Annotated in this window: 45 protein-coding genes, 1 tRNA gene and 1 pseudogene (1 of these 47 cut by a window edge); 11 read left to right on the top strand and 36 right to left on the bottom strand. The window is 73.0% G+C overall.

Annotated elements, in window-relative coordinates; translation table 11 throughout:
- The 3 genes from ACZ4VF_RS37135 to ACZ4VF_RS37125 form a co-directional block, all read right to left on the bottom strand.
- On the bottom strand, positions 1-1277 hold the 5' portion of the coding sequence (locus tag ACZ4VF_RS37135) for a tetratricopeptide repeat protein (RefSeq protein ID WP_467931595.1). It extends 535 nt beyond the left edge of the window; 1277 of the gene's 1812 nt are visible here — the first part of the coding sequence; its start codon is at positions 1275-1277; its stop codon lies off the left edge, out of view.
- A gap of 205 nt (positions 1278-1482) precedes the next feature.
- Positions 1483-1556, bottom strand: a tRNA-Met gene (locus ACZ4VF_RS37130).
- Between the two features lie 41 nt (positions 1557-1597).
- Positions 1598-4564 (bottom strand): UPF0182 family membrane protein, encoded by a 2967-nt coding sequence (locus ACZ4VF_RS37125; RefSeq protein ID WP_467931623.1) that lies wholly within the window; start codon positions 4562-4564, stop codon positions 1598-1600.
- Between the two features lie 164 nt (positions 4565-4728).
- Between ACZ4VF_RS37125 and ACZ4VF_RS37120 the strand changes: the two genes are divergently transcribed.
- A complete protein-coding gene (locus tag ACZ4VF_RS37120; protein WP_467931593.1) occupies positions 4729-5271 on the top strand; it encodes a PPA1309 family protein in 543 nt (180 codons plus the stop codon).
- A 72-nt stretch (positions 5272-5343) separates the two neighbouring features.
- Here ACZ4VF_RS37120 and ACZ4VF_RS37115 read toward each other — a convergent pair whose 3' ends face one another.
- From ACZ4VF_RS37115 to ACZ4VF_RS37100, 4 genes are all read right to left on the bottom strand, one after another.
- The gene (locus ACZ4VF_RS37115) at positions 5344-6441 is read right to left on the bottom strand and encodes a YlbL family protein (RefSeq protein WP_467931592.1); all 1098 of its coding nucleotides are present in this window, start codon (positions 6439-6441) and stop codon (positions 5344-5346) included.
- A gap of 50 nt (positions 6442-6491) precedes the next feature.
- Complete coding sequence (locus ACZ4VF_RS37110) at positions 6492-6665, bottom strand: hypothetical protein (RefSeq protein ID WP_467931590.1); 174 nt, start codon at positions 6663-6665, stop codon at positions 6492-6494.
- A 236-nt stretch (positions 6666-6901) separates the two neighbouring features.
- A complete protein-coding gene (locus tag ACZ4VF_RS37105; protein WP_467931589.1) occupies positions 6902-7363 on the bottom strand; it encodes a molybdenum cofactor biosynthesis protein MoaE in 462 nt (153 codons plus the stop codon).
- A gap of 113 nt (positions 7364-7476) precedes the next feature.
- Positions 7477-8616: an SDR family oxidoreductase gene (locus ACZ4VF_RS37100; protein WP_467931588.1), complete on the bottom strand. Its 1140-nt coding sequence runs from the start codon at positions 8614-8616 to the stop codon at positions 7477-7479.
- A gap of 191 nt (positions 8617-8807) precedes the next feature.
- Between ACZ4VF_RS37100 and ACZ4VF_RS37095 the strand changes: the two genes are divergently transcribed.
- Together ACZ4VF_RS37095 and ACZ4VF_RS37090 are read left to right on the top strand one after the other, a co-directional pair.
- Positions 8808-10253 (top strand): zinc-dependent metalloprotease, encoded by a 1446-nt coding sequence (locus tag ACZ4VF_RS37095; protein WP_467931586.1) that lies wholly within the window; start codon positions 8808-8810, stop codon positions 10251-10253.
- Positions 10250-10771: an NUDIX hydrolase gene (locus ACZ4VF_RS37090; protein ID WP_467931585.1), complete on the top strand. Its 522-nt coding sequence runs from the start codon at positions 10250-10252 to the stop codon at positions 10769-10771. The genes ACZ4VF_RS37095 and ACZ4VF_RS37090 overlap by 4 nt, the downstream gene beginning before the upstream one ends.
- A gap of 240 nt (positions 10772-11011) precedes the next feature.
- Here the strand turns inward: ACZ4VF_RS37090 and ACZ4VF_RS37085 are convergent, their stop codons facing one another.
- The 4 genes from ACZ4VF_RS37085 to ACZ4VF_RS37070 form a co-directional block, all read right to left on the bottom strand.
- Positions 11012-11767 (bottom strand): AIM24 family protein, encoded by a 756-nt coding sequence (locus ACZ4VF_RS37085; protein ID WP_467931584.1) that lies wholly within the window; start codon positions 11765-11767, stop codon positions 11012-11014.
- A 17-nt stretch (positions 11768-11784) separates the two neighbouring features.
- Positions 11785-12465 (bottom strand): AIM24 family protein, encoded by a 681-nt coding sequence (locus ACZ4VF_RS37080; protein WP_189302159.1) that lies wholly within the window; start codon positions 12463-12465, stop codon positions 11785-11787.
- A gap of 12 nt (positions 12466-12477) precedes the next feature.
- Positions 12478-14157: a TerD family protein gene (locus ACZ4VF_RS37075; protein WP_467931582.1), complete on the bottom strand. Its 1680-nt coding sequence runs from the start codon at positions 14155-14157 to the stop codon at positions 12478-12480.
- A gap of 135 nt (positions 14158-14292) precedes the next feature.
- Positions 14293-14898: a M48 metallopeptidase family protein gene (locus tag ACZ4VF_RS37070; RefSeq protein WP_467931581.1), complete on the bottom strand. Its 606-nt coding sequence runs from the start codon at positions 14896-14898 to the stop codon at positions 14293-14295.
- A gap of 317 nt (positions 14899-15215) precedes the next feature.
- On the opposite strand from ACZ4VF_RS37070, the gene ACZ4VF_RS37065 reads away from it, so the two are divergent.
- Both ACZ4VF_RS37065 and ACZ4VF_RS37060 read left to right on the top strand, forming a co-directional pair.
- Entirely contained in the window at positions 15216-16430 is a 1215-nt protein-coding gene (locus ACZ4VF_RS37065; RefSeq protein WP_467931580.1) for a TOMM precursor leader peptide-binding protein, read from the top strand.
- Positions 16423-17796 (top strand): ABC1 kinase family protein, encoded by a 1374-nt coding sequence (locus ACZ4VF_RS37060; RefSeq protein ID WP_467931578.1) that lies wholly within the window; start codon positions 16423-16425, stop codon positions 17794-17796. Before ACZ4VF_RS37065 ends, ACZ4VF_RS37060 begins: the two co-directional genes overlap by 8 nt.
- 122 nt (positions 17797-17918) lie before the next feature.
- Here ACZ4VF_RS37060 and ACZ4VF_RS37055 read toward each other — a convergent pair whose 3' ends face one another.
- From ACZ4VF_RS37055 to ACZ4VF_RS37035, 5 genes are all read right to left on the bottom strand, one after another.
- Positions 17919-18137 (bottom strand): hypothetical protein, encoded by a 219-nt coding sequence (locus ACZ4VF_RS37055; RefSeq protein ID WP_467931577.1) that lies wholly within the window; start codon positions 18135-18137, stop codon positions 17919-17921.
- Positions 18138-18276: 139 nt separating this feature from the next.
- The gene (locus tag ACZ4VF_RS37050) at positions 18277-18600 is read right to left on the bottom strand and encodes a hypothetical protein (RefSeq protein WP_467931576.1); all 324 of its coding nucleotides are present in this window, start codon (positions 18598-18600) and stop codon (positions 18277-18279) included.
- Complete coding sequence (locus ACZ4VF_RS37045; protein ID WP_467931575.1) at positions 18597-18965, bottom strand: WhiB family transcriptional regulator; 369 nt, start codon at positions 18963-18965, stop codon at positions 18597-18599. Before ACZ4VF_RS37045 ends, ACZ4VF_RS37050 begins: the two co-directional genes overlap by 4 nt.
- Positions 18966-19135: 170 nt before the next feature.
- On the bottom strand, positions 19136-19459 hold the full coding sequence (locus tag ACZ4VF_RS37040; protein WP_467931573.1) for a hypothetical protein: 324 nt from the start codon (positions 19457-19459) through the stop codon (positions 19136-19138).
- A 163-nt stretch (positions 19460-19622) separates the two neighbouring features.
- On the bottom strand, positions 19623-21944 hold the full coding sequence (locus tag ACZ4VF_RS37035; protein ID WP_467931572.1) for an ATP-dependent DNA helicase UvrD2: 2322 nt from the start codon (positions 21942-21944) through the stop codon (positions 19623-19625).
- A gap of 122 nt (positions 21945-22066) precedes the next feature.
- Here ACZ4VF_RS37035 and ACZ4VF_RS37030 point away from each other — a divergent pair, with 122 nt between their 5' ends.
- Positions 22067-22309, top strand: coding sequence for a mycoredoxin (locus tag ACZ4VF_RS37030; protein WP_030338954.1), 243 nt, complete (start codon positions 22067-22069; stop codon positions 22307-22309).
- A gap of 119 nt (positions 22310-22428) precedes the next feature.
- Here ACZ4VF_RS37030 and nudC read toward each other — a convergent pair whose 3' ends face one another.
- From nudC to ACZ4VF_RS37005, 5 genes are all read right to left on the bottom strand, one after another.
- Entirely contained in the window at positions 22429-23373 is a 945-nt protein-coding gene (gene nudC / locus ACZ4VF_RS37025; RefSeq protein ID WP_467931570.1) for an NAD(+) diphosphatase, read from the bottom strand.
- Between the two features lie 154 nt (positions 23374-23527).
- On the bottom strand, positions 23528-24931 hold the full coding sequence (locus ACZ4VF_RS37020) for a dipeptidase (RefSeq protein ID WP_467931569.1): 1404 nt from the start codon (positions 24929-24931) through the stop codon (positions 23528-23530).
- 53 nt (positions 24932-24984) lie between these two features.
- The gene (locus ACZ4VF_RS37015) at positions 24985-28695 is read right to left on the bottom strand and encodes an ATP-dependent helicase (RefSeq protein ID WP_467931568.1); all 3711 of its coding nucleotides are present in this window, start codon (positions 28693-28695) and stop codon (positions 24985-24987) included.
- Between the two features lie 291 nt (positions 28696-28986).
- Positions 28987-32559: an ATP-dependent helicase gene (locus tag ACZ4VF_RS37010; protein WP_467931566.1), complete on the bottom strand. Its 3573-nt coding sequence runs from the start codon at positions 32557-32559 to the stop codon at positions 28987-28989.
- 257 nt (positions 32560-32816) lie between these two features.
- Entirely contained in the window at positions 32817-33203 is a 387-nt protein-coding gene (locus ACZ4VF_RS37005; RefSeq protein ID WP_467931565.1) for an MGMT family protein, read from the bottom strand.
- Positions 33204-33389: 186 nt separating this feature from the next.
- On the opposite strand from ACZ4VF_RS37005, the gene ACZ4VF_RS37000 reads away from it, so the two are divergent.
- The 4 genes from ACZ4VF_RS37000 (at position 33390) to ACZ4VF_RS36985 (ending at position 40370) form a co-directional block, all read left to right on the top strand.
- Positions 33390-36452: a lysylphosphatidylglycerol synthase transmembrane domain-containing protein gene (locus ACZ4VF_RS37000; protein ID WP_467931564.1), complete on the top strand. Its 3063-nt coding sequence runs from the start codon at positions 33390-33392 to the stop codon at positions 36450-36452.
- A 94-nt stretch (positions 36453-36546) separates the two neighbouring features.
- Entirely contained in the window at positions 36547-38091 is a 1545-nt protein-coding gene (locus ACZ4VF_RS36995) for an alpha/beta hydrolase (protein ID WP_467931562.1), read from the top strand.
- Positions 38092-38237: 146 nt separating this feature from the next.
- Positions 38238-39797, top strand: a complete 1560-nt coding sequence (locus ACZ4VF_RS36990) for an alpha/beta hydrolase (RefSeq protein ID WP_467931561.1) — start codon at positions 38238-38240, stop codon at positions 39795-39797.
- Between the two features lie 156 nt (positions 39798-39953).
- Positions 39954-40370: a hypothetical protein gene (locus ACZ4VF_RS36985; protein ID WP_467931560.1), complete on the top strand. Its 417-nt coding sequence runs from the start codon at positions 39954-39956 to the stop codon at positions 40368-40370.
- A 64-nt stretch (positions 40371-40434) separates the two neighbouring features.
- On the opposite strand, the gene ACZ4VF_RS36980 is transcribed toward ACZ4VF_RS36985, so the two are convergent.
- Complete coding sequence (locus ACZ4VF_RS36980; protein ID WP_467931558.1) at positions 40435-40575, bottom strand: hypothetical protein; 141 nt, start codon at positions 40573-40575, stop codon at positions 40435-40437.
- A gap of 476 nt (positions 40576-41051) precedes the next feature.
- On the opposite strand from ACZ4VF_RS36980, the gene ACZ4VF_RS36975 reads away from it, so the two are divergent.
- Positions 41052-41621, top strand: a complete 570-nt coding sequence (locus ACZ4VF_RS36975) for a DUF3566 domain-containing protein (protein WP_467931557.1) — start codon at positions 41052-41054, stop codon at positions 41619-41621.
- A 287-nt stretch (positions 41622-41908) separates the two neighbouring features.
- Here ACZ4VF_RS36975 and ACZ4VF_RS36970 read toward each other — a convergent pair whose 3' ends face one another.
- From ACZ4VF_RS36970 to ACZ4VF_RS36905, 14 genes and pseudogenes are all read right to left on the bottom strand, one after another.
- On the bottom strand, positions 41909-42169 hold the full coding sequence (locus ACZ4VF_RS36970; RefSeq protein ID WP_467931556.1) for a hypothetical protein: 261 nt from the start codon (positions 42167-42169) through the stop codon (positions 41909-41911).
- 40 nt (positions 42170-42209) lie between these two features.
- Positions 42210-42488 (bottom strand): hypothetical protein, encoded by a 279-nt coding sequence (locus tag ACZ4VF_RS36965; protein WP_467931554.1) that lies wholly within the window; start codon positions 42486-42488, stop codon positions 42210-42212.
- Between the two features lie 189 nt (positions 42489-42677).
- Positions 42678-43856, bottom strand: coding sequence for an adenylyltransferase/sulfurtransferase MoeZ (gene moeZ / locus ACZ4VF_RS36960; RefSeq protein WP_467931553.1), 1179 nt, complete (start codon positions 43854-43856; stop codon positions 42678-42680).
- Positions 43857-43919: 63 nt separating this feature from the next.
- On the bottom strand, positions 43920-44669 hold the full coding sequence (locus tag ACZ4VF_RS36955) for a spherulation-specific family 4 protein (RefSeq protein WP_467931552.1): 750 nt from the start codon (positions 44667-44669) through the stop codon (positions 43920-43922).
- A complete protein-coding gene (locus ACZ4VF_RS36950; RefSeq protein ID WP_467931550.1) occupies positions 44657-45616 on the bottom strand; it encodes an NAD-dependent epimerase/dehydratase family protein in 960 nt (319 codons plus the stop codon). The genes ACZ4VF_RS36955 and ACZ4VF_RS36950 overlap by 13 nt, the downstream gene beginning before the upstream one ends.
- 178 nt (positions 45617-45794) lie before the next feature.
- A complete protein-coding gene (locus ACZ4VF_RS36945) occupies positions 45795-47291 on the bottom strand; it encodes a hypothetical protein (RefSeq protein WP_467931549.1) in 1497 nt (498 codons plus the stop codon).
- A gap of 113 nt (positions 47292-47404) precedes the next feature.
- Complete coding sequence (locus ACZ4VF_RS36940; protein ID WP_467931548.1) at positions 47405-49108, bottom strand: glycosyltransferase; 1704 nt, start codon at positions 49106-49108, stop codon at positions 47405-47407.
- A 333-nt stretch (positions 49109-49441) separates the two neighbouring features.
- Positions 49442-51034 (bottom strand): dipeptide ABC transporter ATP-binding protein, encoded by a 1593-nt coding sequence (locus ACZ4VF_RS36935; protein ID WP_467931546.1) that lies wholly within the window; start codon positions 51032-51034, stop codon positions 49442-49444.
- Positions 51031-52029: an ABC transporter permease gene (locus ACZ4VF_RS36930; protein WP_467931545.1), complete on the bottom strand. Its 999-nt coding sequence runs from the start codon at positions 52027-52029 to the stop codon at positions 51031-51033. Before ACZ4VF_RS36930 ends, ACZ4VF_RS36935 begins: the two co-directional genes overlap by 4 nt.
- Complete coding sequence (locus ACZ4VF_RS36925; RefSeq protein ID WP_467931544.1) at positions 52026-53093, bottom strand: ABC transporter permease; 1068 nt, start codon at positions 53091-53093, stop codon at positions 52026-52028. Before ACZ4VF_RS36925 ends, ACZ4VF_RS36930 begins: the two co-directional genes overlap by 4 nt.
- Before the next feature lie 4 nt (positions 53094-53097).
- The gene (locus ACZ4VF_RS36920) at positions 53098-54816 is read right to left on the bottom strand and encodes an ABC transporter substrate-binding protein (protein WP_467931542.1); all 1719 of its coding nucleotides are present in this window, start codon (positions 54814-54816) and stop codon (positions 53098-53100) included.
- A 232-nt stretch (positions 54817-55048) separates the two neighbouring features.
- Positions 55049-55144: an Ms4533A family Cys-rich leader peptide gene (locus ACZ4VF_RS36915; RefSeq protein ID WP_387508797.1), complete on the bottom strand. Its 96-nt coding sequence runs from the start codon at positions 55142-55144 to the stop codon at positions 55049-55051.
- 56 nt (positions 55145-55200) lie between these two features.
- Positions 55201-56484, bottom strand: coding sequence for a DUF3152 domain-containing protein (locus ACZ4VF_RS36910; protein WP_467931622.1), 1284 nt, complete (start codon positions 56482-56484; stop codon positions 55201-55203).
- A 59-nt stretch (positions 56485-56543) separates the two neighbouring features.
- A pseudogene (locus tag ACZ4VF_RS36905) lies at positions 56544-57209 on the bottom strand (alpha/beta fold hydrolase); the annotation flags it as partial.
- Positions 57210-57457: the final 248 nt, after the last annotated feature.

Here is a 57457-nt window from a genome sequence, read left to right as displayed (position 1 = left end):
TCGCCCTCGCGCAGCCGGGCGATCCCGACCTGGAGCGCGGCCTCGGCGTGGCCCGCGGCCGCCGCCCGCTCGTACCAGCGCAGCGCCATCTCCTCCTCGCCGCGTCCGGCGTAGAGGATGCCGAGGTTGAACGCGGCGTCCACGCTGCCGGCCTCGGCGGCCTTGGAGAACCAGGGCTCGGCGCCGGTGGTGTCGCCGCCCTGGAGCAGCAGGATGGCCAGCGCGTTCGCGGCCTCCCGGTGTCCGGCGTAGGCGGCCCGCCGGTACCACTGCTCGGCCTGGGCGGTCCGGCCCTGCTCGGCGCAGAGCAGCCCGAGGTTGTAGGCGCCGTTGTCGTCGCCGGCGTTCAGCGCGGCCCGGTACCAGCGCTCGGCGGTCTGGGTCTCGCCGCGCTCGGCGTGCAGCGCGCCCAGCGCGTTGGCCGCGTTGCCGTCGCCCTCCTGGGCGGCGCGCAGCCACCACACGGCCGCGCTCTCGCTGTCGCCGGCGTCGCGCAGCAGGAAGCCGAGCGCGCAGGCGGCCCGGGGCTCGCCGTCCTTGGCCGAGGTCAGGTACCAGCGCCCGGCCTCCTTCAGCTCGCCGCGCTTCTCCAGGATCGCCCCGAGGTGCAGCGCGGCCCGCCGGTGCCCGCGCGCGGCGGCCTGCCGGTACCACTGCTCGGCCTCCGCGACAGCGTTGTCGGTCGCGGTCTCCTCCCCCGGTCCGGCCGTGCGGTCGAGCGCGCGCGCCAGCCGGTAGGCGGCCTCACGGTGTCCGCGTTCGGCGGCGGCCCGCATCCAGTGCTCGGCGCCGACGTCCCCGCGGTGCTCCAGCAGGTCGGCGAGCGCGTAGGCGCCGAGGACATGGCCCTGCTCGGCGGACTGGCGCAGCCAGTACTCGGCGGCGGGCTCGTCCCCGCGCTCGCGGTGGTGGCGTCCCAGGGCGTGCGCCGCGGCGGCGGAACCGGCTACGGCGGCGATCCGCCACCAGCCGGCCGCCTCCTCCGGGTAGCCGCGCTGGTGCAGCAGGACGCCCAGGTTGTTGGCGGCGGCCCGGTCGCCGGCCGCGGTGGCCGCACGCAGATGGGGTTCGGCTCCGTCGAGGTCGCCGCGGCGCAGCAGCATGGCTCCGAGGACGCTCGCCGCCTCGACGTCACCGCTCTGCGCGGCGAGCGCGAGGCGCGTCTCCTCGGCGGCCTCCCCCATGTCCGCCATCTCGTCGCGGGCCGGCTCCGTACCGGCAGGTTGCACAAATCGCCCTGTCCCGAACAGATTTGCCTTGTCCCCCATAACGTCCATCGTCGCACCACCTGCAACCTGGGTACACCCGGTATACCGCAGCCCGTGAGGTCACTTCAGCGTTTTGTCGACATGCCCACAGGGAGACAAGTCAAACACATACCGCCCAACTCCCCACGGCGGCGCGGCCGTCCCTCCCCCCGGTACATGAGTTCGCACACCACGAAGGCCCGGATCCCTGTAGGATCCGGGCCTTCGACTTCAGTAGCGGGGACAGGATTTGAACCTGCGACCTCTGGGTTATGAGCCCAGCGAGCTACCGAGCTGCTCCACCCCGCGCCGTTGCTGGTCAACCGTACCACGGCGCGGAGGCGTCTTGATCAGTTCCCGTTCTTGCCGCCGGCCTTGTCGCCGGTCTTGTCGCCGGTCTTGTCGCTGGTCTTGTCGCTGGTCGCGGCCTTGTCGCCGTTCTTGCCGCCGGTCCGCTCGCCGGCCTTGGACTGGGCTTCCTCGGCCCGCTTCAGCGCGTCCTGGAGCTCCTTCTGCGCCTTGGCGTACGCGTCCCAGTCCGGCCCCTGCTTCAGCGCCTCCTGCCCGGCGTCGAAGGCTTTCTGGGCGTCTTCCAGGGCCTGCCTGACGGTGGGGTTGACGGTGCCCGGCGGGTTGGTGGTGCCGGTACCGGGTGGCTCTGCGGCCGAACTCCTGGTGCCGAAGACCTTGTCGAGCGCCTCGCCGAGCGTGTTCTCGAACGCGGTCTGGCCCTCGTAGGTGACCAGAACCTTGCGCAGCAGGGGGTACTTCAGACCACCACCGCGGACGTAGACGGGTTCGACATAGAGCAGGCCGCCGTCCAGGGGCACGGTCAGCAGGTTGCCGTACTCGACCTCCGAGTCGCCGCCCTTGAGGAGTTTGATCGCGGCGGCGATGTCCTGTTCGGAGTTGAACTGGCTCTGGACCTGTTTCGGTCCGTCGACGGTCGTACTGGTCGGCAGTTTCAGGATTCTGATCCGCCCGTAGTCGGGCGTGCCGGCCTCGGCGTCGACGGACATGAACGCGCTCAGGTTGTACCGCCCGTTGGGCGTGAACGTCGTCGACAGCGAGAACGCCTGCCGTGTCTGGTCCGGCATCTTCATGCTCAGGTAGTAGGGCGGCACCGCGTTGCCCGACTTGTTGGTCGGGTCGTCCGGCACCTGCCACACCTCGCTGCCGGTGAGGAAGGTCTCGGCGTCCGTCACGTGGTAGCGGGTGAGCAGCTCGCGCTGCACCTTGAACAGGTCCTGCGGGTAGCGCAGGTGCCCCATCAGCTCCGGGGAGATCGCGCCGCGCGGCTCGACCGTGCCGGGGAACGCCTTCATCCAGGTCTTGAGCACGGGGTCCTTGGTGTCCCACTCGTACAGCTTGACCTCGCCGGTGTAGGCGTCGACCGTCGCCTTCACCGAGTTGCGGATGTAGTTGACCTGGTTCTGCTGGGCCACCACCGCGCGCGAGTTGTTCGTCGCCGTCAGCGAGTCGGCCGTCGTGTCCCCGAGGGTCGTACGGGAGGAGTACGGGTAGCCGTTGGTGGTCGTGTAGGCGTCGACGATCCACTGGATGCGGCCCTTGACGACGGCCGGGTAGGCGTCGCCGTCGATGGTCAGCCAGGGGGCGACCGCCTCGACCCGCTCCTTGGGCGTGCGGTTGTACAGGATCCGCGAGCCCTTGCCGATCGCGCCCGAGTAGAGGATCTGCGGCTCGTTGAACGCCACGGCGTACGCCGCCCGGTTGACCGGGTTGTCGAGGTTGACCCCGCTCCCGCCCCGGTAGCTGGTGGTCTTCTCGCCCTTGTTGTCGGAGTAGTCGATCTCCTTCTGGGGACCGCCGACGATCGAGTAGGCGGTGGTCTTCTCGCCGTAGTAGATCCGCTGCTGGTACGTGCCGAGGTCACCCCGGGACGGCAGGTCGTACTCGGTGAAGACCGGCTCGCCGTTGCCGTTGGCCTCGGTGCCCTTGGCGGCGACCACGCCGTAGCCGTGCGTGTAACGGAAGTGGTCGTTGATCCAGTTGTTCTTCGGGACGCCGTCCAGGTTCAGCTCGCGCAGACCGAGGACGGTGTCCTGCTCCTTGCCGTCCTTGGTGGGGTACCGGTCGACGTCCAGGTTGGTCGGGAACCCGTAGTAGTTCTTCATCTGCTGGAGCACCTGGAACGTCGGCGAGACGATGTTCGGGTCCAGGATGCGGATGCTCGCCGCGTCGTTGGCGTCGTCGCGGAGCTTCGCCTTGTCCGTGGTGGTCGACTTGCCCGCGTACTCGGTGACCTCGGTGTCGTCGATGCCGTACGCGTCGCGGGTCGCCTTCAGGTTCTTCTGGACGTACGGCGCCTCCTTCGCCTGTTCGTTCGGCTGGACCTGGAACTTCTGCACGATCGCCGGGTACAGACCGCCGATCAGGATCGCGGACAGCACCATCAGGCCGAACCCGATGACCGGCAGCTGCCAGGTGCGCCGCCACAGCGTGGCGAAGAACAGCAGCGCGCAGATGACGGCGATGCAGAACAGGATCGTCTTCGCCGGCAGGTAGGCGTTGGCGTCGACGTACCGCAGGCCGGTCCAGTTGTCGGTCGCCTTGAAGTCGCTGGACTTGACCGCGAGACCGTACCGGTCGAGCCAGTAGGCGACGGCCTTGAGCGCGACGAAGATGCCGAGCAGCACCGACAGGTGCCCGGTCGCGGCGGCCGTGGCACGCGCGCCCGGGCTGGTGACGCGCAGCCCGCCGTACAGGTAGTGGGTGAGCGCGGCGGCGATCAGGCACAGGATGGCGGCGGCGAAGCCGAAGCCCAGCAGGAAGCGGTACCAGGGCAGGTCGAAGGCGTAGAAGGAGACGTCCAGGTGGAACTGCGGGTCCTTCTCGTGGAACGGCACGCCGTTCACCCACATCAGCCAGATCCGCCACTGGCTCGACGCCGACGCGCCGGCGATCAGCCCGACCAGGGCGGTCACCGCGAGCAGCAGCCACTTCTTGTACGGCGCGACGGCCATGCGGTAGCGGTCGAGGCTCTGCTGCTCCATGGACATGGCGCTGAGCGGGGGCCGCAGCCGGTGCGCGAGCCAGATGTTGAGGCCGACCGCGGACGCCATCAGCAGGCCGAAGACGAAGAACAGCCCGATCTTGGTGGACAGGGTGGTGGTGAACACGGACGAGTAGTGCACCGACCGGTACCACAGCCAGTCCGTCCAGAAGCCCGCGAACATCGTGAACGCCATGCCGAGGACGGCAAGGACGCCCAGTGTCACGAGCAGGACTCGGACCCTCCGGGACGGGCGGCCCGCTCTGATCCGTGGCCCCGTCGGGCCTCCGCCGCGGTCCGGCATCTGGAAAGCCAAGGTGCGCACCTCGAAGTTCGCTGTCGATCCGTCAGGCCCTCGGGTTCGCGGGCCCGCCGTGGCCCCCCGTGATCGCGGGCCCACACTTATGCAACTTACTCACGGTTTACTCGGTTCCCGATTCCGGCCGGGAACGAGGCAGGATTGTGACCATGTCCAACACTCCCATGGCAGCGAGCCCGCTCACCCGGGCCGTACTCGAGATCGACGAGTACGTCTCCGGCCTCGGCTGGGACCAGCCCGCTCGCCTCTTCGCCCTCGTAGACACCGCACGGCTGCGGACTCAGGAACCCGCTCTCGCGGCCCAGCTGGGCCTGGAGGACGAGTCCGAGACCGCCGGTCTCACCCCGATCGAGCAGGACGAGATCCCGTCCGGCAAGCCCCTCGACGAGTTCCTCGGCACCATCGCCTGGCCCGACGCCGTGGTCGGCTGCGCGCTCTCCGTGGAGCGCCTGATGCTGCCGCCGTCCGCCGAGGCGCAGGTCCCGCAGGGTCTGAGCGAGGCCAAGCTGACCAAGTGGGTGGCGGAGCACCCCGAGCGCCAGGAGGTCCGGATGACGGTGGCGGTGCTGCGCGACGGCGGCCGCGAGTCGGCGCTGCGGCTGCGCGAGAAGGACTCCCCGACGGAGGTCCTGACCGGCCCGGACCTGGTGCCGGGTCTGGCGGAGGCGCTGGCGGCGACGTTCGCCGACTGAGGTCCTCTTCCGGTACGGCGACGGGGGCGCCCCTGGTGGTCAGGGAGCGCCCCCGGCCGTGTCACCGTCCGCTCAGCCCTTGGTGGTGCACTTCGGCAGGGCGGCCGTGTCACCGCCGCGGATGTCCTTCAGCGCGTCGAGGGCGTCGCCGATGGTCTTGACCCGGACCAGGGTGAGCCCGTCCGGGGTGTCCTTGGCGGCCGCCGCGCAGTTGTCGGCGGGCGTCAGGAAGTACCGGGCGCCCTTGCCGCGCGCGCCGACGGTCTTCATCTCGATGCCGCCGATGGGGCCGACCGTGCCGTTGTCGTCGATGGTGCCGGTGCCGGCGACGAAGCTGCCGCCGGTGAGGTCGCCGGGGGTGAGCTTGTCGTAGATGCCGAGGGCGAACATCAGGCCGGCGCTCGGCCCGCCGACGTCGGCGAGCTTGATGTCGATGGTGAACGGGAAGGTGTGGTCGGTCCCGGCGGAGATGCCGACGATGGCCCGCTTGGCCCCGGTGTCGTCGGAGGTCGCGGTCGTGATCGTGACGTCCTGCGTGCGGGTGGCCGGCTTGTGGGTCTTCTCGGCGGTCTCCTGGTCCTTGGCGGGGACGACGGTGAAGACGACCTTCTGCCCGGGCTTGCGCTTGGTCACCAGCTTGGCGACGTCGGCCGGCTGCTTGACCGCCGTGCCGTCGACGGCCTTGATCACATCGCCGGCGTGCAGCCTGCCCTCGGCCGGGGAGCCCTTGACGACCGTGGAGACGATCACCCAGGACTTCACCGGGACGCCCAGTTCCTTCAGGGCGGCGACCTTGGCGCTCTCCTGGGACTGGCTGAACTCCTCGGCGTTCTCCTGGGTGGACTGCTCCTCCGTCTTGCCGTCCGGGTAGAGCGTGTCGTGCGGGACGATCTTGCTGTCGTGGGCGAGCCAGCCGTAGACGGCCTCGACGAGGTTCATCCGGTAGTCGGCGCTGGTGACCCGGACGGTGGTCATGTTCAGATGACCGGACGCCGGATAGGTCTTGTGCCCGGAGATCTGCAGCACCGGCTCGCCGTCGTGGTCCCCGAGCGTGTTCACGGTCGGGCCGGGGGACATCTCCGCGTACGGCACGGGGATGAGCACTCCCGCGCACAGGAGCGCGATCAGCATCAGGGTCGAGGCGAGCATCGTCGCGGTGCGGCGTGGCATGCCTCGACAGTACGGGACGCCTCTGTCAGCGCACCGTCAGGGCACCCCGGTCACGCGCCGCGCGCGCCCGGGTGCGACTTCTCCATGGCTTCCCGGAACCGGGCGTATCCGTCCAGCTCAGGACCATCACTGCGGGCCTTGCGGGTCCGATTGGCCCAACTGCCCCACAGCCCGCCGCCGATCGCAGCCACAAGCGGGATCAGCAGCCAGACAAGCACCCCCATGCCGACCTCCCGTACGCCGTGAGCGTCCGCAACTGACTGATCAGCAGATTAACCATCCGCACGGACAACGCTCACGCCAGGGGGGCGGTTACGCAACCGGAGTGCACGGTTGGCGCAATGTGACCGGAGGTGCGGCGGAGACGACGAGGGCGGTGGGGCCGGAGACGGCCGGAGACGGCCGGAGACGGCCGGAGGTGCGGCCGGGACCGGCGGGATCCGGCCGGCCGCGGCCGGGGTCAGCAGGCGCCGACCCACTCCTCCGTGCCGTCCGAGAACTTCTGGTGCTTCCAGATGGGCACCTCGTGCTTGAGGTCGTCGATCAGCTTGCGGCAGGCGTCGAACGCCTCCCCGCGGTGCGGGCAGGCCACGGCGACGACGACGGCGAGATCCCCCACCCGCAGGTCCCCCACCCGGTGCACGGCGGCCAGTGCCCGCACGGGGAAGCCGGCGACGACCTTCTCGGCGATCCGCCGCATCTCGGCCTCGGCGCTGGGGTGGCACGAGTACCCGAGCGCGTCCACGTCGGCGCCCCCGTCGTGGTTGCGCACGGTGCCCACGAACAGCGCGACACCTCCGGCCGCGTCGTCCCCGACGGCCCGGAACACCTCGTCCACGGAGAGCGGCGTCTCGCGGATGGCGATCAGCCTGATGGGATCCTGAGCGGCCTGCTCACCCGGGTGGTCGTTCGTGTGTGCCATGCGTCCATCGTGCCGTACGGGTCGGACAACGCGGAATACGACGTTCGCCCGTCACGCGCGCGGGGCGCTTTGGAGGCTCGTACAGCGTCCGTGGCTCGTACGGCGCCCGTGGCTCACACGCGCCGTCGGACCTTGCGGGCCCGCCGCACGACCGCGGCCGCGCCCAGCAGGGCGACCGTGGCGCCCGCTGCACCGGCCGCCGTCGCGTCCTTGCGCCCGAGCCTCCGCCCGGCCACCGTGTGCCGCCCGGCGACCTCCTCCAGCAGCTCGGCGAGCACCTCCTCGTTGGTCCACTTCGGCCGCCACCCCGCGTCGTGCAGCCGGCTGCCGCTGACCACCCAGGGGTACATCGTGTAGGCGAGGTCGCCCGCCGGGGACGGGGTGAGCCCGATCCGGTGCAGCCGGGCCGCCGCGCCGAGCGCGACCGCCGACGGCAGCTCCATGCGCCGGATCCCGCTCAGCTCCTCGACCTCCTCCTGCTCCAGCCAGCCGTCGCAGCCGACGGCCAGCTCCCCGTCGACCTTCTCCAGGACGGCGTACTCCAGGGCGCTGCACAGGTCCTCGACATGGCAGAACTGCCACACGGGCCGCGAACCGGCCACGACGAGCAGCCGCGGCGACTCGAAGTACCTGGTCAGCGCGGTGTCGGTGCCGCCGACCAGGACGGCCGGACGGACCACGGTGACGTTGAGCCCCGGGTGCGCGCGCGGCGCGCGGCGCGCCAGCCGTTCGATCTCCAGCAGGTCCCCGACCCCGGTCGCCTCGGCGGTCGCGCGCAGCTCGGCGTCCTCCGACAGGGGCAGCTCGTTGTCGGGCAGCGCGCCGTAGACCATCGCCGAGGTGCACAGCACCACGCGGTGCACCCCGGCCGCCGCGGCGGCGGTCAGGACGGTCTGGGTCCCCCGGACGTTGTAAGCGGTGCGCGCCGCCGGGTCGGTCTCCAGGTCCAGGTCGAGCGCGAGGTGGACGACCACGTCGGCGCCCCGCAGCTTGTCCGCGATGGCGGGGTCGCGTACGTCGAGGATGTGCCACTCGGCGTCGGCGCACTCGCCGCGGCGCTCGTCGATGGCGAGGACCTGCTTGATCTCCTCGGAGGCGGCGAGCCGCTCGGTGAGCAGCGCGCCGACCCCGGTGGCGGCGCCGGTCACCGCGACGACGGGCCCGCGTGCGGCCGTCGTCGAGGGGCGGTGGTCGGGCGACGGGCGGGCTGAGGGGTTTCGCGCTGCGCGAACCTGCGGATCTGGGGAACTCACCGGGCGTCTCCAGCGGTTGTCTTCAGTACGGGCGCGAGTGACGCGTGCGTACCAGGTGCATCCATCCTGCCGCAGGCCTTCCGCAGGCGAAGCACCGAGGCCCGATCGGGCCAGGGTGTCTACGCTGGGTGGTGTTGTCGGGCAGCCGCGCCGCCGGAGGATACCGGTGGCCTTACCAGCCGAGGAATCCCGTGAGTGACACCCCATTCGGTTTCGGCCTTCCGCCGGAGGAGCCGGAAGACGGCGACGAGGGCAAGAAGAAGGACCAGCAGAGCGGTGGTGAGCAGGGACCGGCCAATCCGTTCGGTTTCGGCGGCCTGCCCGGAGCCGGCGGCTTCGGCGGTCCCGGCGCCGACAACCCGCTCGCTGCCATGTTCGGTTCCCTGAACCCCACCGACCTGGGCGCCGCGTTCCAGCAGCTGGGCCAGATGCTCTCGTACGAGGGCGGCCCGGTGAACTGGGACATGGCCAAGCAGATCGCCCGCCAGACGGTCGCCCAGGGCACGTCGGACGGCACGAAGGACGCCAGTGTCGGCCCGGCCGAGCGCCGGGCGGTGGAGGAGGCCGTGCGCCTGGCCGACCTGTGGCTGGACGACGTGACGTCCCTGCCGTCGGGTTCCGCCTCGGCTGTGGCCTGGTCCCGCGCGGAGTGGGTCGAGGCGACCCTGCCGGCCTGGCAGGAGCTGGTCGACCCGGTCGCCGAGCGGGTCGGCGCGGCCATGGGTGACGTCCTGCCGGAGGAGATGCAGGCCATGGCGGGCCCGCTGATCGGCATGATGCGCTCGATGGGCGGCGCGATGTTCGGCACGCAGATCGGGCAGGCCGTGGGCGTGCTGGCGGGCGAGGTCGTCGGTTCGACCGACATCGGCCTGCCGTTGGGCCCCGCGGGCCGGGCCGCGCTGCTCCCGGTCAACGTGGAGGCGTTCGGCAAGGACCTGAGCGTGCCGCAGGAGGAGGTGCGGCTGTACCTGGCCCTGCGGGAGGCGGCCCACCAGCGGCTCTTCGCGCACGTGCCGTGGCTGCGCTCGCACCTGTTCGGTGCGGTCGACGGCTACGCGCGCGGGATCAAGGTCGACACCGCCAAGCTGGAGGACGTGGTCGGCCAGTTCGACCCGCAGAACCCGGAGCAGCTGCAGGACGCGCTCCAGCAGGGCATGTTCCAGCCGGAGGACACGCCCGAGCAGAAGGCGGCCCTGGCCCGTCTGGAGACGGCTCTGGCGCTCGTGGAGGGCTGGGTGGACGCGGTGGTGCACGCCGCCGCGAAGCCGCGTCTGGGGTCGGCCGACGCCCTGCGCGAGACGCTGCGCCGGCGTCGCGCGACCGGCGGTCCGGCGGAGCAGACGTTCGCCACGCTGATCGGTCTGGAGCTGCGCCCGCGCCGGCTGCGCGACGCCTCCCGGCTGTGGGCCTCGCTCACGGACGCGCGCGGCATCGACGGCCGGGACGGCCTGTGGGCCCACCCGGACATGCTGCCGACCGCGACCGACCTGGACGACCCGGACGGCTTCGTCCACCGCGAGCAGCTGGACTTCTCCGAGCTGGACAAGATGCTCGGCGAGGCGGCGGGCGGCGCCCACGGCAAGCCGGACCTGCGCAAGAAGGACGACGGCGAGACCGGGGACGACGACACCGAGTGAGCCTGTACGACGACGCGGTCCTCGTCCTGAAGGGGTACGAGGACCAGGGAGAGCTGCGCCAGGCCTACCTGGACCATCTGGCGGCCCACCCGGACGGGATGTGCAAGGCCTGTCACGCGGGCCATGTCACGGCCAGCGCCCTGGTGATCGATCCCGGGCGCGGCCGGGTGCTGCTCACGCTGCACCGGAAGCTGCGGATGTGGCTGCAGATGGGCGGTCACTGCGAGCCGGGCGACCCGACGCTGGCGGCGGCGGCCCTGCGCGAGGCGACGGAGGAGTCCGGGATCGCGGGGCTGACGCTGCTGCCCGGCGGCCCGGTGCGGCTGGACCGGCATCCGATCCCGGCGCCGTGCCACTGTCACTTCGACGTCCAGTACGCGGTCCTGGCCCCGCCCGGCGCGGTGCACGAGATCAGCGACGAGTCGCTCGACCTGCGCTGGTTCGCCTACGACGAGGTGGCCGACGTCGCCGACGAGTCGGTGGCACGTCTGCTGGAGGCGACCCTCGCCAGGCTCTGACCGGGTGAGGGCCGGCCGCACGTGACCTCGGCCGCGCCGGGCGTCGCTCCTGACGACACCTGGCCGCCCGTGCCCGCCGCCGACCGCCCGGGCGGGCGCGGGTGGACGGCGCGGGCGGGCGCGGGTGGACGCCGAGGATCGCGGGTGCACTCGGACGATCGCGGGTGCAGTCCGACGTGCGCGGATGCGTCGCGGGCGGGCGCGGGGCGTCGCGGGCGGGCGCCCCGCCTCTCCGGCGGCTCAGCTCCAGACGTTGCCCTGGTTCTGGCCGCGGGCGCCCTGCTGGCCCATGCCGAACTGGGCGGCGAGGCCCTGCCCGACCACGGCGTTCTGCGGCGGCAGCAGCTCGCTGGGCTGCACGAGCGCGAACCCGGTGCCCATGAAGCTCAGCTCCCAGCCCTCTCCGGTGTTGCCGCGCCGCCGCCACACGCCGGAGGAGTGCGTCTGGGCCTGCATCTGCACGCGCAGCCCGGTGGACCAGGCCACGATCGCGTCGGCGTCGCAGTTGACGTACCGGTCGGGCGTGACCTGCATCAGCAGCGGGGCGCCCGAGGTCATCAGGGCGACCTTGCCGCGTCCGGTGATGTTGAGCTGGTACTTCCCCGAGCCGGAGATGCCGTAGAGGCTGTCGACGGCGATGACCTCGTGGTGCAGCGAGGAGTCCATGGCGAGGACGTAGGAACTGTCGACGGTCAGCCCGTCCTGCTCGACGTCCATGATGTGCACGTGCTGGGCGAGGTTGGCGAGGTAGACCGTGCCCTGGCCGTGACAGCGCATCAGGTCCAGGCCCTCGCCGGTGCGGGCACGGGCGTGGGCCTGGTTGTTGCTGCGGTACTCGGCGTCGAACTCGACGAGGCCCTGGTAGGCGACCATCGTGCCCTTGCGGGCGAGGAGGTCGTCGTGGCCCTCCAGGGTGATCCGGAGCATCTGCTTGTTCTGCAGGCTCCAGCGTTCCCGGGTCTGGAGGTCGTTGTGCGCGAAAAGCGGGCTCTGCATGGTGTTCTGGCTCCCCCTCAGCCCCGGATCCGGAGGCGGTCGGTGCTGTCCTCGCTGGGCTGGACGACGACGATGCCCTGGCCGGAGAAGGCCATCTGGTAGGCCTCGCCGCTGCCCCGGCCGATCAGCGACTGGGCCTTGAAGCTGCGCTTGCCCTTCACCTTCAGGTTCGGCGACCAGGCGACGAGCGCGTCGGGGTCGACGTACGTCTCGTCCTCGCCGCCGCCGCAGTCCACGACGATCGGCTTGCCCCGGGAGGTCAGCGCGACCCAGCCCTGCCCGGAGATCCGCGTGTTCCACAGGCCCTGCCCGGCGAACTTCGCGAGCCCCTTCACGCGCTCCACGCCCCAGGTCAGGTGCGCGTCGAAGGCGAGCAGGTTGGTGGCGTTGACGGAGATGCCGTCGCCGTTGAGGTTGATCACGACGACGTCGGCGCCGTAGTCGGCGAGGTAGAGCAGGCCGTCGCCGGTGCACTTCATCAGCGGGGCGCCCTCGCCGGTGACCCAGTCGCGGGCGATCTGCCGGACGGCGGGCGGGTTGGGCTCGTACTGGATGAAGCCCTCGTAGGCGACCATCGAGCCCACGCGCGCGAGGAGGTCGTTCCCGGTCTGCAGGGCGACCTTCAGCATGTGGCTGCCGTGGTTCTCCATGCGGGCGGTGACGGGTGCGGGGGCGTGGCCCGCGAGCGGCTGGTTCATGACGGGCTCCCCTTAGACCTCGTACGGCTGGACGACGATGAAGTTGCCGGGCGCGCCCCGGAACTGGAGGTTGACGCTCTCGCCGGTGTCGCCCGGGTAGGCGTTGCGGCGCATGCGGACCTGGCTGGAGACGATCACCTGGGAGGCGGCCGACCAGGCGACGACGGCGTTGCAGTCCGCGAAGGTGGTCGGCGTGACCGGCAGTACCACGGGCGTGCCGTGCGTCTTGACGACGATCGTGCCGGTGCCCTGGAACTGCATGGTGAACAGCGCGCCGCCCGGGATGCCGTGGCCCTCGATGCGGCGGACCTCGTACTGCAGGCTCTCGTCGAAGGCGAGGACGTTCTCGGCGGAGACGCAGATCGCGTCGCCCTGCAGCTCCACCGGGTGCAGGTGGGTGGAGTTCTCGGCGAGGAACACCTGGCCCTGGCCGGTGCAGCGCATCAGCTGCATCTCCTGGCCGGTGGCGTTGCCCACGACCCGGCCCATGAAGCCGGCGCCCTTGTAGCTGAAGTCGACCTTGCCCTGGTAGAGCACCATGCTGCCCTGCCGGGCCAGCACGGGCCGGCCGCCGATGCCGAGGTCGACGCGGACCAGCTTCTTGTTCTGCTGCGTCCAGCGCTGGCCGGTCGGCGTCTCCTTGAACGCCTGGAGCCCGGCCGCCACCCCGGCACCGCCCTGGGGCGCGCCCTGCGGCACTCCGTAGGGGGCGGTCTGCTGTCCGGGGACCTGCCCGTAGCCCGGGGGCATGGGCGGGGCCGGCCGGTCGCCGCCGTAGGGGGGCTGCTGCTGGTCGTAGCCCGGAAGCAGCGGCGCGCCGGGCCCACCGCCGTAGGAGGGCTGCTGGCCGTAGGGCGCGGGAGCCGGGGCGGGGGCGGCCGGCGGCGGGACGCTGCCGGCGGGCGGGGTCATGGGCGCGATGATCGTCGGCGCACCGTGCACGCCCGGCGCGGGGGCCGGGGCGGGGGGCGCGGGCGCGGTGTGGCCGGGCGGAGGCGTGTGGCCGGGGGGCGGGGCGAAGCCCTGCGGCGCCGGGGCGGGGGCGGGCTGCGGCGCGGACGGGGCGCCGAACGCGGGCGGCGGCGTCGTCTGGGCGGGCGGGGCGAAACCGGGGACCGCGCCGGGCTGCTGCTGGGGCTGCTGCGGGGCGGCGGGCGTCTCCTCCTCGGCCACCTCACCGCCGAAGTTCTTCAGCAGCGCCTCCAGGCCGCCGTCGAAGCCCTGGCCGACGGCGGCGAACCGCCATCCGTCCTTGAAGTAGAAGTCACCGAGCATCACGGCACGCTCGGTCGAGAACTCCGCTCCCGAGAAGGAGTACCGCGCGACCTCCTCGCCGCCCGCCACGATGCGCAGGTAGCCGGGAGCGATCTGCGACATCTGGCCGGCGCCGTCGATGGTCGCCGTGAAGGACAGCTTGCGGATGTGCGAGGGGATCCGGTCGAGCGTGACCCGGAACGACTCCGTGTCACCCGCCTGGGCACCCAGCAGCTGGACGGACTCCTCCGGGGACTTCGGCTGGTTGAAGAAGACGAAGTACCGGTCGTCCGAGAGACGCTCGTCGGCGTCCAGACCGAAGCAGCTGATGTCGAAGGTCAGTCCGGGTGCGGCGATCTGCACGCCTACGTACAGATCCGTGCCCGCCGTGAGGTCACTGATCCTGGCCTTGTGGCCGCGTTGGAATTCCCTGGCCATGCGTTACGACCGTCCCCCATCCCGAATGTGAGTGCGTCGCGCCAGGCTAACGGCAAAGACCGGCATCGGCCCCGGAGGGTGGCCGTCGGTACAGACCCGGTACCAAACCGCACCCGGCCGCTCACATCGGGACGCTCAGGCCTCCCGCTCGTCCCGCGCTCCCGGCACGTGCGGCAGCCGTGCGGCGGCGACCACCCCTTCCAGGTAGCCACGGGCCCGCTCGGTGCGCGGGTAGGCCTCCAGCAGCCGCCAGAAGTCGGGGCCGTGGCCGGGCACCAGCAGATGCGCCAGCTCGTGGCAGAGCACGTAGTCGATGACGTACTCGGGCATTCCCTGCAACCGGTGCGAGAGCCGGATGCTGCCCTCGGCCGGGGTGCACGAACCCCAGCGGGTGTTCTGGTTGGTGACCCAGCGCACGGAGGCGGGCCGGGCCCGGCCGTCGAAGTACTGGGCCGACAGCCGCTCGGCCCGCCCGGTCAGCTCGGCGTCGCCCAGCACCCGCCTGCTCTCCTGGGCGGCGAGTTTGTCGAGCATCACGGTGACCCAGCGCTGCTCCTCCGCCTTCGACATCCGGGCGGGGATCAGTACGACGGTGCGATCGCCCTCGCGGTACGCGGAGACCGTCCGGCGGCGCCGGGCACTCCTGCGGACCTCGATCGCGCTCGCCGCCGAGCCGCCGGGCGGCTGGCTCGTCGTGCTGCGCTGTGGTTCACCGGCGCGGTGCAGTGGGTCGGCGGGCACGCCCCGACGTTACCCGGTGGGCAAGGGCAAAGTCCCGGCTGCCGGACGGCCGGCCGCCGATACCCCGCCATGTGTTTGATTCGTACGACCGACCCGCTTACCCGATTTACCCCCTTTCATCCCGATTCACCGGTACGACAAACCACCCTCGTCTGTGGATAACTCCCGACACCGGTCGCGCCGGGCGGGCATGCTGACAGACACCGGCGAAGCACGACCCGCTCCGCCGGCGCATCCTTCGCGGACGCACGCGGCACATCCGCACAGACTCACGCGACACATCCACGGACCACGTCCACGGATACAGGGGGGCAGTCATGCATCCGGTGGTGAAGCCCGCGCTACGGCGCGGCTGGCGGGACCGCAACACCGTGCAGTTCGGGATGACCCCGGCGCACGCCGTGACACTGGGCCCGGTGGACACCGCGACCGGGAGCTTCCTCGACCTGCTCGACGGCACCCGCGGGCTGCCGCTGCTGCGCGAGGAGGGCCGACGCGCGGACGTGCCGGCCCGCCATGTCGACGCGCTGGTGCAGCGGCTGGCCCGCGCGGGCCTCGTCGACGACGCGCGCGGCGGCGGACCGGCCGCGGACGCGCTGCGGGAGAAGACGGACGTCCTCGAACGGCTGCGCCCCGACCTCGCCTCACTCTCCCTGGTCACGCCCGAGCCGGGCGGCGCCACGGCCCGGCTCGCGGCCCGGCGCGCGCTGCGGGTGCGGGTCCGGGGAGCGGGCCGGGTCGGCGCCCTGCTGGCGTCGGTCCTGTCGGGCGCCGGCGTCGGAGAGGTCGACGTGCGCGACGTGGGCCGCGTCGAGCCATGGGACGTGGCGCCGGGCGGGCTGCCCGCCGGCTCCCTCGGCGACCGCCGGGACGCGGCGGCGCGGGCCGCCGTCCGCCGCGCGGCACCGGACCGGCCACCCCGCCACGCCCACTCCCCCGGATCCGGCGCCGAGGACCCCGGCCTCTCCCTGGTGATCTTCGCGCCCCGCGACGACGTCGCCGTGCACGCCCCGGACCCGTTCACCGCCGAGCCCCTCCTGGCCACCGGCACGCCCCATCTGTACGCCGGTGTCGTGGAGGGCACCGGCGTCGTCGGCCCCCTCGTGCTGCCCGGCGAGTCCGGCTGCGCCGGCTGTCTGCACCAGGACCGCACGGACCGGGACCCGGCCTGGCCCCGACTGGTCGCCCAGTGGCGTTCCGGCCGGGCCCGCCGGGTCGGAGCCTGCGACCTGACCCTGTCCACGGCCGTGGCGGGACTGGCGGCGGCACACGCCCTGGCCTTCCTCGACGGAGAGACGCCCTCCAGCACCGGCGCCCGCTGGGAGGTGTCCCTGCCCGCTCTGACCTGGCGCTCCCGGCCGGTCCCGGCCCATCCTGGCTGCGGCTGCGGGGCCGCGGAGAGAGGTAAACGGGAGCGCCCCTCAACCACGGGGGATCCGCGCGCGACAATGGCGGTGCAACGGCCGTCGGCGCGGTGGCGACACACAGCGGGCGCGGCACGGCCGACTGGGAACTGGAGGGCGCATGTCTGATCTTCCCCGGAAGGCGGTCACCCGTACCGCCAAGCTCGCCGCGCTCCCGCTCGGCTTCGCCGGCCGGGCGACCTGGGGGCTGGGCAAGCGGATCGTGGGCGAGTCCGCGGAGATCGTCGGCCGCGAGCTGCAACAGCGCACCGCCGAGCAACTCTTCAAGGTGCTCGGCGAGCTGAAGGGCGGCGCGATGAAGTTCGGGCAGGCGCTGTCCGTCTTCGAGTCGGCGCTGCCGGAGGAGATCGCCGGCCCCTACCGCGCGGCCCTGACCAAGCTGCAGGACGCGGCCCCGCCGATGCCGACCCGCACCGTGCACACGGTCCTGGAGGAGCGGCTGGGACCGGACTGGCGCGAGCTGTTCGAGGAGTTCGAGGACAAGCCGGCCGCCGCGGCCTCGATCGGCCAGGTGCACCGGGCGGTGTGGCACGACGGCCGTGAGGTCGCGGTCAAGGTGCAGTACCCGGGCGCCGGCGAGGCCCTGCTCTCCGACCTCGGCCAACTGAGCCGCTTCGCCCGGCTGTTGGGCCCGCTCATCCCGGGCATGGACATCAAGCCGCTGATCACCGAGCTGCGGGACCGGGTCTCCGAGGAACTGGACTACGGCCTGGAGGCCCAGGCCCAGGCCGCACACGCGGAGGAGTTCGCGGACGATCCCGACGTGGTCGTCCCCGCCGTGGTGCACCAGTGCGAGCAGGTCCTGGTGACCGAGTGGATCGACGGCATCCCGCTGTCCGAGATCATCGCGGACGGCACCCGGGAGCAGCGCGACCGGGCCGGTCAGCTCCTGGCCCGCTTCCTCTTCTCGGGCCCGGCCCGCACCGGCCTGCTGCACGCCGACCCGCACCCGGGGAACTTCCGCCTGCTGCCCGGCGGACCGGCCGGTGAGGACGACTGGCGCCTGGGGGTCCTGGACTTCGGCACGGTCGACCGGCTCCCCGGCGGCCTGCCGGCCCCGATCGGCGTCTCCCTGCGGATGACGCTGGACGGCGAGGCCGAGACGGTCTACGAACTGCTCTGCGAAGAGGGCTTCGTCAAGGAGAACATCGAGCTGGAGCCGGACGCCGTCCTGGACTACCTGCTGCCGATCATCGAGCCGGCCCGGGTGGAGACGTTCACCTTCACCCGCTCCTGGATGCGCAGCCAGGCCGCCCGCATCGCCGACCCCCGCTCCCCCGCCTACCAGCTCGGCAAACAGCTCAACCTGCCCCCGGCCTACCTCCTGATACACCGGGTGACGCTGAGCACCATCGGCGTTCTGTGCCAGCTGGGCGCCCACGTACGCCTCCGCGAGGAACTGGAGGAATGGCTCCCGGGCTTCCTGCCGGACGCCTCCGAGGACACCGACACGGAGGAGCCGGCGGGGGCGTGATCGGGGCTGCCTGCGCGGGGTGAGTGTGAGGGTGGGGGGAGGGGGTGGGGGCCGGGGGGGAGGGGCCCCCACCGCAGCCTTCCCCTCTTCGGTCGGTCAGTCGGCCGGCCGTCCCGAGACCCTCACCACCAGGGCGAGTCCAGGCGTCCCTCGATCGCGCGGAGGTTCTCGCGGGCGCAGGTGCAGCAGAAGTAGTGGCGGACGCCGTTCTCCACGGAGCAGGTCCAGGTGGCCGGCCGGGGGCCGTCGGCGGTGGTGCCGCAGCGGTCGCACACGGGGGGATGGGGCTGGGGCTCCGGGGTGGAGCCGCCCTGGTCGGTTTCACAGGGAGGACTCGTCACCCGGTGACGATAACTCCGGAACCGGCCGAGCGCCCTGTGATACGGCACCGCGGGGGCCGGTCCGTTCGGCCGGACCGGCCCCCGCGGGGAGGCTTCGCCTCCCGGGTCCGGGAGGCCACCGCTGTTCGGGTGTTGTTCCTTACTGCATGACCGCCATGGCGAGCGCGCGGCGGGCACGGAGCGAGGCCCGCTCGGCCCGGCGCTGCATGCGCTGGGCTACCGCCAGGCGCATAGCCCGGCGTTCGTGCACCGCTTCATGGAGTCGCTCGTGCATATGCGCACGAGCGAGGGCTTCTTGCATGAGTTGCATCTCTCGGTTCCTGTTCTGACGCGCTTCGGTCGCGCCGGTGGTGGTGAAGTCTGAGGTCGCGGAGCCGGCGGGCTCGCTGGTGGACGGCTTCATCGGGGCCTGCTTCTTGGGGTCGTGCGTGAGGGGGCGGTCGATCGTTCCTGCGGTGTTCATGCTGTGACCGGGTTCTTGCGCGGGCGGCCACGCGGCCGCTTCCGGGCGACGACGACACCCTGGACGAACAGCTCGCCACCCCAGACGCCCCAGGGCTCACGTCGCTCCTTGGCGCCGGCGAGGCAGGCCTCGACCAGCGGGCAGGTGCGGCAGAGGGACTTGGCGTACTCGACGTCCGCGGGCGACTCGGCGAAGAAGACCTCCGGGTCGTAGGAGCGGCAGGGAACGGGTACGCCCAGGTTCTCGATGGCGTCGTCGAGCGCGGTGAGCGCGGTGAGGGGGGTCAAGGCGGAGTCCTCCGTGAGGCCGGGCGGGGGGATCGTTTGCGAAGGCGGTATGGACGGGGCGTGCGCTTCGAGTTGCACGATGTTTCTTCCTCGTCTGGTCGTTCCGGCCGGTTGACCGGGTGTCGGCTTGGTACCGGGTTCCTTGTCCCGAGGCCCCTTCGCTCCGTCGTCCCCGTTCGGGGAAAACAGAAGGGCCGCGGATCCCGGGTGGGGTTCCGCGGCCCTGAAGGCGCCGGCCTGATCGACGATCAGGCTGGATCACTCCAGGGTTCTGGCCCACGGAAGGCCCACATCAGGTGGTGGTGCGTCGTCTGCTTCCGGAATCCGGCACCGGCCGCCGCAAAGGCATAGGCGTGTGCCTGTGCCGCTACCGCTTCCAGTGCCTTGGTCGGTCGCTCATTGCGCTCACGGGTGGGAAGACCCGCGAGGGCAGGAGAGGACGCCGGACGCACGGCACGGATGCCGGACAGACCGGTGCCCTGGTTCGAGGCGCCGAGCATGCACGTGGAGACGGCCGAGCGATCGGTCAGTTTGGCCGTGCTGACGGTGGTGCTGATGTTGATGCTGATCACTGGACTCGCCTCCTCTCGGCGTCTCTGGGACTGGGGTGAGCCAGTCCGTTCGGATATGCAAGTACAACACGGAACCGCGCCTTCGAGAAGGCCGCTGCTTCCGTGCCTAGAACCTATGGGGATTGCCGGGGCATGCGCAAACTATTTTTTCGACGAGTTCGCATCAGTCGTTCCCGTCGTCTGCGCCGGGTTGTTGACCTGCGCAGATGGCCAGAACGTCGGCTCCGTAGCTGCGCAGCTTGCGGCTGAGGACGCCGGGGATGCGGGCCAGTTCGGCGGAAGTCTCGGGGCAGGCCTCGGCGATGGCCATGAGCGTTCGGTCGGTGAAGACGCAGAAGTCCGGCTGGCCGCTGCGCTCGGCCTGGACGGCCCGCCAGTCCCGGAGCCGTTCGTAGAGTCCTTCGTCCATGTCCGAGGGGCAGTCCTCGCAGCGCATCAGCTTCATCTCGCCCGCGTCGGTGAGCGTGCGGCCACAGACCCGGCAGCGGGCCGGGGTGCGCTGGGCGCGCCGGGGGGCCGCGGCGACTCTCGCGGTGATCCCGTGTTCGACGCCTCCGCCCGTGCCGGCTCCGGTGCGGCCGGCGGTGGGGGTGGTGCCGGGGCGCAGCCCGTCGAGGAAGCGGCTCGGCCGCCGGTTGGGGCGTCCGCCGGGTGAGCGGGACAGGGCCCAGGAGAGGTGGAGGCGTTCCCGCGCGCGGGTGACGCCGACGTAGAGGAGGCGGCGTTCCTCCTCGATCTGTTCGTCGGTGCGGGCGTAGGTGATGGGCAGCATGCCCTCGGCGACGCCGACGAGGAAGACGACGTCCCACTCCAGGCCTTTGGCGGCGTGCAGGGAGGCGAGGGTGACGCCCTGGACGGTGGGGGCGTGCTGGGCGTTGGCCCGCTCGTCGAGTTCGGCCACGAAGTCGGCGAGGGTGGCGGTGGGCCGGGTGGCGGCGATGTCGTGGGCGAGGCTGACCAGCGCGGCCAGGGATTCCCAGCGTTCTCTGACGGCGCCGGATCCGGCGGGGGGTGCGCTGGTCCAGCCTTCGCCGGAGAGGACGGCGCGGACCTGGGAGGGCAGGTCGACGGCTTCGTCGAGGAGGGAGTCGTTGCCGCCGAAGCGGGCGGCGCCGCGCAGGGCGGTGCCGGCCTTGCGGATCTCGGGCCGGTCGAAGAAGCGTTCGGCGCCGCGCAGCTGGTAGGGGACGCCGGCGTCGGCGAGGGCCTGCTCGTAGGTCTCGGACTGGGAGTTCGTACGGAACAGGACGGCGATCTCGGCGGCGGGGACGCCGGCGTCGATCAGCTCGCGGATGCGGCGGGCGGCGCCTTCGGCCTCGGCGGGCTCGTCGGTGTACTCGGTGTAGACGGGTTCGGGGCCCGGGGGGCGCTGGGAGACGAGTTCGAGCCGATGGTCGGCGGCGCGGCCGCGGGCCTGGGCGAGCAGGCCGTTGGCGAGGCGGACCACCTGGGGGGTGGAGCGGTAGTCGCGGACCAGTTTGACGACGGTGGCTCCGGGGTGGCGGAGGCGGAAGTCGAGGAGGTGGTCGGGGGTTGCTCCTGTGAACGAGTAGATGGTCTGGCTGGCGTCGCCGACGACGCACAGGGTGTCGCGGTCGCCGAGCCAGAGGTCCAGTAGTCGCTGCTGCAGGGGGCTGACGTCCTGGTACTCGTCCACGACGAAGTGCTGGTACTGGGTGCGGACCTGTTCGGCGATGTCGTGCCGGTCCTGGAGGATGGCGACGGTGAGCAGCAGGACGTCTTCGAAGTCGATGACCGAGCGGTCGCGCTTGAGGTCCTCGTAGGCCGCGTAGAGGTGGGCGATCTCGGCCGGGTCGCGGGGGACCTCGCGGCCGGCCTTCGCGGCAGCGTAGGGGTAGTCGGCGGGGACGGTCTGGGTGACCTTGGACCATTCGATCTCGGCGGTCACGTCCCGCAGCTCGTTGCGGTCGAGTCGGGTGCCGAGGGCGGCGGCCGCGTCGGCGACGAGTTGGATCTTGCGGTCGACGATCCGGGGCAGGGAGCCACCGATCGCTTTCGGCCAGAAGTACTGGAGCTGGCGCAGGGCCGCGGAGTGGAAGGTGCGGGCCTGGACGCCGTGGGCGCCGAGCTGGCGCAGCCGGCCGCGCATCTCTCCGGCGGCGCGGTTGGTGAAGGTGACGGCGAGCACGCTGGACGCGGGGAGGATGCCGGCTCGCACTCCGTAGGCGATGCGGTGGGTGATCGCCCGGGTCTTGCCGGTGCCCGCTCCGGCCAGGACGCACACCGGGCCGTGCAGGGAGGTGGCGACCTCGCGCTGCTCGGGGTCGAGCCCTTCGAGCACCGCGTCGGCCGTGTCCGGTGCCTGCGGGAAGAGAGGGGAGTGCGTTGCTGCTGTCACACCGCCATGCTGCCAGGTCGGTCGGGACGGCTGCGCCGGTTGTCCACAGGCGGGGGCTCGCAGTCGTACTAATGCGGCCGGTGTCACACGCGAGGGGCCCGTGTTACTCCTGTGGGGGACATCCATGCCCGGGGACCGGCGGCCCGGGGTCGCTCGGGCGGAGGGACACCCCTGCCGGGAATGGCGGGCCGGTCGCTTACGTTCTCCTCCTGGACGACCTTTTCCGAGCTGCCTGAGGAGCGCGAGAGATGCAGGGCACTGTGACGATGTACAGCACGACTTGGTGCGGCTACTGCCGGCGGCTGAAGAGCCAGATGGACCGGGAGGGCATCGCCTACACCGAGATCAACATCGAGCAGGACCCCGAGTCCGCCGCTTTCGTGGAGAAGGCGAACGGCGGCAACCAGACCGTCCCGACCGTGCTCTTCGCGGACGGCTCCACGCTGACGAACCCGTCGCTGGCCCAGGTCAAGCAGAAGCTCGCCGCGTAGGCCCGAGCTGCGCCGGACGGCGGCTCCCGAGCCCGGAAGGGCCCAGGGGCCGCCGTTCGCTGTTTCCCGGCGTCTTGTGTCCCGGCGTCGTGTCCCCCGTCCCGGACGGGGGCTGCTCGTCAGACGAAGCTGCGGGTCGGCAGCGGCTTGCCGTACCACATCTCGATCAGCCGGGCCGCGATGGAGATGCCGTAGGGCGGCAGCACCTCGCCGGACTCGAAGGCCGCGTGCAGTTCCTCGCGGGAGAACCAGCGGGCCTCGTGGATCTCGTCGCCGTCGACCTCGATCTCGGTGGAGGTGGCGCGGGCCATGAAGCCGAGCATCAGGCTGGACGGGAAGGGCCAGGGCTGGCTGGCGACGTACTCGACCTGGCCGACGGTGACCCCGGCCTCCTCGGACACCTCGCGGCGCACCGCCTGCTCGATGGACTCTCCCGGCTCGACGAATCCGGCGAGCGTGGAGAAGCGGCCCTCGGGCCAGTGGACCTGGCGGCCGAGCAGGATGCGGTCGTCCTCGTCGGTGACCGCCATGATCACGGCCGGGTCGGTGCGGGGGTAGTGCTCGGCGCCGCAGGCCGGGCAGCGGCGGATGTGGCCGGCCGCGGCGATGACGGTGCGCTCGCCGCAGCGGGAGCAGAAGCGGTGGGTGCGCTGCCAGTTCTCCAGGCCGACCGCGTGGACCATGAGTCCGGCGTCGCGCGGGGACAGCAGCAGGCCGGCCTCGCGCAGTCCCGCCGGGCGTGCGGACTGGTCGATGCGGCCGGGCAGCGAGTCCTTCTGGAGCGCGAAGTAGCTGACGCCCTCCTCGTCGATGCCGAGGAAGTAGCGGTGCGCCTCGGTGAGGGGGGCCTCGAAGGACGGCGTCATGACGAGTTCGGTCCGGCCGTCGGGGGTCTCGTCGATCAGTACCTGGCCGCCGGAGACCACGAAACAGCGGGTGGTGGGGTGGCTCCACGCCGCCGCGAGCCAGGCCTCGTCCAGCCGGTGGTGGGCGGCGCGGTCGATGCCGCTCGGGGCGGTCAGCGAGATGGGTCGGTCGGCTGTGTCGTCGGTCCAGGTGGTCACGGGTGCTTCCAACTCCCCCAGTACGGCGGTTCTTTCGGCGGGCGGTTCGGCGGGACGTGGGCGGGCGGGCACCGGGCCGGGAGCGGCCGGGGCGGTCGGGGCGGTCCATCCAGTGTGCCCCGTGCGCGGTGCCCCTCCGTACGGCGCCGACCGGTCAGAGTGCGGGACGCCAGTTCCTGGCCAGGTCACCCCACAGGTACGCGCTGGTCTCGACGCCTTTCAGCAGGAGATCCAGCTCGACCTTCTCGTTGGGTGCGTGCCAGCCGTCGGAAGGGACGGAGATGCCCAGGAAGAGGACGGGGGCGCCGAGGACCTCCTGGAGGTCGGCGGAGGGTCCGGAGCCGCCTTCCCGGGTGAAGCGGACCGGCCGCTCGAAGGCGCGGCCCATGGCGCGGACCACCGACTGGAGCGCGGGGTGGTCGAGCGGCGTCAGGCAGGGGCGGGTGGCCGAGCCGAAGTCGATCTCGTACCGGATCCCGGCGGGTACCTGCTCGGCGGCCCAGGCGCGGACGGCCTTCTCGATGTGGTCCGGGTCCTGGCCGGCGACCAGCCGGAAGGAGAGCTTCACCATCGCCGTGGAGGGGACGATCGTCTTGCTGCCGGGGCCCTGGTAGCCACCGCCTATGCCGTTGACCTCGGCGGTCGGGCGGGCCCAGATGCGCTCCAGGGTGGTGTGCCCGGCCTCGCCGTGGGTGGCGTGGGACTTCGCGGTGCGCAGCCACTGCTCCTCGTCGAAGGGCAGCTCGGCGAAGAGTTCGCGTTCGCGGTCGGTCAGCTCGACGATGCCGTCGTAGAAGCCGGGGATCGCCACGCGCGCGTGGTCGTCGTGCAGGGCGGCGACCAGGCGGGCGGCGGCGGTGGCCGGGTTGGGTACGGCGCCGCCGAAGGAACCGGAGTGGATGTCCTGGTCGGGGCCGTGGAGCCGGATCTCGCACTCGGCGAGGCCGCGCATGCCGGTGCACACGGTCGGGGTGTCCTCGGACCACATGCCGGTGTCGGAGACGATCACGGCGTCGGCGGCGAGGCGCCCGGCCCGTTCCTCGACGAGGGCCCGGAAGTGCGGGGAGCCGGATTCCTCCTCGCCCTCGATCAGCAGCTTGAGGTTGACGGCCGGTGCGGTGCGGCCGGTGGCGGCGAGGTGGGCGCGGACGCCGAGTGTGTGGAAGAACACCTGGCCCTTGTCGTCGGCGGCGCCGCGCGCGTAGAGGCGGTTTCCGCGGACGACCGGCTCGAAGGGGTCGCTGTCCCAGCCGTCCTCGCGGGCGGCGGGCTGCACGTCGTGGTGGCCGTAGACCAGGACCGTGGGTGCCTCCGGGTCGCCCGAGGGCCATTCGGCGAAGACGGCGGGGGCGCCCGGGGTCGGCCAGATCTCGGCGGTCGGGAAGCCGGTCTCCTTGAGCTTGGCGGCGAGCCAGTCGGCGCTGCGCGTGACGTCGGGCGCGTGGTCGGGCTGGGCCGACACGGAGGGGATGCGCAGCCATGCGGCGAGGTCGTCGAGGAAGGCGGCGCGGTGCTGCTCGATGTACGTGCGGACGGCGCTGTCCGGGGTCTGGCTCATGGTCCCGAGCCTATCGGCCCGCACCGACATCCTCGGCGGGCTGTTCGTCACACTCAGCTCGCCTGCCGTGTGCTCTCCGTCTCACCCGTGAGCAGCCGCTCCAGCGCGGCCCGGTCCGGGAGCGCTTCGGGGCGTACGACCTCGCCGCTGCGTACGTACAGGAAGGAGGCCGTGACCGACTCCAGGGGCACGCCCTGCTGCTCGGCCCAGGCCAGCCGGTACACGGCGAGCTGGAGCGGGTCGGCGGTGCGGGCGCGGTTGGTCTTCCAGTCGACGATCTCGTACGTCGCCGCGTCGCCGTCGCCGTGCCGGTAGACGGCGTCGATGCGGCCTCTGATGACGCGGCCGGCGAGGGTGAGCTGGAACGGGGTCTCGACCCGGTAGGGGGTGCGCCGGGCGTACTCGGTGCGTTCGAAGGCCTCCTTGAGGGCTTCCAGGTCGCGTTCGTCGGCGATCTCGGCGTCGGTTCCGGGCAGCTCGTCCGGCTCCAGCAGGGGCAGGGCCAGCTCCTCGAAGCGGGCTTCCACCCATGCGTGGAACCGGGTGCCCCGGCGCGCGGCCGGTTGCGGGGGGCGCGGCATGGGGCGCGCGAGTTCCTGCGCGAGCCCGTCCGGGTCCTCGGCGAGCCGCAGCAGCTGGGAGGCGGTGAGGGTGGCGGGCAGGGGCACGTCGGTGACGGTCCGCCGGGCGCGCAGCAGCTCTCCGGTGAGCGCGTCCAGGTCGCGGTCCCAGGAGGCGACGGTGCGGGCCTCCTCCGGGGTGAGGGAGGCAGGGGGCAGCGGCTCGGCGGGACGGGGGCGGGGACGGTCCTGCGGGGCCGAGGCCTGGTGGGGGACGTGGGGGACCTGCGCGGCCACGGGCCGCTGGACGCTCCGGGCGTCCGCGCCGGAGTCCGCGCCGGAGTGCTCGTCGTAGGGCGGGCCCGGTTCGGGCGGGAAGGCGTCGTCGGGCGGTGGGCCCTGGTCGGGCGGGGAGCCGTCGTAGGGCTCCTCGTACGGCTCATGGGCGAACGGGTCGTCGTAGGGTTCGCCGTAGGGGTCGTCGTCGGCGTACGGCTCGTCGGTGAACGGGGTGCCGTGCGGGTCGTCCCCGTACGGGTCGTCGTCCGGTGGCGCGGGCCAGTCCGGGTGTTCGTCACCGGCCGGGTCGTGCAGGGCGGGGCGGCCGGCTGCGGGCACGCCGGGGGCGGCGGGGCCGAGGGGCTCGGCGGCGAGGGTCTCCAGGTGGGTGAGGACGGTCTCGGCGGCGGCGCGGCGGCGGGCCAGGGCGGCGTCGTCCAGCGGGAGCGGCCACACCTGGTCGGCGGTGGCCGTGTGCAGGGCCGGGTTCTCCTCGTCCTCGGCGGGCTCGTCCGCCCAGACCTCGATCTCTCCGTACCCGGCGGCGCAGTGGTCGTACAGGGCCTTGAGGAAGTCGGAGGGACCCCGCGGCTTCTTCTGGCTGGGTCCCCACCAGTGGCCGGATCCGAGCAGGAGCGAGCGGGGGCGGGTGAAGGTGACGTAGCCGAGGCGCAGCTCCTCGGTGTGCTGGTGGTCCTTCATGGCCTCGTGGAAGGCCTTCATGCCGCGCGCGTCCCAGCCGTCGACGTCGGACAGGGTGTCGGTGTCACCGCGCAGGGCGTGCGGCAGCACCTTGGCCTGCGCGGTCCACTTCTCGCGGCCCTGGGCGCTGGGGAAGGTGCCGGTCACCAGTCCGGGGACCGCCACGACGTCCCATTCCAGGCCCTTGGACTTGTGCGCGGTGAGCACCTTGACGGTGTTCTCGCCGCCGGGCAGGGCGTTGTCCAGGCCCTTCTCGTACTGGGCGGCGGTGCGCAGGAAGCCGAGGAAGGCGAGCAGGGTGGCCTCGGAGTCGCTCGCGGCGAAGGAGGCGGCGACGTCCAGGAAGTTGGACAGGGTCTCGCGGCGGCGGGCGGCGAGCGCGTGCGGCGACGCCGACAGCTCGACCTCCAGGCCGGTGACGGCGAGGACGCGGTGCAGGACGTCCATCAGCGGGTCGGACAGCGAGCGGCGCAGGTCGCGCAGTTCGGCGGCGAGCCGGGCGAAGCGCACGCGCGCGTCCGGCGAGAACGGCAGCCCGTCGTCGCCGCCGTCCTCCAGGGGCGCTTCCAGGAAGGTGTCCAGGGCGTCCGCGAGGGAGATCACCTCGGCCGGGTCGACTCCCTCGACGGCGGCGGCGAGCCGGCGGTCCGGGTCGTCGGTGGCGTCCACTCGCGCGTGGGCGACGAGCAGACGGGCCCGGCGGCCGAGGAGGGCGAGGTCGCGGGGGCCGATGCGCCAGCGCGGCCCGGTCAGCAGGCGCACCAGGGCGGCGTTGGCGCCGGGGTCCTGGAGGACCTCGCAGACGGCGACGAGGTCGGCGATCTCGGGCAGGTGCAGCAGCCCGGAGAGGCCGACGACCTCGACGGGTACCTCGCGGGCGACGAGGGCGCCCTGGATCTCGGCGAAGTCGGTGGCGGTCCGGCACAGTACGGCGATCTCGCCGGGCGGGGTGCCGGTGTGCACGAGGTGGGCCAGGGAGTCGGCGATCCAGTCGATCTCCTCGGCGTGGGTGGGCAGCAGGGCACAGCGGACCGTGCCGTCGTACTCGGCGCCGGGTGCCGGGCGGAGGGCCTCCACGCCCGCGTGCAGGGCGCGCAGGGGCTCGGCGAGGCCGTTGGCGAGGTCGAGCAGGCGTCCGCCGCTGCGGCGGTTCTCGCTGAGCGCCTGCCGGGTGGCGGGCCGGCCGTCGGCGTGGCGGAAGTGGTCGGGGAAGTCGTCGAGGTTCGCGACGGAGGCGCCGCGCCAGCCGTAGATGGCCTGGCAGGGGTCGCCGACGGCGGTCACAGGGTGGCCGGTGCCGCCGCCGAAGAGGCCGGCGAGGAGGACGCGCTGGGCCACGGAGGTGTCCTGGTACTCGTCCAGGAGCACCACGCGGAACTCCTCGCGCAGCAGGCGGCCCACCTCGGGGACGCGGGCGAGGCGGGCCGACAGGGCGATCTGGTCGCCGAAGTCGAGCAGGTCCCGCCGGCGTTTGGCCGTCCGGTAGCGCTGGACGAGGTCGGCGAGTTCCCGGCGGGCGGCGGCCGTCTCGGGGACCTTGCGCAGGTCGGCGTTGGTGAGTCGGGCGCCTTCCAGGGTGCGCAGCAGGTCGGCGTCCCAGGCGCGCAGTTCCTCGGGGTCGACCAGGTGTTCGGCGAGTTCGGAGTCGAGGGTGAGCAGGTCGCTGACCAGGTCGGCGAAGGAGCGGGTCAGCGCCGGGTAGGGGCCGGGGGCCTCGCGCAGGACGCGCGCGGCGAGCTGGTAGCGGGTGGCGTCGGCCAGCAGCCGGGAGCTGGGTTCCAGGCCGATGCGCAGGCCGTGGTCGGTGAGCAGGCGGCCGGCGAAGGCGTGGTACGTCGAGATGACCGGTTCGCCGGGCGGGTTGTCCGGGTCCGGCCAGGCGGTGTCGGCGCGAGGCGCGGTCGTCGCGGGGTGGTGGCCGGGTGACGGGAGGGCTTCGGGGTCGGTGACGCCGGCCTTGACCAGTGCGGTGCGGACGCGTTCGGCCAGCTCGCCGGCGGCCTTGTTGGTGAAGGTCAGGCCCAGGACCTGTTCGGGGGCGACCTGTCCGGTGCCCACCAGCCAGACCACGCGGGCCGCCATCACGGTGGTCTTGCCCGACCCGGCTCCGGCCACGATCACCTGCGGGGCGGGCGGCGCGGTGATGCAGGCCGTCTGCTCCGGGGTGAAGGGGATGCCGAGGAGCTGCTTGAGCTGCTCGGGGTCGGTGATACGGGCGGACATGTCGAAAGAGGCTAGCGGCGGGCACTGACAGTCGAGGACGAATCGGTCGCCCGGGACGGAAGAACCGCAGGTCAGCGCGCGAGGTGCCGTACGTCACCCCCGACGCGGGCAGCTCCCCCGGCCCACTGGCCGCACCCGGACCTTCGGATTCCGGGACCGGCGCGGCTCACCGCGGCCCCATGCGGTCACCCGGCCCCGAGCAACCGCCTCGGACCACGAGCGGGCACCCCCCTCCGGCCGCGTACCGGTCACCCGTCGGCTGCTCCGGGGCGTCCGGCGTACCCGGGCCGCTCACTCGATCACGTGCCGTCCCTCCGGCCTGGCACTGCACGAGGCGCGGAACGCGCAGTGCGTGCAGTGCTGCCCGGTCGTGGGGGTGAACCGTTCGTCCAGGACCTTCCCGGCGGCGGTGGCCAGCAGCTCGCCGACCCATTCCCCCGCCAGCGGCTCCTGGGTCTGCACCTTGGGCAGGCTGTCGCCGCCGTCGCGTCGTGCGGCACCCTGGCGCAGGTGGACCAGTTCGGCGCCGCCCGGTTCGGGGCGTACGCCGTCGAAGGCCTCGTCGACGGCGCCTTCGCGGAGGGCGAGCTGGTAGACGGCGAGCTGCGGGTGCCGCTCCACCTCGCGCGCGGTGGGCGCCTGCTTGCCGGTCTTGAAGTCGACCACGTAGGCCCGGCCCTCGGCGTCCGTCTCGACGCGGTCCATCTGGCCACGGATGCGGACCTGGTAGTCGCCGGCTTCGAGGGTGACGTCGAAGTCCTGCTCGCTCGCCACCGGGGTACGGCCGGCCCGGTCCAGGACGTGCCAGTTCAGGAGGCGTTCGAGCGCCCCGCGCGCGTTGTCCTTCTCCTGCTGCGACTTCCAGGGCGCGTCGAAGGCGAGCGCGTTCCACACGGAGTCCAGGCGCTCCATGAGGACGTCGAGGTCGGCGGGGGTGCGGCCGGAGGCGACCTCGTCGGCGAGGACGTGGACGACGTTGCCGAAGCCCTGCGCGGCGGTGGCGGGGGCGTCGGCCTTCACCTCACGGCCCAGGAACCACTGCAGGGCGCAGGTGTTGGCGAGCTGGTCGAGGGCACTGCCGGAGAGCACCACGGGCTGGTCGCGGTCGCGCAGCGGCACCTTGCTCTCGGTCGGCTCGAACATGCCCCACCAGCGGTAGGGGTGCGCGGACGGCACCAGCGGGCGGCCGTCCTCGTCGGCGAGCGCGGCGAGCCGGGCGAGCCGGTGGGCGGCGGCCTCCCGCAGCGCGGCCGACGCGCGCGGGTCGACGGTGGTCGCGCGCAGCTCGGCGACGAGGGCCGCGACGGACAGCGGGCGGCGGGGGCGCGCGGTGACGTCCCTGGGCTCGACGCCCAGCTCGGTCAGGAACCGGGACGGCTGGTCGCCGTCGTCGGCCGGGGCCTTCACGGCGGTGACGACGAGCCGGTCACGCGCGCGCGTGGCGGCGACGTAGAACAGGCGGCGCTCCTCCGCGAGCAGCGCCCCCGGGGTGAGCGGCTCGGCGAGTCCGTCGCGACCGATGCGGTCGGCCTCCAGCAGGGAGCCGCGCCGTCGCAGGTCGGGCCACAGACCCTCCTGGACACCGGCGACGACGACGAGCCGCCACTCCAGGCCCTTGGCGCGGTGCGCGGTCATCACGCGGACGGCGTCGGGCCGCACCACGCGGCGGGCGAGCGTGTCGGCGGCTATGTCCTCGGCCTCGATCTCCTCCAGGAAGTTCAGGGCGCCTCGCCCTCCGGTGCGCTCCTCCGCGCGCGCGGCGGTGGCGAACAGGGCGCAGACGGCGTCCAGGTCCCGGTCGGCGTTGCGGCCGGCCGCGCCGCCGCGCCGGGCGGCCCGCTCCAGGCGCCCAGGCCACGGTGTGCCCTCCCAGAGGTCCCACAGCGCCTCCTCGGCCGTACCGCCGCCGGAGAGGCGTTCACGGGCCTTGCGCAGCAGCGCGCCGAGGCGCTGTGCCCCGCGCGCGTAGGCCGGGTCGTGCACGGCCAGGCGCTCGGGTTCGGCGAGCGCCCGCGCGAGCAGTTCGTCGGACGGGGGCGGCAGCGGGTTCCCGGCGGCCCGCTCCTCCTCGCGCAGGGCGCGCCCGAGGCGGCGCAGGTCGGCGGCGTCCATGCCCGCGAGCGGGGAGGTGAGCAGGGTGAGGGCGGTCTCGGTGTCGAGCCAGCAGGCGTCGGGGGCTCCGGTGTCGTCGGCGGCCGCCGCCCCCGGTGCCGGGTCGGCCTCGGCGGCCGGTGACGAATCGCCCTCCGCGGAGGGTGCCGTGTCGCCTTCCCCGGCCGGAAGCTCCTCACCGGCGGCGAGCTGCTCCTCGCCGGCGTGCTGCTCGTCGGTGACGGGCTGCTCCTCGGCAGCAGGCTCCTCGTCGGTGGCGGGCCGCTCGTCGGTGGCAGGCTCCTCGTCGGCGCCGCGCCGCTCGCCGGCGGGCCGCTCGCCGGCGGGCTCCTCGTCCGTGGCCGGTTCCTCGCGGCGCCGTGTCTCCGCCGTGGCCACCGCGCGCAGGGCCGTGAGCAGCGGGGCCACGGCGGGCTCGTGCCTCAGGGGCAGGTCGTCACCGTCGATGTCCACGGGGACGCCGGCCGCGGTGAGGGCCCGGCGCAGGGTCGGGAGGCGCGAGCCGGCGCGCACCAGGACGGCCATGTCGCTCCAGCGGACGCCGTCCTCCAGGTGCGCGCGGCGCAGCAGGTCCGCGATGTTGTCCAGTTCCGCGCCGGGCGTCGGGTACGTGTGGACCTCGACCCGGCCGCCGTCGCGCACGGCGGCCGGCTCACGGTGGGCGCGGACCTTGTCGGCGGGCAGCCGGGTCAGCGGCATGCGCTGGGTGACGAGACGGGTGGCGGCGAGCAGGGCGGCGCCGGAGCGGCGGGAGGTGCGCAGCACCTCGACGGGGGCGGGGCGGCCGTCCGCGCGCGGGAAGGCCGCCGGGAAGTCGAGGATGCCGTTCACGTCGGCGCCGCGGAAGGCGTAGATCGACTGATCGGGGTCGCCGAACGCGACCAGGGTGCGGCCGCCGCCGGCCAGGGCGTGCAGGAGCCGGACCTGGGCGGGGTCGGTGTCCTGGTACTCGTCCACGTACACGGCGTCGTACCGGGCGGCGAGCCGGGCCGCCGTCGTGGGGCCGCCGGCCAGCAGGACCGCGCGGTGGACCAGTTCCGCGTAGTCGATCACACCCTGGAGGTCGAGGGTGTCCAGGTACTCGGCGAGGAAGGCGGCAGCCGCCCGCCAGTCGGGGCGGCCGATGCGGCGGGCGAAGGCGTCCAGGGCGTCCGGGCCGAGGCCCAGCTCGCGGCTGCGGGCGAGGACGGCACGGACCTCGTCGGCGAAGCCGCGCGTGGTCAGGCAGGCGCGCAGCTCGTCCGGCCAGCGCACGTGGGTCAGGCCGAGCCGCTCCAGTTCGGGCTGGCCGGCGAGCAGCTCACGGACGGCCACGTCCTGCTCGGGGCCGGAGAGCAGGCGCAGGGGTTCGGCGAACCGGCCGCTGTCCTGGTGGGCACGGACCAGCGCGTAGCAGTACGAGTGGAACGTGGTCGCCCGGGGCGCGCGGGCCGCGCCCATGCGCAGGGCCATGCGGTCGCGCAGGTCGACGGCGGCCTTGCGGCTGAACGTGAGCACCAGGATCCGCTCGGGGTCGCCGCCCCCGGCGATCCGCGCGGCCACGGACTCGACGAGGGTGGTGGTCTTTCCGGTGCCGGGACCGGCCAGGACCAGAAGTGGTCCGGTGCGGTGGTCAACCACAGCCCGCTGCCGAGCGTCCAGAGGAGGGGGATCCACGATGGCCGGTGGGGTACGGACCAGTCGGTAAGCGCCACGGCTCCCCTGCCGCACCGGGGGGTGCGGCAGGCGACTGGTGGAGGAAGAGGTGCTCACGTGGTTGGCCGGTCCTGGTGGTCGTGCTGGCGGGCGGGCGGTCACGCGCGCGAGGCGGTGACCGCGGGGTGAGGGGGACACGTGGTGCCGACGCTACGCCGCCGCTCCGGACGGAGGCAGAACTTCCGGTTGTTCCCTCGCGGCGCTCGGGCCACGCGCGTCCCTCACCCCACGAACGTACGGCATGCCACGGACGTCCCCCGTGTCACCCGAACGGACCACAGGTCTGCCCTGGCGGCAGCCGATGGCGGAAGCTGTCAGATGTGACCCTCCGCGTCCGCGCCCCCCTCCCACCGGGCCCGTCGCATGTCGAGCCGCGGCAGATGACCCTCGGTGGTCCGGCCGGCCTGCTTCAGCGGGGTGCCCTCCGCGCGATAGTGGTCGAGCGCGCGCAGCTCGTGCCCGGGCAGCAGCACGCCGTCGGCACGCACCACACGCCACCAGGGGACGGCGCCACCGTAGAGAGCCATCACCCGGCCCACCTGACGCGGGCCGCCCTCCTCCAGCCACTCGGCGACATCGCCGTACGTCATCACCCGGCCCGGCGGAATCCGCTCCGCGACGTCGAGGACCCGCTCGGCGTACTCCGGCAACGCGTCCGCGTACCCCTCGCGGGCGTCCTGGGGAGGGCTCTGCTCGCTCATTCCCCCCATCCTGCCGCACCCCGCCGGCGTCCCCGCGGGCTGAGCGGGGCGCGGCCCCCTCGCCCCCGGGCGGTCCTTCCGGCAGACTGTGCGCCCGCGCATCCGCACCCTGATGCCCGCGTGTGCCGGCGGGGCATGCCACCATCGTGCGGGCGGTGACTGGTGATACGAGACCAAGAAGAGACCATGAAGGAGCAGGGCGTGCACCCCGATGGAGCGGCGGGCACCCCTGACGCCTCCGCGCGCCCCGGTACCGCCCGCACGGGCGAGAGCGGCACCGGCGCGCCCCAGGAAGACACCGGTCCGCAGGCGGACGACGGCACGCGCGCGGGGGAAGGCGGACACGCGTCCCAAGAGGCGGGGGAAGGCGAGCCCGCGGCCGGGGAGAACGACGTCACGCGCGCGGGAGCAGGCGAACCCGCGACCCGGGAGGACAGCGCCGCCCGCGCGGGGACAGGCGGCCCCGGGGACGAGAAGACCGACGCCACGCGCGCGCGTGGCGGCGACACGGAGAGCTCCGCGACAGACGCGTCCGGCTCCGGGGGCCCGCCCACGGGGCAGCCCGCGTCCGGCTCCGGGGGCCCGCCCACGGGGCAGCCCGCGTCCGGCCCGGGGAGCCCGCCCACGGGGCAGCCCCCGTGCGCCGACGACGATCCCCACGCCGAGCAGGTGGAGGGCGACGAACCGCTGCTCCCCGCGCGCGTGCACCGCCCCTCCGACCTCATGCGGCTCCTGGTGGGCGTCCTCGCCATCGTGGTGCTGCTCGCGATCGCCGCGTTCGCGCACGGCACCACCTCCGGCCTCGAACAGGACATCAACAAGGGCACCGGTCAGGCCCCGGACCTGCTCATCAAGATCGCGGGGCTGGCGTCCAGCATCGCGATCCTCCTGGTGCCGGTCGCCTTCGCGATCGAACGGCTGATCAAACGGGACGGGCTGCGCATCGCCGACGGCGTCCTCGCGGCCGTCCTGGCCCACGGAGTGACGCTCGCCACCGACCTGTGGGTCGCCCGGGCCGCCCCGGACTCGATCCAGGAGGCTCTCACCCAGCCCTCGCCGGGAGACATCCACGCCCTGACCGACCCGGTGCACGGCTATCTGGCCCCCGTCATCGCCTACATGACGGCCGTCGGCATGTCCCGCAGACCCAGATGGCGCGCGGTGCTGTGGATCGTGCTGCTGCTCGACGCGTTCTCGATGCTGGTCACCGGCTACACGACCCCCTTCTCGATCATCCTGACGGTCCTCATCGGCTGGACCATCGCCTACGGCACCCTGTACGCGGTCGGCTCCCCCAACGTCCGCCCGACCGGCCAGACCCTCATGGCGGGCCTCAGGCACGTCGGCTTCCACCCGGTGTCCACGGCCCGTGAGGAGGCCGTGGACACCGAGAACGGCGACCGGGGCCGGCGCTACTTCGTCACCCTGGAGGACGGCCCGCCGCTGGACGTCACCGTCGTGGACCGGGAACAGCAGGCGCAGGGCTTCTTCTACCGCGCGTGGCGCAATCTCACCCTGCGCGGCTTCGCCACCCGCTCCAGCCTCCAGTCGCTGCGCCAGGCGCTGGAGCAGGAGGCGCTGCTGGCGTACGCGGCGATCGCGGCGGGCGCCAACGCGCCCAAGCTGATCGCCACCTCGGAGCTGGGTCCGGACGCGGTCATGCTCGTCTACGAGCACACCGGCGGGCGCACGCTGGACTCGCTGGCCGACGAGGAGATCACCGACGAGCTGCTGCGCAACACCTGGCACCAGGTCCGGGCGCTCCAGTCCCGGCGCATCGCGCACCGCAGGCTGGCCGGGGACGCGATTCTGGTGGATCGTTCCGGCAGGGTCATCCTCACCGAGCTGCGCGGCGGCGAGATCGCGGCCGGCGAGCTGCTGCTGCGCATGGACGTCGCCCAGCTGGTCACCACGCTCGGCCTGCGGGTCGGCGCCGAGCGGGCGGTGGCCTCGGCGGTCCGCGTGCTCGGCCCGGACGCCGTCGCCGACTGCCTGCCGATGCTCCAGCCGATCGCGCTGACGCGCTCCACGCGCGCGACGCTGCGCCGGCTGGCCCGGGAACGCGCCCAGCGCGAACGCGAGGCGGTGCTGGAGGCCTCCCGGCAGGCCAAGCAGGCCCCTGCGGAGGAGGCGTCCGAGACGGCCCCGCCCGCCGGGGACAAGCCCGACAAGAAGACGGTCCGCGCCGAGCAGCGCGCGGAGAAGCGGGCCATCGACGAAGCCGTCGAAGAGGCCCGCGAGGAGGACCTGCTCACCCAGATCCGGCACGAGGTCCTGCGGATCAGGCCGCAGGCGCCCGTGGAGCCGGCCCGGCTGGAGCGGATCCGCCCCCGCACGCTCATCAGCTTCATCGCCGGTGCGATCGGCGCGTACTACCTGCTGACGCAGCTCACCCACATCGAGTTCGGCACGCTGTTCGCACAGGCCCAGTGGGGCTGGGTGGCGGCGGCGGTGCTGTTCTCCGCGCTGAGCTACGTCGCCGCGGCGATGGCCCTGCTGGGCTTCGTACCGGAGCGGGTGCCGTTCCCGCGGACCGTGGCGGCGCAGGTCGCCGGATCGTTCGTGAAGATCGTGGCACCGGCCGCGGTCGGCGGTGTGGCCCTCAACACCCGCTTCCTGCAACGCGCCGGCGTACGGCCGGGGCTCGCGGTGGCGAGTGTCGGCGCCTCCCAGCTGTTCGGGCTCGGCTGCCACATCCTGATGCTGCTGTCCTTCGGCTATCTGACCGGCACCGAGAAGACCCCCTCCCTGTCGCCGTCCCGCACGGTCATCGCGGGCCTGCTGACCGTGGCCGTGCTGGTCCTCGTCGTCACCTCGGTGCCGTTCCTGCGGAAGTTCGTCGTCACGCGCGTGAGGTCGCTGTTCGCCGGTGTCGTACCGCGCATGCTCGATGTGCTGCAGCGGCCCCAGAAGCTCGTCACCGGCATCGGCGGCATGCTCCTGCTGACCGCCTGCTTCGTGATGTGCCTGGACGCCTCCATCCGGGCCTTCGGCGACGGGTCGGTGTCGCTGAGCATCGCCAGCGTCGCCGTCGTCTTCCTCGCCGGCAACGCGCTCGGATCCGCGGCGCCCACCCCGGGCGGCGTGGGGGCGGTCGAGGCGACGCTCACCGTCGGTCTGATCGCCGTGGGCCTGCCCAAGGAGGTCGCCGCCCCGGCCGTGCTGCTGTTCCGGCTGCTGACCCTGTGGCTGCCGGTGCTGCCGGGCTGGCTGGCCTTCAACCACCTCACCCGCAAGGGAGCCCTGTGAGGACACCGCGGCGGTGCGCGTGCCCCGCGGGGTGAGGTAGCTCGTACGGCCCGTGCCCCGCGCGCCCCGGCGCGCACGCCCCCACGATGGGAGTATGGCGAACCGCTCCGGGCTGCGTGCCGTCGCGCTGACCACCACCGCTGTACTGCTCTCCGCTGCGCTGGCCGGTTGCGGCGCCAAAGAGGAGCACGGGGACCTCACGGCGCAGAAGCTGGACTGGCAGGACTGCCCGGCGCCCTCCGGCGCGGAGGGCGGCGGCAGCGCCCCGTCCCCGCTGCCGGGCGGCGCCAAGTGGCAGTGCGCCACCATGAAGGCACCGCTGGACTGGGGCAGGCCCCAGGGCGACACGATCGACATCGCCCTGATCCGCGCCCGGGCCAGCGGTCCGGCGAGCGAACGGATCGGCTCGCTCGTGTTCAACTTCGGCGGCCCGGGCGGCAGCGGCGTCAGCACCCTGCCCGCGTTCGGCTCCGACTACACGGCCCTGCGCACCCGCTACGACCTGGTCAGCTTCGATCCGCGCGGGGTCGGCCGCAGCGCACCGGTGGAGTGCGAGAGCGACGCCCAGCTGGACGAGTACTTCCAGCAGGACGCCACCCCCGACGACGCCGCCGAGCGCGCGCAGCTGCTGCAGCGCACCCGGCAGTTCAACACGGCCTGCGAGAAGAACTCCAAGAAGATCCTCCCGCATGTGCGCACCACCGACGCGGCCCGCGACATGGACCTGATGCGGCAGGTCCTCGGCGACGACAAGCTGCACTACTTCGGCATCTCCTACGGCACCGAACTCGGCGGCGTCTACGCCCACCTCTTCCCCGGGCACGTCGGCCGGGCCGTCCTCGACGCCGTCGTGGACCCCACGCAGAACTCGGAGCAGAGCGCCCTCGGCCAGGCCAGGGGCTTCCAGCTCGCGCTCGACAACTTCGCGAAGGACTGCACCTCGAAGACCACGGACTGCCCGATCGGCGACACCGAGCAGGAGGTCAAGGACCGCATCGCGCACCTCCTCGCCGACCTGGAGAAAAAGCCGATCCCGGGGATCTTCCCCCGCCAGCTGACCCAGACGGCCGCCACCAACGGCATCGCGCAGTCCCTGTACTCGAAGGACTTCTGGCAGTACCTCACCGAAGGGCTGGAGGAGGCGTACGACGGCGACGGCAAGATCCTCATGCTGCTGTCCGACTCGATGAACGGCCGCAACGAGAACGGCGAGTACAGCAACCTCACCGCGGCTAACATCGCCATCAACTGCGCCGACGACAAACCGCGCTACACCACGGACGACGTCCAGCGGAGGCTGCCCGAGTTCCGCGCCGCCTCCCCGCTGTTCGGGGACTACCTGGCCTGGGGCATGATCAGCTGCACCGACTGGGCCGTACCGGGCGCCGCCGACCACCCCGACGTCAGCGCACCGGGCGCGGCGCACATCCTCGTCGTCGGCAACACCGGCGACCCGGCCACCCCGTACGAGGGCGCGCGGAAGATGGTGGACGCGCTCGGCAAGGGTGTCGGCGTCGAGATGACGTACAAGGGCCAGGGGCACGGCGCGTACGACAGCAAGAACAAGTGCGTGCAGGGCGCGGTGAACGGCTACCTGCTCGACGGGAAACTGCCGAAGGCCGGCACCGTCTGCACCTGACCGACCTGACCGACCCCGGCCCACCGAGAGCAGGAAGCCGCAGGTCAGTGGGTTATCCACAGGCTTCCGCACGGCGAGCCCGCGGCGCCTACCATGGCCTGGAACGCCCGCCGCGACACATGCGGCGGGTCTGTCAGGGGGTGGGCATGATGCGATTCCTGCGGTGGACGGCCGCGGTGGCCGCCGGGCTGCTGCTGGCCGGCTGCGGCGGCTCGTCCGACGGGGGCGCAAGCGGGGACGAGGGCAAGGGAACCGGCTCGGCTCCCCCGTCGGCGTCGCGTTCCACAGCCGCACCGCCCCCGGCGGACCTTCCGTCCTCCCTCACCTCCCAGCGCCTACACTGGCAGCGCTGCAAGGCCACCGGCGGCTCCTCCGCACCGGGCGACGCCTGGCGGTGCGCGACACTCAAGGTGCCGCTCGACTGGTCCCGGCCGGACGGCGACACGATCGGCCTCGCCCTCGTCCGCTCCCGGGCGACCGGCGGCGACCGCATCGGCTCGCTGCTGTTCAACTTCGGCGGTCCCGGCGGCTCGGGTGTCTCGACGATGCCCTACTTCGAGTCGTCCGTCTCCGCCCTCCACAAGCGCTACGACCTGGTGAGCTGGGATCCCCGCGGAGTCGGCGGGAGCGAGGGCGTCCGCTGCCGCGGCGACCGCGAGATCGAGGCCGCCGAGTCGGTGGACGCCACCCCCGACACCCCGGCCGAGGAGAAGGCGTACTTCCGGGACGCCACCGACTTCGGCAGGGGCTGCCAGAAGGCCGCCGGGCCCCTGCTGGCCCATGTCTCCACCACGGACACCGCACGCGACATGGACCTGATGCGCCAGGTCCTCGGCGACGACGAGCTGCACTACTTCGGCATGTCCTACGGCACGGAACTCGGCGGCGTCTACGCCCACTTGTTCCCGCGCCGGGTGGGCCGGCTGGTGCTGGACGCGGTGGTCGACCCGACCGCGGACACGGTGGGTCACGCCGAGAACCAGGCCCGCGGCTTCCAACGGGCCCTGGACGACTACCTGAAGTCCACCGGCCAGGACCCCGAGCAGGGCTCCCGTAAGATCGCCGCCCTGCTGACCCGGCTCGACGCCAAGCCGCTGCCGACCTCCTCGGAGCGGAAGCTCACCCAGACTCTCGCGGTCACCGGGATCATCCTGCCGCTGTACAGCGAGTCGATGTGGCCGCGGCTGACCAGCGCCCTCACCTCGGCGGAACGGGGCGACGGTTCGGGTCTGCTGGCGCTCGCCGACGAATACAACGACCGCGACCCCTCGGGCCGCTACGGCACCATGACCCACGCCCAGCGGGTCATATCGTGTCTGGACGACAGGCAGCGGCCGACGCTCGCCGAGACGAAGCGGCGGCTGACCGGCTTCGAGCGGATCTCACCGGTGTTCGGGGACTTCCTGGGCTGGGACACGGCCGGCTGGTGCCACGACTGGCCGGTGCCGGGTCAGTACGACACCCCGGAGGTCAGCGCGCCGGGCGCGGCGCCGATCCTGCTGGTCGGCACCACCGGCGACCCCGCCACCCCGTACGAGGGCACCCGCAGGATGGCCGACGAGCTGGGCCGGGGCGTGGGCGTCGAACTCACCTGGAAGGGCGAGGGACACGGGGCGTACGGCAACGGCAGCGACTGCGTCGACTCGGCGGTGGACGCCTACCTGCTGAACGGCAAGGTGCCGAAGGACGGCACGGAATGCTCCTGACGCGAACGGTTTGCGGCAGGAGGCGGCGAGACGACACCGCGGACCACGAGCATTCGCCCTGTGGTCAGTGCCGGGTCCCGGTGGGTGCTTGACGTCCGACCGGGACATCGTGGCCTACTGGCTGCCATGGCGGACCGTTTCCCCGAGATCACCTCCGTGGAGGAGTTCATCCGGCTGCGCCGGAGTGAGGACCCGGCTGAGTACGACCGCTCGGCGTGGGCGCCTCTTCCGCTGCCCGTCTGGTGGGAGCTGGTACGCGACCATCCCGACATGCGTTTCTGGGCCGCGCACAACAGGACGGTCCCGCCGGAGATCCTGGCCGAGTTGGTCAAGGATCCGGACTGGCGGGTCCGGGACCGGGTGGCGAGCAAGCGCAACTGCCCGCCTGAGCTGCTGGAACGGTTGTCCGGTGATCCGCATGACTCGGTGCGAAGGCTCGTCGCCGGCCATCCACGCTCGCCGCGCTCGGCAGTCGCGCGTCTGGTCGACGACCCTTGGCCGGTCGTGGCGCAGGAGGCCCGTCTTCGGCTGGCCGACTGGCCTTCCGAAGGGTCGTCCCCCGATCATTCCTGACGAGGTATCCACTCGATCTCCGGCGGTCGCGTTCACCGGCCCGGCAGCCTCTCGCGCCGCGGCGTCATTCACAGTCGACCTGCTCCGGGCTCGCGCTGTCCGGCACAGGCGGCGGTGGCGGCGGGAACAGGCGGTCTTCCAGAGCGGGCAGCCCGAACAGCATGAGAAGCAGCACCACCGGGAGGAGCACAGCCAGTACGATCACGGCGCCCTCCCGAGAAACTACCGATCATGGCTGTTGCCCGTCGGCAAGCGCGCCACCTCCACCGTGCGGCCGAACGGGGGGCACCGCACACGGGGAGGCCGCCCGCGTAGGCCGAACAGGTGAGGCGCCGGCGACGAATGCAAGAGCCGGTGGCGACTGAAGCGGCTCGGATCCGGCCGTGCACCGGCCCGTTGAGGAGGCCGACCCGGCACGATCACTCTCCGTGATCGCCGGGGTGCGCGGTGACACGTCTGCCCATACCGTCGCAGGTGTGGCCCAACCAGGGAGTGGACATGAGCCGAACCAAGCGCATCAGGACCCGTAGCACGGCTCGTCTGCGGGCGCCGAGGACCGGATCCCGCAGCGTGACGGCACCGACGGCGCCCACCCCGGCGGCATGCGAACCCGAGTCGCCGCGGCCGGCGCCGAGCCCTGGTCAGTCCCTGCCGCACGCTCCACCGCGCCGGTCCGCCCGCGTGCGCATAACCGAGACCAACCCGTGGTCCGTCACGGTGATGAGCTTCCTGTTCCTGGGGGGCCTCGGGGCGTGCGTGCTGGGCACCGTGCTCACCGCGTCGGTGATGCTGGCCATCTTGGTCCCGGGCGTGTGGCCGACGCCGTCGGAGACGCTGTCCGTCGCCACCGTGGTCGTCACACTGGAGGTCTTCCTGGGCACCGGCCTGGCCGGGCTGTGCAGCCTCATGTATAACTACACCGCCCGGTTCAGCGGAGGCGTCGAAGTGGCCCTGACCGACGATCTGAGCGATCCGACACCGGTCGCCCGGGCCCTCCACCTCATGACGCGGCTCCACGACCGCGCCCGGCAGCGTCTGCGTACTCGTCTGCCGGGCAACGTCCCGGACACCCATCGCCTCGCCCGTGGGCGTCACGGCGGCACTCCCCCACCCGGCGCCGAAGGCGGCCGGCCCCCCATCGACCGTAGCCTCGGTTTCCCGCTCCCACCCGGGCACTCCGAGGGCCCGGAGGGCAAGCGGCCGGAGCAGGCAGGACACCGGCGGAACAGCCCCGCCGACACCAGCGGCTGACATCCGGTCTCGAAGAACTGGGCCCTGCGGTGCAGTCGCTGATTCAGCGGGTCCCAACCGCTCAGCGAGGTCGCCCGACGCCGGCCGACCGCCGCCCCCCACGTCACGCCGGCCGTAGCATCGGAGTCCCCACCGGACCCCGGCTGTACGGCAGTGAGGTTCCCCGTGCCCCGGTCGTACCCGATCGAGCGGGAAACCACGGGGAGCAGCGGGCAGCCACGGTAGCCGGGCACGAGAACGGCCCCTGACCGAACATCCAGGTCAGAGGCCGTTTGCCACGACGGTTCTCAAGGTTGTGTGGGGCACGCGGCCCTGCGACGCGAACCCCACGCCCTGAACCGGCCGCTCACGAAGACGCCTACGCCGATGGACAGCGCGATCAACAGGACCGACGGCGCGCCGTCGACGGTCACGTGACGGCCTGCGGCTGCCGAAGACACCAGGAAGGCAATCGCCGTGAAAGTCGCGCCGGCCGCGGTGAGGAAGACCGCGATCTCGGCCCACCACATCGCCCGCGTCGGTTGAGTCATCATGGCGATGTTGTACATGACGCATCCCGTAGCCGTACAGCAGAGCGGCCGGACCGGGTCAGCTCAGCTCGTCCTCGGCCATGCCGATGGCGACGGGAAACGCCTCCAGGAACTCGCGCCGTGCCGGATCTTGCTCCGCTTCGGCCAAGTCCGCGAGTACCCGCAAGAGCCGTTCGCGTTGGTCCGAGGGCAGTTGCCGCAGCACCCCGCCCACGCTCTCCATCGTCTTCACCGCGGAGTCCGGATCGACTTCCTCGTCCTCGCAGCCGTCCAGCCACCGAACGATGTCCACGAGCAGTCCGGTGAGTCCCGGCACGAGCGGGTCCGTGTCAGTCATCCGTGCAACGTAGCCGATCCCTACGACACCGCTTCCGTGCGGACTCTTCCCGGCCGGCCGTCAACACCCCGGGCCGTCCCCGGGCCGTACGGGGTCAGCCGACGACGGCCGACGACGGCAGAGGCCCACGGCTGCGACCTGGTCGGAGCCGTGGGCCTCGTCAGCCTCGCTGGCGGGCGAGGCCGGTGATCAGTAGACCGGCTTGTGCGGTTCGATCTGGTTGACCCAGCCGATGACGCCGCCGCCGACGTGGACCGCGTCGGCGAAGCCCGCGGACTTCAGGACCGCGAGGACTTCCGCACTGCGGACACCCGTCTTGCAATGCAGGACGATCTTCCTGTCCTGCGGGAGGCCCTCCAGGGCGGTGCCCATGAGGAACTCGTTCTTCGGAATCAGCCGGGCGCCCGGGATGGAGACGATCTCGTACTCGTTCGGCTCGCGGACGTCGATGATCTCGATGTTCTCGCCGTCGTCGATCCACTCCTTGAGCTGCTTCGGAGTGATGGTCGAGCCGGCGGCCGCCTCCTGGGCCTCCTCGGAGACGACGCCGCAGAAGGCCTCGTAGTCGATCAGCTCGGTGACGGTCGGGTTCTCGCCGCAGACCGCGCAGTTCGGGTCCTTGCGGACCTTGACCTGGCGGTACTGCATCTCCAGGGCGTCGTAGATCATCAGACGGCCGACCAGCGGCTCGCCGATGCCGGCGAGGAGCTTGATGGCCTCGTTGACCTGGATGGAGCCGATGGACGCGCACAGCACGCCCAGGACACCGCCCTCGGCGCAGGAGGGAACCATGCCGGGGGGCGGGGGCTCCGGGTACAGGCAGCGGTAGCAGGGGCCGTGCTCGGACCAGAAGACCGAAGCCTGGCCGTCGAAGCGGTAGATCGAACCCCACACGTACGGCTTGTTCAGCAGCACGCAGGCGTCGTTGACCAGGTAGCGGGTCGCGAAGTTGTCCGTGCCGTCGACGATCAGGTCGTACTGGCCGAAGATCTCCATCACGTTGTCGGCTTCCAGCCGCTCCTCGTGAAGGACCACGTTCACGTACGGGTTGATGCCCTTGACACTGTCGCGCGCGGACTCGGCCTTGGAGCGGCCGATGTCGGCCTGGCTGTGGATGATCTGGCGCTGCAGGTTCGACTCGTCGACCTCGTCGAACTCCACGATGCCGAGGGTGCCCACGCCCGCGGCGGCCAGGTACATCAGCGCCGGCGAGCCCAGGCCGCCGGCGCCCACACAGAGCACCTTGGCGTTCTTCAGCCGCTTCTGCCCGTCCATCCCGACGTCGGGGATGATCAGGTGGCGGGAGTACCTGCGAACCTCGTCTACGGTGAGCTCGGCAGCGGGCTCGACCAGGGGTGGCAACGACACGGGGACTCCGTTGGTCGGTCAATCACTACAGTTGTTCTCCTGGTAACACTGCCACGGCCTTCTTCATTCCGAGACACCCGTTCCGACTCGCGAGACGATGTCGTCCCAGTAGCCGGGCATCGTCTCCCAGGGGTCCACGCGGCCGCCCCTGTCCGTGCGGTCCGTGAAGTAGACGGTCGCCGCTCCCTGCCAGCGGGCGATCCGCAGCGCCTCGTCGAGATGGCCGCGGGGCACGCTGTGCACGAAGTGGCAGAAGCGGTCGGGCGGGTAGTCGGCGGTCCACTCGGCCACCTGCGACCAGCGGTAGTCGGACCAGGAGCCGGCGAAGGTCACCAGCTGGTCGGCGGTCTCGGCGTAGCCGGGGTGCGGGTGGCGGCCGTGACCGAGGACGATGTGGGCGGTGTCGGTGATCGCCCGGAGGGTGGTGACCGCGCGGTGGACCTCGGGCAGCGCGGTCCGCTCGGTGGGGCAGCGGTCCAGCAGGAAGCCGTCGACCCGGTACCAGTCCAGGTGGCGGTGGGCGTCGGAGAGCAGCTCGCCGAAGACCCGGGCGCCGTAGGTGAGGTCCAGGTGGCCGAGGACGCGCACGCCCGCGGCCCGCAGCCGGACGGCGGCCTCCAGGCAGTGCGGGTCGGGGCGGCTGCCGGGGCCGGCCGCGACGTCGAGGACCACCCAGTCCAGCGGGGTGCCGGGGCGGGTGAGTTCCGCCCACTGGGCCGGGGCGACGAGCGGGTGGGCGTAACCGGGGACACCGAGGGCGGTGCGGACGCCGGTGCCGGTGCTGCCCGGGGTGCTGCTGGTCAGATGCGGCATGCCGCCTCCATCCAGATGTCGGCCAGGGACTCTTCGAGGTTGATGCGGGGACGCCAGCCGAGCCGGTCGCGCGCGGTGCGCACGTCGGCCTGCTGCCAGCTGCCGCAGCCGTCCGGGTAGGGGTACGCCACCGGGACCTGGTGTTCGGAGTCGGGGCGCGGGTGGGCGAGGGCGCCGCGCAGCGGCCCGGGCGGGGTGTCGAGTTCGTGGAGGGCACCGCCGTACCCGGCCACGCGCGCGAGGACGGCGGCGGCGTCTCTGAGGCGGACGGCGCGGCCGGAGCCGATGTTGATCACCCCCTGCGCGGCGGAGAGCGAGGCGGCGTGCACGGCCCGGGCGACGTCGCGTACGTCCACGAAGTCCCGCTGGACGCCGAGGCCGCCCAGTTTGAGTTCGCCGTCGCCGGACTGCATGGCGCGGCGCATGGCCTCCGCCAGGCGGCCCAGCGGAGAGCCGGCCGGGGTGCCGGGGCCGGCCGGTGAGAAGACGCGCAGGACGACGGCGTCCAGGCCGGAGCCGAGGACCAGTTCGGTCGCGGCGAGCTTGCTGACACCGTACGGGCCGCCGGGGCGGGGTACGGCGTCCTCGGCCGTGGAGGAGCCGGGCTGGCTCGGACCGTACTCGGAGCCGCAGCCGATCTGCACCAGGCGGGCGCCGCAGCCGCTGCGGCGCAGTGCCTCGCAGACGGTGGCGACGGCGACGGTGTTGTGCCGGGTGAGTTCGCGGGCGCCGCCGCGGGTGGCGCCGGCGCAGTTGACGACGACCCCGGGGTGGACCGCGTCGAGGAAGCGGGTGAGCGCGCCCGGGCTGCCGGTGGCGAGGTCGAAGCGGACGTCGGCGTCGTCGCCGCGGCCGAGCGCGGTCAGCTGGACGGCCGGGTCGGCGAGCAGGCGGTCGGCGACGAAACGGCCGATGAACCCGTTGGCTCCGATCAGCAGGACCCTCATCGGGCGGCTCCCGGGGTGTGCGCGCCGGTGGTGCCGGCCGTGTCGACGGCTCGTGCGGCTGCTCCGGAGGCGCCGGCGGTTCCGGGCGCCCCGGCTCGGGAGGTGGTCATCTGGTGTTCTCCTTCAGAAGGGTCGTGCGGATGCCTCCGGCGGCCGGACGGGGCCGGTGGCGGAAGGTTCACTCGGGCGCTCCCGTGGGCGCGTGGGCCGAGGCTCGGGTGAGGGTGCGGCCGGCGTGCCACAGCAGGGCCAGGGCCGCGGTGCCGCAGGCCAGGGCGGGTACGGCGGTCTCGCCCCAGGCACCGATGAGGGTCTCGACGGGCGTCGCCAGGAAGGCGCAGCCGGGCAGCCGGCCGGCCAGGGGCAGTGCCAGGGCCGCCGCCTCCGCGGCCGTCGCCGCGCCGAGCGCCAGGGCGGGCGCACGGCGGTGCCGGTGCGCGGTGAGCAGGCGGGCGAGGAGGAACAGGGCGCCCAGCGTCAGGGCCTGCGGGAAGGCGGCGGGCTCGTGCAGGACGGTGCCGCACGCGGCGAGCAGTGCGGTCAGCGCGCCCAGGAACAGGGCGAACACGCCGGACAGCAGTGGTTTCGCGGCCGCCGTGAAGTCCCCCAGGCCCCGGCTGCGCACGAGTCTGCGGCGGGCGCCTGCGGCGAGCAGGTGGGCGGACCAGGCCGCCGGGGCGCAGGCCACGAGGAGGGCGAGGACGGGCGCGGTGGCCGTGGGCCACGGGCCGTCCGCAGTCCCGGTGGGCGGGGAGTCGGGGCCGCCCGTCAGAACCGCGTGGAGGAGTCCGTCGCCGACCAGGGTGTACCCGAGCAGCCAGAGCGTGCACGCACGCGGACCGAGAGCGGTGCACCACGTGCGCGTGCGGGGACGCGGGCGGGGGACGGTGCGCCACGCGCGCGTGCCCGACGGGCACGCGAGCGGGCCGTGGCGCAGGGCCGCGCGGACGGCGACGCCGACGGCGAGGAGACCGCCGAGTGCGACCAGCAGCCGGAGGTGCCCGTGGGTGAGGCGCAGCCCGGTCACCGTGGCCGCGCCGAGCGCTCCGGGCAGGAGGCTGAGCAGGACCCAGCCGGCACGGACCCGGGGCGCCGGCAGGGACCCGGCGTCGGGGCGCGGTTCGGCGGTGCGCGGCACGCGCGCGTACAGCTCCTCGGCGAGGGAGAACACGTCGCGGTGGCGGAAGCGGGCGGCGGTGCGGTCGGTGACGCCGTGCGCCTCCAGTCCCGCCGCGATCTCCAGCGGGTCCACGGCCCGCTCGCACAGCGCGCGGTGCCGGTGCAGCAGGGCTTTCACCGGGTCACCGGCCCCTCGGCGCGGACCCACGGCCCGCCTCCGCCCGGCCTCCGCCCCCGCCCTGGCTTCCGCGTCCGCCTTGGCCTCCACCGCGGCCCGCGGGACGCCCGCGGCGTCCCCGCCCCGGCCGCGTCCGCTCACGGCGCCCCCGTCCCGGTCACGGCCGGGGCCGGCAGGTGACGAGGCGGCGCGGGTGGTTCCGTCCGGGGTCGGGCCGTCGCCGATGACGTCGGCAGGGGACGAGGCGTCACGGGCGGGGCCGGCCGGGATCCCGGACGCGTGCCCCGTGCTCCGCACGACGGGGTCGGCCGTCAGCCACTCCCCCGACCGCGCGTCCCAGGGGTCGGCACCACGGGGCGTTCCGGGCCGGTCCGCCAAGGCCGGCTCTCCACGACCCGGGGTGGCGTCACCGGCGGATCCGTCCGCCGCGGCGGAAACGGCCCCCCCACCCCCGCCGGCCCCCCCGCCCACGGTCCGGTCGTCCAGGTCGCTCATCGCGCTCCCTCCGCCGCCAGCGGGGTCGCGCGGACCGGGGTGTGGGGGGCCCAGGTGGGGACGGAGCGGGCGGGGGCGGAGCGGGGCACGACGGGGGCCGTGGGGACGGTCCAGCGGCCCGGGACGTGGGACTCGGCCGGGGTGGCGAACGGCAGGGGTTCGCCGGACTCGTCCAGGACGACCCGGCGGACCGGGCAGTGCGAGACGATCTCCAGGTAAATGCCGTGAAATGCCGCGATGTTCTGCTCGACGGTGAACAGTTCGAGTGCCCGGGCGCGCGCGGCGGCACCGAGGCGCTCACGGCGCTCGGGGTCGCGCAGCAGCGCCACGCACGCCTCGGCGAGCGCCCGGGGATTGCGCGGGGGCACGACCAGCCCCGTGCCCCCGATGACCTCCACGACCGCGCCGACGTCCGTGGACACGGTGGCCCGGCCGCAGAACATGGCCTCGACGAGGCCGACCGGAAAGCCCTCGACGACGCTGGAGAGGACGACGACCGCGCCGGCGGCGTACGCGTCGGGCAGCGTGGGGGCGTCCGGTGCGCCGATCTCCTCGAAGGAGACGGGGTTGTCGCCGACGGCGTGCGCCCCCTCGGCCTCGTCCGGGAAGAGCTGCGCGGCCAGCGCCCGGCAGTGGCCGAGGTACTCCGCGCCCTCGGCGCCGGAGGGCGAGCCGACGATCCGCAGGCGGGCCTCGGGCTCCTCCCTGCGGACCTCGGCGAACGCGTGCAGCAGGGACACCAGGTCCTTCGCGGGTTCGACGCGGCCGACCCAGACCAGGGTGTGCGGATCGGCGCGGTCCGGGGACTCGCCGACCTCGGTGAAGCGGCCGGCCGCCATGCCGGGGTAGACCGTGCGGATCCGCGCGCGGTCGGCGCCGCACCGCTCCTGCCAGCGGCGGGCGTGCGCGTTGCCCGGGGTGAGGAGGGCGGCACGGCGGTAGACCTCGGCGGCGAGCCGGCCGTGGAAGGCGCCGAGCAGGGCGCGGACGGCGGGAGCGGCGGTGTCGGGGCCGAGGGCCAGGTAGTGCGAGCGCAGGTGGACGCCGTACTCGGTGACGAGCAGCGGTACGTCGCAGAAGTGCCGGGCGAGCAGTCCGGCGAGGGCGGCGGGGCCGCCGGTGGTGGCGTGGCAGAGGTCGGCCGCACCGAGGGCGTCGTCGTCGTACCAGTCGAGGGAGAGGGGGCGCAGGGCGCGTTCGAGGTGGCCGGCGACGGCGAGGAGATCGGGCACGCGCGCCTCGTGCGCCGCGCGCAGCGCGTGCGGGCCACGACAGGCGCGCTCCAGGGCGCGTACGGCGGTGTCGGAGCGCAGGGCGCCGACGAGTCCGCCCTTGTCGCGGGCGAGTTCGGCGAGCCCGTACAGCGCGCTGCCGAAACGGTCCGCCAGATGATCGGGACAGTCCTGGGAGCCGGTGTCCGGGGCACCTTCGGCCACGGCCGGGGCGCCTGCGGCGCATACCGCCGCGACCAGTTCGCCGTAGTACTCGGCGAAGCGCCGGCGCGTGCGCCGTCCGTGGGTGGCGCCGTCGTCCCCGGCCGTCCAGGGCGGCGCCGTACGCACCCGCCGGACCTGTGGCGGGAGCGGGACGCGGGCGTCGTCCTGCCGGAGCCGGCCGCCGCCGAGCGCGTAGACGTCGAACTCGTGCTGCCCGAGCCCGCGCACGAGCCGGTCGCACCAGAGCATGGCGTCACCGCTCACATACGGATGGCCACCTTCGGTGAGCAGTCCTATGCGCACGTGTACACCCCCGATCTCCCGTCTGGGGAGCCGCCCGTTCGTGTCCCGGCGGCTCACAGCGGGATGAACGTAAGGGGACGAGGCGGTGGGGGGGGGGGGGGGGGGGGGGGGGGGGGGGGGGATGTTTTCCCTCCCCACCACCAAAAGGGGTGAACAGTCGTAACTTTCGCGCGCGGGTCGCGTTCCGTCGCGCTAAGGGACCGGACGGTGATCGTCCGAGCGCGAAACGTTACGCCACCCGCCGGCTCGGCCCGCGTGCCGGACGCCGGGACACCCGCCGGTGCACGCCGGGTTTCAGACGGTTGCCGGTGCGCGCCGGGCCGCGCGCCGCCGCTCCGCCAGCTCCGGGTCGAGCGCGGGTACGGCGGCCAGCAGCTGCCGGGTGTACGGCTCGCGCGGGCTGTCGTAGACCTCGTCGGCGGGCCCGTACTCGACGAGCCGGCCGCGCCGCATCACCGCCACCCGGTCGCTGACCTGGCGGACGACGGCGAGGTCGTGCGCGATGAAGACCAGCGCGAGGCCGAGTTCCCGCTGGAGCTCGCCGAGCAGGGCGACCACCTGGGCCTGGGTGGTGACGTCGAGCGCGGAGACGGGCTCGTCGCACACGATGGCGCGCGGCTCGGCGGCGAGCGCCCGCGCGATGCCGACGCGCTGGCGCTGTCCGCCGCTGAACTCGTGCGGATAACGGTCGTAGTGCGCCCCGTCGAGCCCCACGCGCTCCAGCAGTTCCCTGACCCGCCCCCGGATGCGCTCCTCGTCCCGGTCGCCGCGCGCGCGGAGCGGGTCGGCGATGGACTCGCCCACGCTGCGGCGGGGGTTGAGGGAGGAGACGGGGTCCTGGAAGACCATCTGGACGGCCGGGTTCACCCCGGTGTGCGGACCCCCCGCGTAGCGGATCTCGCCGGCGGTGGGTTCGAGCAGCCCGACGAGCATGCGGCCGAGCGTGGTCTTGCCGCTGCCGCTCTCGCCGACCACGCCGAGGGTCTCCCCGCGCCGGACGGTCACCGAGACGTCGTCCACGGCCGTCAGCGCCCGCTTGCCGCGCCCGAACGCGCGCCGCACGCCGACGGTCTCCAGCACGACCTCGTCCGTGGCCGGGGAGCCGGTCCGGCGGGCGTCCACGCGCGGGACGGCGTCGAGCAGTTCGCGGGTGTACGGCTCGGCGGGTGCCGCGAGGACCGCGCCGACCGGGCCGCGTTCGACGGCCCTGCCGTGCCGCATGACGAGGACGTCGTCCACGCTCTCGGCGGCCACGCCCACGTCGTGGGTGACGAGCAGCAGCCCCATGCCCGTCTCCTCGCGCAGCCCGTGCAGCAGATCGAGGATCTGGGCCTGCACGGTGACGTCGAGCGCGGTGGTCGGCTCGTCGGCGATCAGCAGGTCCGGATCGCAGGCCAGGGCCATGGCGATGAGTGCGCGCTGGCGCATGCCGCCGCTGAACTCGTGCGGGCGGGACCGGGCCCGCCGCGCCGCCTCCGGGATGCCGACCCGCTCCAGGACCTGCACGGCACGCGCGCGTGCGGCGCGCCGCGACACGCGCGCGTGGACGCGGTGGACCTCGGCGATCTGGTCGCCGATCGCGTAGTACGGGTCGAGCGAGGACAGCGGGTCCTGGAAGACCATGGCGGCCTTCGCGCCGCGCAGCCGGCGCAGCTCCTCGTCCGAGGCCGCCTGCACGTCGGTGCCGGCCACCCGCACCGAGCCGCCGACCCGGGCCCCGGTGCCCCGGTGCAGGCCCAGCAGGGCGCCCGCGACCGTGGACTTGCCGGAGCCGGACTCGCCGACCAGGGCGAGGGCGGCGCCCTTCGCCAGGCTGAAGGAGAGCCCGTCGACGGCGCGCAGGGCCCCGAACTCGACGGTCAGGTCCGTCACGTCCACCAGGCTCATGCGAGCACCACCCGTCGGTCGGCCACCGCGTACAGGACGTCCGCGACGGCGTTGGCGAGGACCACGAAGAAGCCGGTCACCAGGACCATGCCGACGACCACCGGCAGGTCGACGACCTTGACCGCGTGCACCAGTTCCTGTCCGATGCCGGGCAGCCCGAACAGGGTCTCGGTGAGGACGGCGCCGCCGATGGCCGAGCCGAAGGTGACCGCGTTGAGCGCGATGACGGAGGCCGTCGCGCCGCGCAGCGCGTGCCGGGTGATCACCGCGCGTTCGCCGACGCCGTACGCCCGGAAGGTACGGATGTGGTCCTCGGCCAGCGTCTCCAGCATCGACGCCCGGGTCAGCCGGGCGAAGTTGGCCGCCTCGACGAGGGCGAGGGAGAACCAGGGCAGCAGCAGGTTCCAGGCCCACTGTTCGGGGTCGTCGGTGAAGTTCACGTACTGCGGGAAGGGCAGCAGCTGGAGTTCGCCGCAGACGACGATCATCAGGACCAGGCCGATGACGAAGACGGGCGTGGCGACGCCGGCGAGGGTGACCGCGGTCAGGACGCGTTCGGAGAGCCGGCCGCGCCGCCAGGCGGAGAGCACTCCGGTGCCGACGCCGAGCAGGAGCCAGATCACCATCGCGCCGAGCACCAGCGAGAGGCTCACCGGCAGCTTGGTCAGCAGGATGTCGGTGACCTGCCGGCCGCTCTGGTACGACTGGCCGAGGCAGGGCGCCGGGCAGTGCTCCACGGAGGTGCCCGTGGAGAAGTCCTGGCCCGCGAAGATCCCCTGCAGGAAGTGCCAGTAGCGCACGTACAGCGGGTCGTCGAGGTGGAGCTGCAGCGCCACCTGGTGGACCTGGGCCGGGGAGCAGCGCGGGCCGCAGGTGATCTGGGCGACGTCGCCGGGGGTGACGTAGAAGACGACGTAGATGACCACCGAGAGCACGAACAGGGTGACCACGGCGCCGATGACCCGGCGCAGCACGAAGCCGGTGAAGCCGCTCACGGCCGGTCCTCCTTCCCTGGCTTGACCGGCCGGCCCGGCTCGCTCGGTTCTCCGGCGGGTACGGCGGTGCCGGCGCGCGCCTCCCGCTTGCGGCCGGTGCCGATGCGCAGGCGCGAGGCGGCGCGCGGGTCGAGGGCGACGCGGACGCCGTCGCCCAGGACGGTCATCGCGACCACGGTGACGAACAGGGCGAGCGCGGGCAGCAGCAGGTACTGCGGGGCCGCCTGGTACCAGACGTCGGCGGAGGTGAGCATCTGGCCCCACGAGGGGGTGGGCGGCTTCACGCCGACTCCGAGGAAGGACAGGGCCGCCTCGGCGCTGATGTTCGACGGGATCAGCAGCGCGGCGTACGTGATGACCGGCGCGGCGAGGCCCGGGAGCAGTTCGCGCACGGCGGTCCGCCAGGTGCTCCAGCCACTGAGCCGGGACGCGGCGACGTAGTCGAGGTTCTTCAGGGTGAGGGTCTGCGCGCGCACCATCTTCGCCGTCGTGGACCACCCGGAGACCAGCGAGATGATCAGCGCGACCAGGACCGGGCGCGGGAAGCTGCCGGGCACGATGGCCAGCAGCGCGAGCGCCATGATCATCAGCGGCATGGAGAGGAAGATGTCGGTGACGCGGCTGAGGACCAGGTCGACCCAGCGGTTGCCCAGCCCGGCGGCCACGCCCATGGCGACGCCGAGGACGACCTGGACCAGCATGGCGCCCAGCGACACGCCCAGTGAGACCCGCGCTCCGTAGACCAGCCGGGCGAACATGTCGCGTCCGGTCTGCGGTTCGACGCCCAGCCAGTGGTCGGCGCCCACGCCGCCGAAGGAACCGATGGGCACGCCGCCGCGCGCGGAGTCGATCAGGGCGGGGTGGTACGTGGTGGGGTCCTGGCCCTCCAGGGCGGTGAGCAGCGGCGCGGCGAGCGCCACCAGGACGAGCAGCGCGACGACGGCCGCGGCGACCAGGGCGGCCCGCTGCGCCCGCAGCCGCCGCCAGAACTGACGTGCCCCCGGGACCGCCGGGACGGAGAGGTCCGTCCCGGCGGTCTCGACGGCGGCAAGTGCCTCGCTCACGGTGCTACTTCACCGCGACCTGGGAGATGTCCAGGACACCGGTCCAGTCGCTGATGACGACGTTCTTGACGTCCGAGCCGTACAACCGCTTGTAGACGGGGTGGAACAGCGGGACGACGAGGGCCTTCTGGCCGATCTTCTCGTCCAGCGCGCCCCACCGACCGGCGGCGGCGTCAAGATCGGTCAACTTGTTGATCGCGTCAATCTCGTCATTGACCGACTTGTCGTTGAGCTGGCCCGTGTTGAAGTTCGCGCCGTCCTTGACGATCTGCCGGCCGTCGAAGATGGGGGCCAGGAAGGGGCCGCCGGACGGCCAGTCCGCGCCCCAGTGGGCGAGGAAGAGACCGGGCTCGGTCTTCACACTGTGGATCTTGTCCCGGTAGTCGTTGTCCTCCAGGCCCTGCAGCCTGACCGTGATGCCGGCCTTCTTCAGGGCGTCCTGGACGGCGGTGGCGATCTCCGGGCTGGTCTCGAAGTCCTTGTTGTTGGAGTGGGTCAGCGTCACCGTGAGGCCGTCGCGGTAACCGGCCCGCTTCAGCAGCTCCCTGGCCTTCGCCGCGTTGCCGGACGCGCCCGCCGGGAACGGGTCGTACGGCGTGTAACCGAAGGACTTCTGGTTCGGCAGGAAGGTGGTGGCGGGCTCGGCGAGGGCACTGCCGCCGGCCGCGTTGACCACGGAGGACCGGTCGATGGCGTAGGCGATCGCCTGGCGCACCTCCGGCTTGTCGAACGGCTTCACCTTCGGGTTGAAGGCGAGGTAGTTCGTGTAGCCGAAGTGGCCGGTGCCCACGCGCGCGGCCAGCCTCTTGTCACCGGTCACCTTGGCGAGTTCGGCCGGGCCGAGGTTGGTGTCCGTGGTGACGGCGGCGGCGTCCGCGCCCTGGGACGCGGACAGCCGCTGGTTGATCACCGAGGAGTCGAGGCCGGAGCGCACGTCGATGCTGTCCGGGTACGCCTTGCGCTCCCCGTCGGTCGCCGGCGACCAGTACGTGTTGCGCTCCAGGACGAGGTGCTCGCCGTCGTTCTCGTTCTTGACGACCTTGTACGGACCGGAGGAGACCGGGTGGGACTCGTACCTGGTGCCGGTGTCCTTGCTCTTGGGCACCGGGGTGAACTGCGTCTGCGTGGCGAGGTAGGGGAACTCGCCCTCGGGCTTGTTCAGGTGGAAGACGATGGTCCGGGCGTCCGGCGTCTCGATCGCGGACAGGCCCTTCTTGTCCTTGTACGGCCCCTGGTAGTCGGCGGCACCGACCAGCCAGTCCCGCAGGTAGGGCGCCCCGCCGGAGAGTTCGGGGGCGAAGGAGCGCTCGATGCCGTACTTGACGTCGGCCGAGGTGATCGGCGTGCCGTCCTCGTACTTGAGGCCCTTCTTCAGGGTGTACGTCCACACGGTCGCGTTCTTGTCGGGGCGCCCGGTGTCGGTGGCGAGGTCCGGGACGACCTTGGCGCCGGCCGCGCCGTTCTCGCGGTTGCGCGTGGTGAGGGTGCGGAAGACAAGCGAGGGGACGTTTCCGCCGCCGGAGGTGTACAGCCGCGCGGGGTCGAAGTCGGTCTGCGGCTCGGAGTTCAGGACCGTGAGCGTGCCGCCCTTGTGGGGCGCGGAGTCGCCACCGGAACCCTTGGCATCGCTGTCCTCAGGGCCGCAGGCGGCGGCGCCCGCTGCCACGACCAGGCTGACGGATGCCGCTGCCACGCGGCGCGCTATGACGGACGGTTGACGCATCGGAATGACGACCTCTCGGGTGACGTGACGGGGTTGATCAAGAGCCGATCAGGACGTGGGCGAGGGTTTCTCGCTCGCTGCTCGATCGTTTCTCGACAGGTGAGACATGTGGACGAGGAGTGAGACGGCTGCGGGCAGACGTCGGCCCCGGCGTCGGGTCGTCGAGAGATCCGTGGCACGGCCACGGACGGTGAGGGAGAAGGGTCGCGACGCGAACGCCGGGGAGGCGGCGTCAGCGACAGTGGATGTCGGCCACGCAGAGCGCGGTCACGCCGATGAGCGCCAGCTCGATGGCGGCGCTCCCAGGGACGGCATGACTAGACCACATGCGCAGAAATATGTATGAACTCACGACTCATGTCAATGTGACATAAGTGAACCCGGTCAACTCGTGGGATACGGCCAGGGGTTGGGCCGGCAGTGGATCCCGTCGTGGTCGAGGAACTTGGTCTGCTGCTGCATGACGGGGGCCGGCTCGCCGTCCTTCTGGCAGGTGACATGGCCGTGGCCCAGCCGGTGGCCGACTTCATGGTTGATCAACATCTGCCGGTACGCATGGATCCGGTCACCGTACGTCGTGCTGCCTTGAGCCCACCGGTACGCATTGATCATGACGCGTTCGGTCGCGGCCGAGTCGCAGGAGACGTTGTCCTCGGTGGTGTCCAGGCCGGACTTGGCACACCACTTGGCGGTGGTGCCGGGGCTGGCCAGCGTGATCACGAAGTCGGGCTTGCCGGAGGAGACGCGCTCGAAGGTGCGGGCACCGCCGTGCGCCCAGCTGCGCCTGTCGTTCAAGGTCTTCTGCACGGCCTCGGCGAACAGCGCGCCGTCCAGCCCCAGGCCCTGTTCGACGTCGACGCGGTAGCGGTACTTCTGCCCGGTGCCGGGGGCCTTGTCGAGTCCGGGCACGGCGTCGAACTTCCCCGGCCCGGTCGCCGTGGCACCGAGCGGATACTTCTGCCCCATCTTCTGGTCGTACGTCAGCGTCACCGCGCTCGGCCCGCCGGAGGGTGTCGGCACGCCCGGGATGCCGGCACCCGCGTCGTGGACCGGGCCGGTGACGGACTGCGCCTGCGCGTCCCCGTCCCGGCCCTCGGCCACCTGGCCGGCGACGACCACCGCGAGCACGGTGACGACGGCGGCCGCCGCGATACCGGTGAAGGCCCACCCCTTGGTCCCGCCGCGCTGCGCGGGCACAGCGGCTCCCGACGCGGGGGCCCCGGTCTCATCGGTGTCCGGGGCGTCCCCGGTGTCCCGGGTGCCCCGGGCGTCGTCGCCGTCGGCCCGGGACCCGTCGAAGGCGTCGAGGTACTCCTGCCGGGGGCCACGGCGGCGCCGCGCCCCGCCGGGCCCGGGGGTACCCGGCTCCGCCCGTCGCTGCCGGGGCAGCACGACACCGGGCCCGCCGGCACCGCCCGCCCGCCCGGCCAACTCCCCCCAGCCGCCGCCGGCTTCCCGCTGCTCGGGGTGTCCGCCCCGCACCCCCGGCACCGGCGCGTCACCGCCGGCCCTCGGCACACCACGGGCCGGAGTTCCGTCGCCCGCCCCCGGCACACCACGCGCGGGAGTGCCCTCGGGAGGCCGAGGAGCGGCGCCGGGGGCACCCGGCGCGCCGTCCCTTCCCTCATCGGGGCGTGCGCCCCGTCGGTCCTCGCGTCGTGCGGCTATGTCCGCGGAGTCGCTCTTGGGCGCCGGTCCGCGGCGGCTGTGACGTCCCACCCCGGCCCTCAGCTCCTCGTGCCCGTGGCGACGGAGTCGGCACCGGCACCGGCCTCGGCGCCCTCGCGGGAGCCGTCCGCCTGCGCGAGGAGTTCCCGGAAGGCACCGGCCACCACGTCCGGGTACTCCATCATCGCCACGTGACCGGCGTCCGGCAGGCACAGCAGACGGGAGTCACGGAAGGCACGGGCGGCCTTGTGGGCCATGCGGAAGCCGACGAGCTGGTCCCGGCCTCCGTAGATCAGCAGGGTGGGGGCGAGCACCCGCTCGGCCTGCCGCCACAGCCCGTGCTGCCCGCCGAGCGTGTACGCGTTGACGATCCCGCGCGCGGAGCGGGCCATCGCGTCCCAGAAGTACGGCAGACGCAGCCGCCGTTCCAGCTCCTCGACGGCATGCCGAAACGCTTCCGGCGACACCCGCCCGGGATCGCCGTAGCAGAGCGCCATGACACCGCGCACCCGCTGCTCGGCCGTCCACTCCCTGGTGAGCCGGGTGAACAGGGCGGCGACACCGGGCACGGCGAGCAGCCCCGTCGGCACCGCGGTGCGCTGCACCCGCAGCTCGGGCAGGGCGGGCGACACGAGCGTGAGCGTACGGACCAGGTCGGGGCGGACGGCGGCCACGCGCGTGGCGACCGCGCCGCCGAGCGAGTTGCCGAAGAGGTGGACCGGGCCGGGGGGGGGGGGGGGGGAGGAGGGGGGGGAGGGGGGGGGGGGGGGGGGGGGGGGGGGGTGGGGGTGGTGGGGGGGGGGGGGGGGGGGGTGGGGGGGGGGGGGGGGGGGGGGGGGGGGGGAGGGGGGGGGGGGGGAAGGGGGGGGGGGGGGGGGGGGGGGGGGGAGGGGGGGGGGGGGGGGGTGGTGGGGGGGGGGGGGGGGGGCCCAGTACCCCGCTGTTTTTATCGGGAGACGGGACGAAGCCCCAT

The sequence above is a fragment of the Streptomyces sp. NPDC029151 genome (assembly GCF_055564315.1).
The sequence above is the reverse complement of the archived record's forward strand: the minus strand, read 5'-3'. Positions and strand labels throughout refer to the sequence as shown.

What these genes read in the sequence shown, in the direction of transcription:
- ACZ4VF_RS37125 (WP_467931623.1), bottom strand. Translation starts at nt 4,564, where the DNA reads ATGCCGGACCGCGGCGGAGGCCCGACGGGGCCACGGATCAGAGCGGGC.
- ACZ4VF_RS37120 (WP_467931593.1), top strand. Translation starts at nt 4,729, where the DNA reads ATGTCCAACACTCCCATGGCAGCGAGCCCGCTCACCCGGGCCGTACTC.
- ACZ4VF_RS37115 (WP_467931592.1), bottom strand. Translation starts at nt 6,441, where the DNA reads ATGCCACGCCGCACCGCGACGATGCTCGCCTCGACCCTGATGCTGATC.
- ACZ4VF_RS37110 (WP_467931590.1), bottom strand. Translation starts at nt 6,665, where the DNA reads ATGGGGGTGCTTGTCTGGCTGCTGATCCCGCTTGTGGCTGCGATCGGC.
- ACZ4VF_RS37105 (WP_467931589.1), bottom strand. Translation starts at nt 7,363, where the DNA reads ATGGCACACACGAACGACCACCCGGGTGAGCAGGCCGCTCAGGATCCC.
- ACZ4VF_RS37085 (WP_467931584.1), bottom strand. Translation starts at nt 11,767, where the DNA reads ATGCAGAGCCCGCTTTTCGCGCACAACGACCTCCAGACCCGGGAACGC.
- ACZ4VF_RS37080 (WP_189302159.1), bottom strand. Translation starts at nt 12,465, where the DNA reads ATGAACCAGCCGCTCGCGGGCCACGCCCCCGCACCCGTCACCGCCCGC.
- ACZ4VF_RS37075 (WP_467931582.1), bottom strand. Translation starts at nt 14,157, where the DNA reads ATGGCCAGGGAATTCCAACGCGGCCACAAGGCCAGGATCAGTGACCTC.
- ACZ4VF_RS37065 (WP_467931580.1), top strand. Translation starts at nt 15,216, where the DNA reads ATGCATCCGGTGGTGAAGCCCGCGCTACGGCGCGGCTGGCGGGACCGC.
- ACZ4VF_RS37060 (WP_467931578.1), top strand. Translation starts at nt 16,423, where the DNA reads ATGTCTGATCTTCCCCGGAAGGCGGTCACCCGTACCGCCAAGCTCGCC.
- ACZ4VF_RS37050 (WP_467931576.1), bottom strand. Translation starts at nt 18,600, where the DNA reads ATGAACACCGCAGGAACGATCGACCGCCCCCTCACGCACGACCCCAAG.
- ACZ4VF_RS37035 (WP_467931572.1), bottom strand. Translation starts at nt 21,944, where the DNA reads ATGGATGTCCCCCACAGGAGTAACACGGGCCCCTCGCGTGTGACACCG.
- ACZ4VF_RS37030 (WP_030338954.1), top strand. Translation starts at nt 22,067, where the DNA reads ATGCAGGGCACTGTGACGATGTACAGCACGACTTGGTGCGGCTACTGC.
- ACZ4VF_RS37020 (WP_467931569.1), bottom strand. Translation starts at nt 24,931, where the DNA reads ATGAGCCAGACCCCGGACAGCGCCGTCCGCACGTACATCGAGCAGCAC.
- ACZ4VF_RS37015 (WP_467931568.1), bottom strand. Translation starts at nt 28,695, where the DNA reads ATGTCCGCCCGTATCACCGACCCCGAGCAGCTCAAGCAGCTCCTCGGC.
- ACZ4VF_RS37005 (WP_467931565.1), bottom strand. Translation starts at nt 33,203, where the DNA reads ATGAGCGAGCAGAGCCCTCCCCAGGACGCCCGCGAGGGGTACGCGGAC.
- ACZ4VF_RS37000 (WP_467931564.1), top strand. Translation starts at nt 33,390, where the DNA reads ATGAAGGAGCAGGGCGTGCACCCCGATGGAGCGGCGGGCACCCCTGAC.
- ACZ4VF_RS36995 (WP_467931562.1), top strand. Translation starts at nt 36,547, where the DNA reads ATGGCGAACCGCTCCGGGCTGCGTGCCGTCGCGCTGACCACCACCGCT.
- ACZ4VF_RS36990 (WP_467931561.1), top strand. Translation starts at nt 38,238, where the DNA reads ATGATGCGATTCCTGCGGTGGACGGCCGCGGTGGCCGCCGGGCTGCTG.
- ACZ4VF_RS36970 (WP_467931556.1), bottom strand. Translation starts at nt 42,169, where the DNA reads ATGTACAACATCGCCATGATGACTCAACCGACGCGGGCGATGTGGTGG.
- ACZ4VF_RS36965 (WP_467931554.1), bottom strand. Translation starts at nt 42,488, where the DNA reads ATGACTGACACGGACCCGCTCGTGCCGGGACTCACCGGACTGCTCGTG.
- ACZ4VF_RS36955 (WP_467931552.1), bottom strand. Translation starts at nt 44,669, where the DNA reads ATGCCGCATCTGACCAGCAGCACCCCGGGCAGCACCGGCACCGGCGTC.
- ACZ4VF_RS36950 (WP_467931550.1), bottom strand. Translation starts at nt 45,616, where the DNA reads ATGAGGGTCCTGCTGATCGGAGCCAACGGGTTCATCGGCCGTTTCGTC.
- ACZ4VF_RS36935 (WP_467931546.1), bottom strand. Translation starts at nt 51,034, where the DNA reads ATGAGCCTGGTGGACGTGACGGACCTGACCGTCGAGTTCGGGGCCCTG.
- ACZ4VF_RS36920 (WP_467931542.1), bottom strand. Translation starts at nt 54,816, where the DNA reads ATGCGTCAACCGTCCGTCATAGCGCGCCGCGTGGCAGCGGCATCCGTC.
- ACZ4VF_RS36915 (WP_387508797.1), bottom strand. Translation starts at nt 55,144, where the DNA reads ATGTGGTCTAGTCATGCCGTCCCTGGGAGCGCCGCCATCGAGCTGGCG.